47 protein-coding genes and 1 other RNA gene (2 of these 48 running past the window's edge) are annotated in these 57,671 nt (G+C 63.7%); 28 read left to right on the top strand and 20 right to left on the bottom strand.

Features of this window, described 5'->3' with window-relative positions:
• On the bottom strand, positions 1-1,255 hold the 5' end (the start) of the coding sequence (gene mfd / locus AC1IN8_RS01820; RefSeq protein WP_202046179.1) for a transcription-repair coupling factor. 2,198 nt of this gene lie to the left of the window's left edge; 1,255 of the gene's 3,453 nt are visible here — the first part of the coding sequence; its start codon is at positions 1,253-1,255; the stop codon falls past the left edge of the window.
• Positions 1,256-1,295: 40 nt separating this feature from the next.
• Positions 1,296-1,871, bottom strand: a complete 576-nt coding sequence (locus tag AC1IN8_RS01815; RefSeq protein ID WP_025326811.1) for a PilZ domain-containing protein — start codon at positions 1,869-1,871, stop codon at positions 1,296-1,298.
• 311 nt (positions 1,872-2,182) lie between these two features.
• On the opposite strand from AC1IN8_RS01815, the gene AC1IN8_RS01810 reads away from it, so the two are divergent.
• From AC1IN8_RS01810 to lolE, 3 genes are all read left to right on the top strand, one after another.
• Positions 2,183-3,418: a lipoprotein-releasing ABC transporter permease subunit gene (locus AC1IN8_RS01810; RefSeq protein WP_479757863.1), complete on the top strand. Its 1,236-nt coding sequence runs from the start codon at positions 2,183-2,185 to the stop codon at positions 3,416-3,418.
• 97 nt (positions 3,419-3,515) lie between these two features.
• The gene (lolD, locus tag AC1IN8_RS01805) at positions 3,516-4,214 is read left to right on the top strand and encodes a lipoprotein-releasing ABC transporter ATP-binding protein LolD (protein WP_427236176.1); all 699 of its coding nucleotides are present in this window, start codon (positions 3,516-3,518) and stop codon (positions 4,212-4,214) included.
• Entirely contained in the window at positions 4,214-5,455 is a 1,242-nt protein-coding gene (lolE, locus tag AC1IN8_RS01800) for a lipoprotein-releasing ABC transporter permease subunit LolE (protein WP_265437012.1), read from the top strand. Before lolD ends, lolE begins: the two co-directional genes overlap by 1 nt.
• Positions 5,456-5,555: 100 nt before the next feature.
• Here lolE and yfbR read toward each other — a convergent pair whose 3' ends face one another.
• Both yfbR and AC1IN8_RS01790 read right to left on the bottom strand, forming a co-directional pair.
• Positions 5,556-6,146 (bottom strand): 5'-deoxynucleotidase, encoded by a 591-nt coding sequence (gene yfbR / locus AC1IN8_RS01795; RefSeq protein WP_479757860.1) that lies wholly within the window; start codon positions 6,144-6,146, stop codon positions 5,556-5,558.
• Between the two features lie 90 nt (positions 6,147-6,236).
• The gene (locus AC1IN8_RS01790; RefSeq protein WP_025326815.1) at positions 6,237-6,671 is read right to left on the bottom strand and encodes a YccF domain-containing protein; all 435 of its coding nucleotides are present in this window, start codon (positions 6,669-6,671) and stop codon (positions 6,237-6,239) included.
• Positions 6,672-7,101: 430 nt separating this feature from the next.
• Between AC1IN8_RS01790 and tig the strand changes: the two genes are divergently transcribed.
• The 6 genes from tig (at position 7,102) to ppiD (ending at position 15,538) form a co-directional block, all read left to right on the top strand.
• Entirely contained in the window at positions 7,102-8,412 is a 1,311-nt protein-coding gene (tig, locus tag AC1IN8_RS01785) for a trigger factor (protein WP_139439394.1), read from the top strand.
• A gap of 86 nt (positions 8,413-8,498) precedes the next feature.
• Positions 8,499-9,122, top strand: a complete 624-nt coding sequence (clpP, locus tag AC1IN8_RS01780) for an ATP-dependent Clp endopeptidase proteolytic subunit ClpP (RefSeq protein WP_005324106.1) — start codon at positions 8,499-8,501, stop codon at positions 9,120-9,122.
• A 70-nt stretch (positions 9,123-9,192) separates the two neighbouring features.
• Entirely contained in the window at positions 9,193-10,467 is a 1,275-nt protein-coding gene (gene clpX, locus AC1IN8_RS01775) for an ATP-dependent protease ATP-binding subunit ClpX (protein WP_005324108.1), read from the top strand.
• Positions 10,468-10,607: 140 nt separating this feature from the next.
• Positions 10,608-12,962 carry an endopeptidase La gene (gene lon, locus AC1IN8_RS01770; protein WP_247626290.1) on the top strand — a complete coding sequence of 785 codons (2,355 nt, stop codon included), beginning with the start codon at positions 10,608-10,610 and terminating at the stop codon, positions 12,960-12,962.
• 240 nt (positions 12,963-13,202) lie between these two features.
• Positions 13,203-13,475 carry a nucleoid-associated protein HU-beta gene (hupB, locus tag AC1IN8_RS01765; protein ID WP_005315375.1) on the top strand — a complete coding sequence of 91 codons (273 nt, stop codon included), beginning with the start codon at positions 13,203-13,205 and terminating at the stop codon, positions 13,473-13,475.
• Positions 13,476-13,624: 149 nt separating this feature from the next.
• Positions 13,625-15,538: a peptidylprolyl isomerase gene (gene ppiD, locus AC1IN8_RS01760; protein WP_479757857.1), complete on the top strand. Its 1,914-nt coding sequence runs from the start codon at positions 13,625-13,627 to the stop codon at positions 15,536-15,538.
• 281 nt (positions 15,539-15,819) lie between these two features.
• Here the strand turns inward: ppiD and AC1IN8_RS01755 are convergent, their stop codons facing one another.
• The 5 genes from AC1IN8_RS01755 to AC1IN8_RS01735 all read right to left on the bottom strand — a co-directional run bounded on the left by AC1IN8_RS01755 (position 15,820) and on the right by AC1IN8_RS01735 (position 22,110).
• Positions 15,820-17,412, bottom strand: a complete 1,593-nt coding sequence (locus tag AC1IN8_RS01755; RefSeq protein WP_139439391.1) for an ABC-F family ATPase — start codon at positions 17,410-17,412, stop codon at positions 15,820-15,822.
• 210 nt (positions 17,413-17,622) lie between these two features.
• Positions 17,623-19,278, bottom strand: coding sequence for a cation acetate symporter (locus AC1IN8_RS01750; RefSeq protein ID WP_202045411.1), 1,656 nt, complete (start codon positions 19,276-19,278; stop codon positions 17,623-17,625).
• Positions 19,275-19,586 carry a DUF485 domain-containing protein gene (locus AC1IN8_RS01745; RefSeq protein WP_139439389.1) on the bottom strand — a complete coding sequence of 104 codons (312 nt, stop codon included), beginning with the start codon at positions 19,584-19,586 and terminating at the stop codon, positions 19,275-19,277. Before AC1IN8_RS01745 ends, AC1IN8_RS01750 begins: the two co-directional genes overlap by 4 nt.
• Positions 19,587-19,693: 107 nt before the next feature.
• A complete protein-coding gene (locus AC1IN8_RS01740; protein ID WP_479757855.1) occupies positions 19,694-20,320 on the bottom strand; it encodes a 3'-5' exonuclease in 627 nt (208 codons plus the stop codon).
• A 2-nt stretch (positions 20,321-20,322) separates the two neighbouring features.
• On the bottom strand, positions 20,323-22,110 hold the full coding sequence (locus tag AC1IN8_RS01735; RefSeq protein ID WP_479757853.1) for a putative nucleotidyltransferase substrate binding domain-containing protein: 1,788 nt from the start codon (positions 22,108-22,110) through the stop codon (positions 20,323-20,325).
• Positions 22,111-22,270: 160 nt separating this feature from the next.
• On the opposite strand from AC1IN8_RS01735, the gene AC1IN8_RS01730 reads away from it, so the two are divergent.
• Entirely contained in the window at positions 22,271-23,077 is an 807-nt protein-coding gene (locus AC1IN8_RS01730) for a crotonase/enoyl-CoA hydratase family protein (RefSeq protein WP_247626284.1), read from the top strand.
• A gap of 70 nt (positions 23,078-23,147) precedes the next feature.
• On the opposite strand, the gene AC1IN8_RS01725 is transcribed toward AC1IN8_RS01730, so the two are convergent.
• The gene (locus AC1IN8_RS01725) at positions 23,148-24,647 is read right to left on the bottom strand and encodes an alanine/glycine:cation symporter family protein (protein ID WP_319916959.1); all 1,500 of its coding nucleotides are present in this window, start codon (positions 24,645-24,647) and stop codon (positions 23,148-23,150) included.
• 304 nt (positions 24,648-24,951) lie between these two features.
• On the opposite strand from AC1IN8_RS01725, the gene AC1IN8_RS01720 reads away from it, so the two are divergent.
• Together AC1IN8_RS01720 and AC1IN8_RS01715 are read left to right on the top strand one after the other, a co-directional pair.
• The gene (locus tag AC1IN8_RS01720; RefSeq protein WP_479757850.1) at positions 24,952-25,389 is read left to right on the top strand and encodes a GNAT family N-acetyltransferase; all 438 of its coding nucleotides are present in this window, start codon (positions 24,952-24,954) and stop codon (positions 25,387-25,389) included.
• A 19-nt stretch (positions 25,390-25,408) separates the two neighbouring features.
• Positions 25,409-26,218, top strand: coding sequence for a M90 family metallopeptidase (locus AC1IN8_RS01715; RefSeq protein ID WP_429159395.1), 810 nt, complete (start codon positions 25,409-25,411; stop codon positions 26,216-26,218).
• An 83-nt stretch (positions 26,219-26,301) separates the two neighbouring features.
• Here the strand turns inward: AC1IN8_RS01715 and AC1IN8_RS01710 are convergent, their stop codons facing one another.
• From AC1IN8_RS01710 to AC1IN8_RS01675, 8 genes are all read right to left on the bottom strand, one after another.
• Positions 26,302-26,898, bottom strand: a complete 597-nt coding sequence (locus AC1IN8_RS01710) for an acetate uptake transporter (RefSeq protein WP_005315399.1) — start codon at positions 26,896-26,898, stop codon at positions 26,302-26,304.
• 784 nt (positions 26,899-27,682) lie between these two features.
• Entirely contained in the window at positions 27,683-30,586 is a 2,904-nt protein-coding gene (locus AC1IN8_RS01705) for a DUF748 domain-containing protein (RefSeq protein WP_479757848.1), read from the bottom strand.
• A gap of 306 nt (positions 30,587-30,892) precedes the next feature.
• Entirely contained in the window at positions 30,893-31,306 is a 414-nt protein-coding gene (locus AC1IN8_RS01700) for a MerR family transcriptional regulator (protein ID WP_479757846.1), read from the bottom strand.
• A gap of 72 nt (positions 31,307-31,378) precedes the next feature.
• Positions 31,379-32,350 carry a hydroxymethylglutaryl-CoA lyase gene (locus tag AC1IN8_RS01695; protein ID WP_265437506.1) on the bottom strand — a complete coding sequence of 324 codons (972 nt, stop codon included), beginning with the start codon at positions 32,348-32,350 and terminating at the stop codon, positions 31,379-31,381.
• The gene (locus AC1IN8_RS01690; RefSeq protein ID WP_479757844.1) at positions 32,347-34,308 is read right to left on the bottom strand and encodes an acetyl/propionyl/methylcrotonyl-CoA carboxylase subunit alpha; all 1,962 of its coding nucleotides are present in this window, start codon (positions 34,306-34,308) and stop codon (positions 32,347-32,349) included. The genes AC1IN8_RS01695 and AC1IN8_RS01690 overlap by 4 nt, the downstream gene beginning before the upstream one ends.
• Positions 34,305-35,159: an enoyl-CoA hydratase-related protein gene (locus tag AC1IN8_RS01685; protein WP_479757842.1), complete on the bottom strand. Its 855-nt coding sequence runs from the start codon at positions 35,157-35,159 to the stop codon at positions 34,305-34,307. The genes AC1IN8_RS01690 and AC1IN8_RS01685 overlap by 4 nt, the downstream gene beginning before the upstream one ends.
• 10 nt (positions 35,160-35,169) lie before the next feature.
• A complete protein-coding gene (locus tag AC1IN8_RS01680; RefSeq protein WP_479757840.1) occupies positions 35,170-36,789 on the bottom strand; it encodes a carboxyl transferase domain-containing protein in 1,620 nt (539 codons plus the stop codon).
• Between the two features lie 55 nt (positions 36,790-36,844).
• Positions 36,845-37,993, bottom strand: coding sequence for an isovaleryl-CoA dehydrogenase (locus AC1IN8_RS01675; protein WP_319913713.1), 1,149 nt, complete (start codon positions 37,991-37,993; stop codon positions 36,845-36,847).
• A 275-nt stretch (positions 37,994-38,268) separates the two neighbouring features.
• Between AC1IN8_RS01675 and AC1IN8_RS01670 the strand changes: the two genes are divergently transcribed.
• The 9 genes from AC1IN8_RS01670 to ffs all read left to right on the top strand — a co-directional run bounded on the left by AC1IN8_RS01670 (position 38,269) and on the right by ffs (position 47,782).
• A complete protein-coding gene (locus tag AC1IN8_RS01670) occupies positions 38,269-39,780 on the top strand; it encodes a CoA-acylating methylmalonate-semialdehyde dehydrogenase (RefSeq protein ID WP_479757838.1) in 1,512 nt (503 codons plus the stop codon).
• Between the two features lie 107 nt (positions 39,781-39,887).
• Positions 39,888-41,045, top strand: a complete 1,158-nt coding sequence (locus AC1IN8_RS01665; RefSeq protein WP_479757836.1) for an acyl-CoA dehydrogenase family protein — start codon at positions 39,888-39,890, stop codon at positions 41,043-41,045.
• A gap of 144 nt (positions 41,046-41,189) precedes the next feature.
• Positions 41,190-41,987, top strand: coding sequence for an enoyl-CoA hydratase (locus AC1IN8_RS01660; protein WP_111912052.1), 798 nt, complete (start codon positions 41,190-41,192; stop codon positions 41,985-41,987).
• Positions 41,980-43,077: an enoyl-CoA hydratase/isomerase family protein gene (locus AC1IN8_RS01655; RefSeq protein ID WP_479757834.1), complete on the top strand. Its 1,098-nt coding sequence runs from the start codon at positions 41,980-41,982 to the stop codon at positions 43,075-43,077. The genes AC1IN8_RS01660 and AC1IN8_RS01655 overlap by 8 nt, the downstream gene beginning before the upstream one ends.
• 59 nt (positions 43,078-43,136) lie before the next feature.
• Positions 43,137-44,045: a 3-hydroxyisobutyrate dehydrogenase gene (gene mmsB, locus AC1IN8_RS01650; protein ID WP_479757832.1), complete on the top strand. Its 909-nt coding sequence runs from the start codon at positions 43,137-43,139 to the stop codon at positions 44,043-44,045.
• 71 nt (positions 44,046-44,116) lie between these two features.
• Complete coding sequence (locus AC1IN8_RS01645) at positions 44,117-44,878, top strand: SDR family oxidoreductase (protein WP_479757830.1); 762 nt, start codon at positions 44,117-44,119, stop codon at positions 44,876-44,878.
• Positions 44,879-45,265: 387 nt separating this feature from the next.
• Complete coding sequence (gene arcD / locus AC1IN8_RS01640) at positions 45,266-46,702, top strand: arginine-ornithine antiporter (protein ID WP_265437112.1); 1,437 nt, start codon at positions 45,266-45,268, stop codon at positions 46,700-46,702.
• Between the two features lie 92 nt (positions 46,703-46,794).
• Positions 46,795-47,583, top strand: coding sequence for a sulfite exporter TauE/SafE family protein (locus AC1IN8_RS01635; protein WP_139439410.1), 789 nt, complete (start codon positions 46,795-46,797; stop codon positions 47,581-47,583).
• A gap of 102 nt (positions 47,584-47,685) precedes the next feature.
• Positions 47,686-47,782: signal recognition particle sRNA small type (ffs, locus tag AC1IN8_RS01630), an RNA gene on the top strand.
• 469 nt (positions 47,783-48,251) lie between these two features.
• Here the strand turns inward: ffs and AC1IN8_RS01625 are convergent.
• On the bottom strand, positions 48,252-49,148 hold the full coding sequence (locus AC1IN8_RS01625) for a LysR family transcriptional regulator (RefSeq protein WP_479757827.1): 897 nt from the start codon (positions 49,146-49,148) through the stop codon (positions 48,252-48,254).
• A gap of 247 nt (positions 49,149-49,395) precedes the next feature.
• On the opposite strand from AC1IN8_RS01625, the gene AC1IN8_RS01620 reads away from it, so the two are divergent.
• On the top strand, positions 49,396-50,049 hold the full coding sequence (locus AC1IN8_RS01620; RefSeq protein ID WP_479757825.1) for an NAD(P)H-dependent oxidoreductase: 654 nt from the start codon (positions 49,396-49,398) through the stop codon (positions 50,047-50,049).
• A 402-nt stretch (positions 50,050-50,451) separates the two neighbouring features.
• On the opposite strand, the gene AC1IN8_RS01615 is transcribed toward AC1IN8_RS01620, so the two are convergent.
• Positions 50,452-51,420, bottom strand: a complete 969-nt coding sequence (locus tag AC1IN8_RS01615; RefSeq protein WP_202045443.1) for a LysR family transcriptional regulator — start codon at positions 51,418-51,420, stop codon at positions 50,452-50,454.
• A gap of 137 nt (positions 51,421-51,557) precedes the next feature.
• Between AC1IN8_RS01615 and AC1IN8_RS01610 the strand changes: the two genes are divergently transcribed.
• The 6 genes from AC1IN8_RS01610 to AC1IN8_RS01585 form a co-directional block, all read left to right on the top strand.
• Complete coding sequence (locus tag AC1IN8_RS01610; protein ID WP_479757823.1) at positions 51,558-52,706, top strand: iron-containing alcohol dehydrogenase; 1,149 nt, start codon at positions 51,558-51,560, stop codon at positions 52,704-52,706.
• Between the two features lie 128 nt (positions 52,707-52,834).
• A complete protein-coding gene (locus AC1IN8_RS01605; RefSeq protein ID WP_479757821.1) occupies positions 52,835-53,818 on the top strand; it encodes an aldo/keto reductase in 984 nt (327 codons plus the stop codon).
• A gap of 103 nt (positions 53,819-53,921) precedes the next feature.
• Positions 53,922-54,950, top strand: a complete 1,029-nt coding sequence (locus tag AC1IN8_RS01600; protein ID WP_479757819.1) for an MBL fold metallo-hydrolase — start codon at positions 53,922-53,924, stop codon at positions 54,948-54,950.
• A 27-nt stretch (positions 54,951-54,977) separates the two neighbouring features.
• A complete protein-coding gene (locus AC1IN8_RS01595; RefSeq protein ID WP_043555751.1) occupies positions 54,978-55,466 on the top strand; it encodes a (R)-mandelonitrile lyase in 489 nt (162 codons plus the stop codon).
• A 2-nt stretch (positions 55,467-55,468) separates the two neighbouring features.
• Complete coding sequence (locus tag AC1IN8_RS01590) at positions 55,469-56,749, top strand: Bcr/CflA family multidrug efflux MFS transporter (RefSeq protein WP_479757816.1); 1,281 nt, start codon at positions 55,469-55,471, stop codon at positions 56,747-56,749.
• Between the two features lie 76 nt (positions 56,750-56,825).
• On the top strand, positions 56,826-57,671 hold the 5' portion of the coding sequence (locus AC1IN8_RS01585; protein ID WP_052449175.1) for a formylglycine-generating enzyme family protein. 15 nt of this gene lie beyond the right edge of the window; the window shows 846 of its 861 coding nt (coding positions 1-846); the start codon lies at positions 56,826-56,828; the stop codon falls past the right edge of the window.

Genomic DNA, 57,671 nt, shown 5'->3' with positions numbered 1-57,671 from the left:
CGACGAACTCCTCGAGGGAGGCGAACTCCCTGGGTTGCAGCGCGATCCGCGCCAGCAGATCGCCTAGCCCCTCGCGCCGCCCCTCGGACTCCACCGCAAACAGGGTGCGGCCGGCAAAGCCTTGCAGGAACTGGCTGAGGGCCAGCAGGGGCTGCTCCTTGCTGTGATCGAGCTGCAAGTCGGGCAGGGGGGCTATGGGCAAGTCGTGCTGGCCCGCGCCGCCGTCGGTGGCGGCCTCCTGCAGGCGCACGGCGCCATACTGGCCCAGCGCCGCAAACAGCTGCTCCACCGGCAGGTAAATTTGCTGGGGGGGCAGCAGGGGGCGGGTATTGTCCCAGCGCCTGTCTTCATAGCGCTGGCCTATGTCGTTCCAGAAGCGCTGGGCCGCCGGGTAGATCTCCCCCACGGTGAGCAGCAGGGTGTTGTCCGGCAGGTAGTCAAACAGGCTGGCGGTCTGGCTGAAGAAGAGCGGCAGATAGTATTCGATGCCGGCAGGCCAGCGCCCCTTGCTTACCTCCTGATAGACGGAGCCTTCCGCCCGCGACAGCTCGAACTGCTCGCGGAACTGACCGCGAAACAGCTCGATGGCGGCCTCGTCGGTGGGAAATTCCCGGGCGGGCAACAGGCTCACCGACTTGACCGGCTCGCTGGAGCGCTGGCTCTCGGGATCGAAGGGGCGGATGGAGTCCACCTCGTCGTCGAAGAAGTCGATGCGATAGGGGCGGCTGCTGCCCATGGGGAAGAGATCCAGCAGGGAGCCGCGGGCGGCGAACTCGCCATGCTCCAGCACCTGCTCCACCGCCACATAGCCCGCCTCGGCCAGCCGTCCCCGCAACTGTTGCAGGTTGAGGCGCTGGCCGCTGGTCACCATCAGGCTGTATTTATCGAGATAGGCCTGGGGCGCCGTGCGCAGCATCAGGGTGGAGATGGGCACTATCAGCACGCCGCTGCTCATCTGCGGCAGCGTGTAGAGGGTCTCGAGCCGCTGGGAGATGATGTCCTGATGGGGGGAGAAGGTGTCGTAGGGCAGGGTCTCCCAGTCCGGGAACATCAGCACGGGGCAACCCTGATCGGCCAGCAGGAAGCCAAGCTCCTGTTCGAGGCGCAGGGCGCTCGGGGTATCGGCGGTCACCAGCAGGACGGGGCGGTTGGCCTCCCGGGTGAGGCGGGCGGCGACCAGCGCCAGGCTGCTGCCGACCAGCTGGCCCAGAGTCAATTTCTGGCCCGCTTTGGCGGGCAAGGCGGGGAGTTTCATTGGCATCGTTCGATTCTTTTAACGTTGACGTTGGCTGTGATTAGCGCTGACGCTCTTGGGCACGCAGCTTGAGCTGTTTCGATTGCACATGCAGGCTGGCACGCACCAGCAGCTCCCTGTCATCCTCGCGGATCCGCACATAGTCGAGCACCACATGGGTGCCGTGCTCGCCGGGCTCCCGCTGCTTGACCTCGCCATAGCAGTAGACGGCGGAGGCCTCTTCCCGCAGGAAGATCTTGAGCCGCACTAGCTGGTGCAACTGCGGCGGCTCGCCGTGCCCCTGGTGCGGGTGCAGGTAGGTGAGCTGACCGGCGCCAAAGCGCAGGGTGTGGAAGCGATGCTCGGGGTGATCCTGCGCCGCCAGCACGAAGCCCATGATCATGTCGATCTTGCGGGACTGCTGGTTGATGATCTCCACCAGATCGTGCATGGACTCGTTCTGGTTGCGCAGCAACCGGCTGCTCACCAGATCGATGGAGGTGATGGCGGAGGCGATGCGAAAGGGCTCGGGCAGCTCGGCATCAAGGGCCTCCAGCGTCGGCAGGTGAAAGTCGGCCGGCATGGGGATCACATTGACCGGCGTGGCATGGGTGACGCTGAAGAACTGTTCCTGCATGGAGGCTATCCCTTGTTGTCATAGACGATTTTTAAAGGCGCTGTTGACCTTGCCCCGCGGCGGCGTCCCCAGCCTGGCGCGAGACGCCATCTCCGGCCGTCCCCGGGGCTCTCCCGTCATCGTGGCGGCGCAACATGGCGGCGGGGGCCTGCGCATCGGGCGAAACATGGCGCCATGGGCGGCCTCTCGGGCTCAGGGGAATGGGCCATTGCGCCAGCCCCGGCGTCATCTGCTGCGGCAACGCGGCTTGCGTTGAGGCGTCAACAGACCCTATTATCCGGCATCTTATTTTGTTGGCAACGTAGATATCCTTGAAGACCGGACTTTTTCAGCCACTCTCGCTGGCCATAGGCCTGCGTTACGCAGGCTCGCGACGCAGTAACCGCTTCGTCTCCTTTATCTCCCTGTTTTCCACCTTTGGCATCGCCATCGGGGTTGCTGCCCTGATGGTGGTCATTTCGGTGATGAACGGGTTCGAGGGGCAGCTCAAGGGGCGCATTCTCGGGGTGATCCCCCACGTGGTGGTGACCAATCCAGCGGGGCGCATCGATGCCCATCCGCCCGGCCTGCCCGATCTCGACACGTTGCCCCACGTGGTGGCCACGGCCCCCATGCTCGACAGCGAAGGCATGTTGCAAAGCCCGGGCCAGCTCACCGGGGTGAGCGTGCAGGGGATAGATCCGGCGCGCTGGCCCAAGGATGACATTCTCCATGCCCAGATGCTGGGGGGACGGCTGGACAGCCTGCAGCGCGGCCAATACCACATAGTGCTGGGGCAGGGGGTGGCCAACCGCCTCAAGGTCTCCATTGGCGACGAGGTGCGTCTCATCCTGACCGAAGGGACCCGCTTCACCCCCTTTGGCCGGGTACCGGCCCAGCGGATCTTCACCGTCTCCGGCATCTTCGGGGTCGGTGCCGACGTGGACAGCCAGGTGGCGCTGATTGCCCTGGGGGATGCCCAGCGCCTGCTGCGCCTGCCCGAGGAGACAGTGGGCGGCATCCGCCTCTGGCTCGACGATCCCTTCGCCGCCGACCAGGTGGTGAAAACCGCGCTGCCGGACGGGCTGGAGTGGCAGGATTGGCGCCGGGAGCGGGGTGAACTCTTCCAGGCGGTGGCCATGGAGAAACGCATGATGGGGCTGATGCTGGTGCTGATCATCGCGGTCGCCACCTTCAATATCCTCTCCGCCCTGGTGATGGTGGTCACCGACAAGGAAGGGGAGGTGGCCATATTGCGTACCATGGGCATGAGCGAGTCGGGGATCGTCAAGATTTTCATGGTGCTGGGGGCATCGAGCGGCGTCATCGGCGCCCTGTTCGGCGGTCTGACGGGGCTGGCCCTGTCGTTCGGACTCAACCCCCTGCTCGATGCGGTGGGGCTCAACCTCTATATGGCGGCGGGGGGCAGTGGTCTGCCGGTCATCGTCGAACCCGCCCAGGTCATGACCATCTTGCTGGGGGCCGTGCTGCTGAGCTTCAGTGCCACCCTCTATCCGGCGGCCCGTGCGGCCCGGGTCAAACCGGCCGAGGCATTACGTTATGAATAGCGCTGTGAATCCATCATCTTCTGTTGTTACCTCCGGTGCGAGTGCCGGCGTTGTGACTGGTGCCAATGTGGTCACCGGTATAAGTGGAGCCCCTGTTATGAATGAACCCCAGTCCTGCGAGCCTCTGCTGCGCTGTCAGGCCCTCAACCATGTCTATAAAGAGGGCAATCTGGAGACCCAGGTGCTCAAGGGGATAGATCTCTGCGTCGCCCCCGGCGAGATGCTGGCGGTGGTGGGGAGCTCGGGCTCGGGCAAGACCACCTTGCTGCACCTGATGGGGGCGCTGGACAACCCCTCGAGTGGCGCCGTGCTGTTCAAGGGGCAGGATATCCACCACTGGGACAGCAAGACCCAGGCCCGTTTTCGCAATCAGGAGCTGGGCTTCGTCTATCAGTTCCACCACCTGCTGGCCGAGTTCACCGCGCTGGAAAACACCGCCATGCCGCTGCTGATCGCCGGCGAGTCGGTGGTGAGTGCCACCGACAAGGCGACCCGGATGCTGGGGCGGGTGGGGCTCTCCCACCGGCTCAATCACAGGCCTTCCGAGCTGTCCGGTGGCGAGCGCCAGCGGGTGGCCATCGCCCGTGCCCTGGTCAACGAGCCGAGCCTGGTGCTGGCGGACGAGCCCACCGGCAACCTGGATCACGCCAGCGCCACTGCGGTGTACGAACTGCTCTGCGAGCTCAACCGGGAGCTGGGCACGGCCTTCGTGGTGGTCACCCATGACTTGAGCCTCGCCGCCAAGCTGCACCGCCGGGTGACCCTGGTGAGCGGCATCATGGCGGAGGTCGCCTGATGTTCAAGCCGCTGCCCCTCTTTCTGGGCCTGCGTTACAGCCGCTCCCGCCGCCGCAACGGCTTCATCGCCTTTATTTCCGCCTCCTCCCTGATCGGCATCGCCCTCGGGGTGATGGCCCTGATTCTTGGCCTCTCCGCCATGAACGGCTTCGAGCGGGAGCTCAAGAACCGGGTGCTCTCTGTGGTGCCCCACGGTGAGCTCATCGGCATGGAGGCGCCCCTGCCGGATTGGCCGAGGCTTCGGGACTACCTGCTGGCCCAGCCCGGGATCGAGGCCGCGGCCCCTGTCATCCGCCTTGATGGCCTGCTGGAGCACGGCTCCGCCATCAAGGGGGTGCAGGTGCGCGCCGTGCTGCCCGAGCTCGAGGCGAACCTGTCGGACGCTGGCAACTACATGACAGGGCTGGGTTTTCGTGAACTGCAGGCGGGCGAGCACGGGGTGATCCTCGGCAAGACCATTGCCGACAAGCTGGGGGTCAAGATCGGTGATCCCGTGACCCTGCTGCTGCCCCAAGGGGGAGACGAGACGGGGATCAAGAATCCCCGGCGGGAGACCCTGACCGTGGTGGGGCTGCTGGAGATAGGCGGCCAGCTCGACGGCGTGCTCGGCTTCATGCACCTGACCGATGCCCAGTCCATCACCGGCATGGGCAGCGCGGTGGAAGGCTTCAGCCTCAAGGTGAACGACGTGCTCAAGGCGCAGTCCATCACGGTGGCGGCCGCCCGCAAATTCCCGCACTACGTCTACATCAGCAGCTGGATGAGCCGTCAGGGCTATCTCTATCAGGACATCCAGATGGTGCGCACCGTCATGTACGTGGTGATGCTGATGGTGGTGGCGGTGGCCTGCTTCAACATCGTCTCCACCCTGGTGATGGCGGTGAACGAGAAGCGCAGCGAGATCGCCATCTTGAAGACCATGGGGGCGAGCCCGGGCCAGATCCGGCTCACCTTCGTCATCCAGGGGATGGTGAACGGGGTGCTCGGTGCCTTGCTCGGTGCCCTGCTGGGGGGGCTGCTTTCGAGCAAGCTAACCCAGATCCTGAGCGGTATCGAAAAGCTCATCGGCCATCGCTTCTTGAACCCGGACATCTACTTCATCGACTTCCTGCCGACCGAGCTGCACATGCAGGATCTGGTGATAGTGACCAGTGCCGCCATCCTGATGAGTCTGCTGGCCACCCTCTATCCCGCCTGGCGGGCGAGCGGTCTGGTGCCCTCCCGGGAGCTGGGTCACTGATCCGAGGGCCAGGTCTGCCAAGCCTGGCAATATGCTGAAAAAGAAGGGCCCGCCGGTCTGTACCGGCGGGCCCTTCTCTCTTCTGGTCGTTCCGACTGGCTTAGTGGGCGTTGAGCTCATCGAGGGGCAGGGAGAAGCTCGCCACGAACACCTCGATAAAGTAGCGCATGGCCGGGTTCATCCTGGCCTCCAGCATCTGTTCGAGGCGCTTGCGCGCGGGCTCGAACTCCCGGTTGCCTGCATTTATCTCCTCCAGACACTTGGTATAGGCACAGAGGGTGTCGGCATCCTTCACCAGCCGGGCGAGGGCGTCGTCCTGGGCAGCGGAGTCGAGCAGGGGGCGAAAGTCTTCCATCAGCTCGGGGGGCAGCATGCCCAGCAGGCGCTGTTCGGCGGCGAGCTCAATCTTCTTGTACTCGCGGGCTATCTCGGGGTTGAAGTACTTGACCGGGGTCGGCAGATCGCCGGTCAGCACCTCGCTGCTGTCGTGATAGAGGGCCATCACGGCGGCGTGGTTGGCATCCACCTTGCCATCAAACAGCCGGTTGCTGATGACGCCGAGGGCGTGGGCCACCATGGCCACCTGCAGGCTGTGCTCGGCGATGTTTTCCGGCTGTATGTTGCGCATCAGGGGCCAGCGGTAGATGAGCCGCATGCGGGCGAGGTTGGCGAAGAAGTGGCTGGGCAGCATGGAAGACCTCGAACTGGGGCAATGAAAAAGGGCAGACCCTAGTCTGCCCTTTTTTGACATCCCAGGCATAGCCTGGCGATGCATTCTTGCTTAGCGAATATAGCGACCGGATTCGGCCTCGTGGTTGGTGACTATCATCTGGCCTATGGGGGCCAGGGCAATCAGCGCCAGCTTGAGGTGCTGGATGCCGAACGGGATGCCGATGATGGTCACGAAGCAGGCCAGGGCCGAGGCGATGTGGCCTATGGCCAGCCAGATCCCGATCACCAGGAACCAGAGGATGTTGCCAATCATCCCGAGGGCCCCTGTGCCGATGTCGCTCTGGCCCGTCATTGTCTTGCGGTTGACCGCCTGCTTGCCGAACGGGAAGAAGGTGAAGGTACCGATGACGAAACAAGCCCGTCCCCAGGGGATCCCGATCAGGGAGACGAAGCAGAGCAGCCCGGCCAGCCACCAGGCCAGCCCCATAAAGACGCCCCCCAGTACAAACCAGAGCAGATTGAACAAGAAGCGGAAAAAGGACATGTGGGTCTCTCCAGACTCATAAATTGGCAGTCACCATAGCGAGCGGCGCCGAGGGACGCAATGGCTGATGCGAGAAGGCGGACAATTTGGGTCGCAGACCCCCTGACAGCACCTCTCCCGACGACGCCGGGAGATGTAAAAAGCACAGCGTGGCGTGCAAAAGGGTGAGCAAGCGCAAATTATTGCGAACCTGATGCTTGAACTCGGCGCAAGGCTTCCCCATATAGGAGGCAGTCTTGCGCAAATTGTGCTGTCTGTGCCCCGGATGGGGGATGTGCGGCTCGACGCGACCAATGTGCGCCGCTATAATGTCGCGTCATATTTTCTCATCACAAAGACAGTCGTTGTCTTTATAAACAGGAAGACTCCGGGCTTTGCCCAGGGGTAATAAAGGGTCAGCACACAGTGCTGAGTTGAACGAGGTAAAAGAATGCAAGTTTCTGTAGAGACAACCCAAGGTCTGGAACGCCGTCTTACCATCACTGTACCGGCTGCTACCGTTGACGCTGCCGTGCGTAAAGAATTGAATGGCCTGGCCAAGACTCGTCGCATCGACGGTTTCCGTCCTGGCAAGGCTCCGGTTGCCATCATCAAGAAGATGTTCGGCGCCATGGCCCATGCCCGCGTTGCCGATGAAATGATGCAGAACAACTTCATCAAGGCCATCATCGAGAGCAAACTGAGCCCGGCCGGTGCGCCGACCATGGATCCGAAAGAGATCAAGGAAGGCCAGGATTTCGAATTCACCGCCACTTTCGAAGTGTACCCGGAGTTTGAAGTTGCCGGCCTCGAGAGCATCAAGGTCGAGAAGCCGGTTGCCTCCGTCAAGGATGCCGACCTGGCCAACATGATCGACACCCTGCGCAAGCAGCACGCCACCTGGTCTGATGTCGATGCCGCTGCCGCCAATGGCATGCGTGTCACCCTGGACTTCGTCGGTTCCATCGACGGTGAAGAGTTCGACGGTGGCAAGGCTGAAGGTTTCACTCTGGAACTGGGCGCCGGCCGCATGATCCCTGGCTTCGAAGACGCCATCCTGGGCAAGAAAGCGGGCGACGAGTTCACCATCGAGGTGACTTTCCCGGCTGACTACCACGCCGAAGCCCTGAAGGGCAAAGCGGCCAAGTTCGCCTCCAAGCTGAGCAAGGTTGAAGAGCAGGTTCTGCCTGAGCTGACCGAAGAGTTCGTCAAGCGTTTTGGCATCGAGAGCGGCAGCGTCGAAGAGCTGAAAGCCGAAGTGCGCAAGAACATGGAGCGCGAACTGGCTCAAGCCCTGAAGAACAGCGTGAAAGAGCAGGTTCTGAACGGCCTGGTTGAAGCCAACCAGATCGATCTGCCGAAGGCTGCCGTTGCCCAGGAAATCGATGCCCTGCGTCAGCAAGCGCTGCAGCGTTTCGGTGGCTTCCAGGGCGGCAACGCTCCCGAGCTGCCGGCCGAGCTGTTCCAGGCGCAAGCCGAGCGTCGCGTACGCGTCGGTCTGCTGCTGGGTGACGTCATCCGCACCAACGAGATCAAGGCTGACGACGCCCGTGTGACCAGCATCATCGAGTCCATGGCCACTGCCTACGAAGATCCGAAGGAAGTGATCGAGTACTACCAGAAGAACGAGCAGATGCTGAACGGCGTTCGTAACCTGGCCATCGAAGATCAAGCCATCGACCTGATCCTGTCCAAGGCGCAAGTGACCGAGAAAGAAGTTGCCTTCGACGAAGTGATCAACAAGTCCGGTGCCGCTGCCTAAGAACATTTGACTTAAGGTCAAAACTGTTAAGTATAATGGCTCGTGTGATCTCCACTCGGGCCATTTTATTTTAGGGACAATGCCTTATGTACAAGAACTATAACGATGTGACTGAATCCCCACGCAATGCGCTCATCCCTATGGTGGTCGAGCAGACGGCGAAAGGGGAGCGTTCCTATGACATCTATTCCCGTCTGCTCAAGGAGCGGGTGATCTTCCTGACCGGTCAGGTTGAGGATCACATGGCGAATCTGGTGGTGGCTCAGCTGCTGTTCCTGGAGTCCGAAAACCCGGATCAGGACATCAGCATCTACATCAACTCACCGGGTGGTGCCGTCACTGCGGGGATGTCCATCTATGACACCATGCAGTTCATCAAGCCGGACGTCAGCACCGTCTGCATGGGGCAGGCCTGCTCCATGGGCGCCTTCCTGCTGGCCGGCGGTGCCAAGGGCAAGCGCTTCTGCCTGCCTAACGCTCGGGTGATGATCCACCAGCCGCTGGGAGGCTTCCAGGGCCAGGCATCTGACATCCAGATCCATGCCCAGGAGATCCTGAAAATCAAAAATACCCTGAACGATCGTCTGGCTTTCCATACCGGACAGGACATGGCCACCATCGAACGCGACACCGACCGTGACAACTTCATGTCGGCCGAGCAGGCCGTGGCCTATGGTCTGGTTGACGGCATCCTGAGCCAGCGCGGCTGAGCAGGGTATCCCGTCCTGTTGTAAACTCAACAGGACGATCCATCCTCTATTGATAAAACGAGGTCGCTGAATGACAGAGAAACGCAAGGGTGAGGGCGACAAGCTGCTTTATTGCTCTTTCTGCGGCAAAAGCCAGCATGAAGTGCGTAAGCTGATCGCTGGCCCTTCCGTCTACGTATGTGATGAGTGTGTCGAGCTGTGCAACGACATCATCCGCGAGGAGATCCGCGAGATCTCTCCCAAGCGCGATGGTAGCGAGCTGCCGACCCCTCATGAAATCCGCGCTCATCTGGACGACTACGTGATCGGGCAGGAGTACGCCAAGAAGGTGCTGGCAGTTGCCGTCTACAACCACTACAAGCGTCTGCGCAGCGGCAGCGAGTCCGGTGGTGTGGAGCTTGGCAAGTCCAACATCCTGCTGATTGGCCCGACCGGCAGCGGCAAGACCCTGCTGGCGGAGACGCTCGCCCGTCTGCTGGATGTGCCTTTCACCATGGCCGATGCCACCACATTGACCGAGGCCGGTTATGTGGGCGAGGACGTGGAGAACATCATCCAGAAGTTGCTGCAAAAGTGCGACTACGACGTGGAGAAGGCCCAGCGCGGCATCGTCTACATCGACGAGATCGACAAGATCTCCCGCAAGTCGGACAACCCCTCCATCACCCGCGATGTCTCCGGGGAAGGGGTGCAGCAGGCACTGCTGAAGCTGATCGAGGGCACCATCGCTTCCGTGCCGCCGCAAGGGGGCCGCAAGCATCCGCAGCAGGAGTTCCTGCAGGTTGATACCTCCAAGATCCTCTTCATCTGTGGTGGCGCCTTCGCCGGCCTGGACAAGGTGATCGAGCAGCGTTCCGTCAAGGGGACCGGCATCGGCTTTGGTGCCGACGTCAAATCCAAGAATGCCAAGGCGACCCTGAGTGAGAACTTTGCCAAGGTGGAGCCGGAAGATCTGATCAAGTACGGTCTCATCCCCGAGTTCATCGGTCGTCTGCCGGTAGTGGCGACCCTCACCGAGCTGGACGAAGCGGCCCTCATCCAGATCCTGAAAGAGCCGAAGAACGCGCTGACCAAGCAGTACGCCGCGTTGTTTGCCCTGGAAGAGGTGGAGCTGGAGTTCCGTGACGACGCCCTGAACGCCATCGCGCGCAAGGCGATGGAGCGCAAGACCGGTGCCCGTGGCCTGAGATCCATCGTCGAAGCCGTGTTGCTCGACACCATGTATGACCTGCCCTCCCTGGAAGGGGTCAGCAAGGTGGTGATCGACGAGACGGTGATCAAGGGGGACTCCGCCCCCCTGATGATCTACGACAATCCCGAGACACAGGCCGCCGCGTCAGAGTAACTGACTGATTTTTAATCACATAAAGGGGCATTTTGCCCCTTTCATGCTTTTTACGGCCAAGGCGATTGAATCTCATCTTTGCGCCCCCATATACTCAGCCAAGCGCTTTGCCAACGGTATAACAAGCCGAGAGGACATATATGAACCTAGAGCGTTCAGAACGCATCGAGATTCCCGTCCTGCCTCTTCGTGACGTGGTGGTTTACCCCCACATGGTCATTCCACTCTTTGTGGGGCGGGAAAAATCCATTCGCTGTCTGGAAGCGGCCATGGAGCAGGACAAGAAAGTCCTGCTGGTGGCCCAGAAGGATGCGTCAACTGACGAGCCGACGGTGGAGGAGATCTTCTCCGTCGGGACAGTGGCCAACATTTTGCAGATGCTCAAGCTGCCTGACGGCACCGTCAAGGTGCTGGTGGAAGGGGGCCAGCGTGCCCGTCTTGAGCGGATGATCGATGACAAGGACTTCTTCGTCGGTGAGGCGCAGTACATAGCGTCTGCCCCCATCGAGGAGAAGGATCAGGATGTGCTGGTGCGCTCCGCCATCGGCCAGTTTGAAGGCTACATCAAGCTCAACAAGAAGATCCCGCCCGAGGTGCTGACCTCGATCTCGGCGATCGACGATGCGGCGCGCCTGGCTGACACCATGGCTGCCCACATGCCGCTCAAGCTCGAAGACAAGCAGAAGGTGCTGGAAATCGCCTCTGTGTCCGAGCGCATCGAGTTTCTGATGGCCATGATGGAGTCGGAGATCGATCTGTTGCAGGTCGAGAAGCGCATCCGCTCCCGGGTCAAGAAGCAGATGGAGAAGAGCCAGCGGGAGTACTATCTCAACGAGCAGATGAAGGCCATCCAGAAAGAGCTGGGTGAGCTGGAAGACAGCCCGGACGAATTCGAAGCCCTCAATCGCAAGATTGACGAGGCGGGGATGCCGGACGATGCCCGTGAGAAGGCCCTGGCCGAGCTTGCCAAGCTGAAGATGATGTCCCCCATGTCCGCGGAAGCCACAGTGGTGCGCAGCTATGTGGACTGGATGGTGCAGGTGCCGTGGAAGGCCCGCTCCAAGGTCAAGAAAGATCTCGCCAAGGCCCAAGAGGTGCTGGATTCGGATCACTATGGCCTGGACAAGGTCAAGGATCGCATCCTCGAGTACCTGGCGGTGCAGGCGCGGGTGAACAAGCTCAAGGGCCCCATCCTCTGTTTGGTCGGGCCTCCCGGTGTGGGCAAGACCTCGCTCGGTCAGTCCATCGCCAAGGCGACCGGTCGCAAGTACGTGCGCATGGCGCTCGGCGGCGTGCGTGACGAGGCGGAGATCCGCGGTCACCGCCGCACCTATATCGGCTCCATGCCCGGCAAGCTCATCCAGAAGATGGCGAAAGTCGGCGTGAAGAACCCGCTGTTCCTGCTCGACGAAATCGACAAGATGAGCTCGGACATGCGCGGCGATCCCGCTTCCGCCCTGCTGGAAGTGCTGGATCCCGAGCAGAACAGCAGCTTCAACGATCACTATCTGGAAGTGGATTATGACCTGTCGGACGTGATGTTCGTGGCCACCTCCAACTCCATGAACATCCCGGGTCCGCTGCTGGACCGGATGGAAGTGATCCGTCTGTCCGGTTACACCGAGGACGAGAAGCTCAACATCGCCAAGCAGCACCTGGTGGCCAAGCAGATCCAGCGCAACGGCCTGAAGGAGTCCGAGATCACCATCGAAGATTCCGCCCTGATCGGCGTCATCCGCTACTACACCCGCGAGGCGGGGGTGCGTAGCCTGGAGCGCGAGATCTCCAAGATCTGTCGCAAGGCGGTCAAACGCATCCTGCTGGACAAGAGCATCAAGCATGTTCAGGTCAATCAGGAGAACCTCAAGGAGTTCCTCGGGGTACAGCGTTTCGACTACGGCAAGGCCACCGATCAGAACCAGATCGGTCAGGTGTGCGGGCTGGCGTGGACCGAAGTGGGGGGCGATCTGCTCACCATCGAGACCACCAACATGCCGGGCAAGGGCAAGCTCACTTATACCGGTTCCCTCGGTGACGTGATGCAGGAGTCCATCCAGGCCGCCATGACGGTGGTGCGGGCCCGTGCCGAGAAGCTGCGCATCAATGCCGACTTCTACGAGAAGCGCGACATCCACGTGCACGTGCCGGAAGGGGCGACCCCAAAGGACGGCCCGAGCGCCGGTATCGCCATGTGTACCGCCCTGGTCTCCAGCCTCACCGGCAACCCGGTGCGTGCCGATGTGGCCATGACCGGCGAGATCACCCTGCGGGGCGAAGTGCTGCCCATCGGGGGGCTCAAGGAGAAACTGCTGGCGGCTCACCGTGGCGGTATCAAGCGGGTGCTCATCCCGAAAGAGAACGAACGCGATCTCGAGGAGATCCCGGACAATGTCAAACAAGACCTTGAAATTTATCCGGTTCGCTGGATTGATGAGGTGCTTGCACTGGCGTTGCAGGACAATCCGCAGGGTTTCGAACGCGTTTCTGTCGTGTAAATGTTGATGCGCCGCAAATTTGGCGCATTCGGGGGGTGGTTAAGGCTTGCATGCGCCGGATAACGGAAGTAGCCTTGACCACCGATCGGGTACTCATGATGAGTCGCAATGCGTGATGTGGCGCGGGTTTGCGCCAGATTGTCACTTGCAACTGATCAGGAGGCTTGTTATAAAACCTCCACTTGTTGTGGCCAGGGAAATCAGTGCCGCAGCGATGTTCGATAAAAGGGGAATATAAGAGTGAATAAATCTCAACTGATTGACAAGATTGCAGACGGTGCTGATATCTCCAAAGCTGCCGCTGGTCGTGCGCTGGATGCTTTCATTGACGCCGTTGGTGAAGCCCTGAAAGAGGGTGACCAGGTTGCTCTGGTTGGCTTCGGTACTTTCGCCGTTCGCGAGCGTGCCGCTCGTTCTGGCCGTAACCCGCAAACTGGTGCGACCATCGAAATCGCTGCCGGTAAAGTTCCTGCCTTCAAAGCCGGTAAGGCCCTGAAAGACGCGGTCAACTAAGCCGGGCGCTGATTTTCATCGGCTCCGACCTTGGTCGCTGACCAGACAAGTGAGAGGGCTCTCCCTCATACTGATTGACCAAGGCGCATCGCAATCGGTGCGCCTTTTCATTATTCATGCCCATCGAGTTCGGGAGCATAAGTACAAACATGATGTTGGATAAACTACGCGAAGGGGCGCAGGGCAAGGTAGCCAAGGTTATCTTGGGCCTGATCATCCTCTCCTTTGCCTTGGCCGGTGTAGGCAGCTACCTCAATGGCCCGGCACGTACCGCCCCCGCTACCGTCAACGGCAATGACATCAGTGCCCCCGCACTGGAGAATGCCTATCGCAACGAGCGGGCCCGCATGGAATCCCAAATGGGTGAGGCCTTCAACCAGCTGGCCGCCAACCCCGACTACATGAAACAGTTCCGCCGCGGTGTGCTGGACCGGCTGATCGATCAGGCGCTGATCGATGACAAGGCCCGTCAGCTCGGCCTGCGGGTCAGTGACGAACAGATCAAGCAGGCCATCGTCGCCATGCCGGAGTTTGCCGAGGACGGCAAGTTCAACAACGATCGCTACCTGCAGCTGATCCGCCGTGCCGGCATGACCCCCGAGATGTTCCGCGACTCCCTGCGCCAGGACATGGTGCGCCAGCAACTGATGGGCGCCGTGCTGGGCTCCGAGTTCGCCCTCAAGGGCGAGGCCGAGCAGCTCGACAAGCTCTACAACCAGACCCGGGACCTTCGCCTGGTGCGCCTGGCTGCCTCCGCCTACCTGGGTGAGGTCGAGGTGAGCGACGCCGAGGTAGAGCAGTTCTACAAGACCAACAGCGGCCGCTTCATGAACGACGAGAAGGTCAAGGTCGACTACCTGCTGCTGGATGCGGCCAACCTCGGCAAGAACATCAAGGTGACCGAGCAGGATGCCCAGGATTACTACGATCAGCACCAGGACCTGTTCCAGCGTGCCGAGCGTCGCCGCGTGGCACACATCCTGATCCCCTTTGGCAAGGATGAGAAGGCGGCCCAGCAGAAGGCCGACGAGCTGCTGGCCAAGGTCAAGGGCGGTGAAGACTTCGCGACCCTGGCCAAAGCCAACTCCGGCGATACCTTCTCCGCCAAGAAGGGCGGCGAACTGGACTGGTTCGAGAAAGGGGTGATGGATCCTGCCTTCGAGCAGGCTGCCTTTGCACTGGCCAAGGCCGGCGATCTCTCCACCGTGGTGAAAAGCCCGTTTGGTTTCCACATCATCAAGCTGCTGGCCGTCGAGCCTGGCAAGACCAAGCCGTTCGTGGATGTGATGAGCGAAACCATCGCCCGTCTGCAAGCGGACAAGGCCAAGGAGCTGTTCTTCGCCGAGCAGCAGAAGATGGCCGACAGCAGCTTCGAGAACCCGGACTCCCTGGATCTGACTGCCGAAGCCATGGGTCTGAAGGTGATCTCGTCTGATTACTTCAGCCAGGCCGATGCCCAAGCGCCACTCAATGATCCCAAGGTGCTTGCGGCTGCCTTCTCCGAGCAACTGCGCGACGACAACACCAACTCCGACGTGATCGAACTCTCCGATGGCAAGGCGCTGGTGCTGCACATCATGGGTCACCAGCCCAAGGCGGCCAAGCCGCTGGCGGAGATCAAGGATCAGGTGATTGCGGCCATCAAGCATGAGAAGGCCAGCGAAGTGGCCCGTGGCAAGGCCCAGGGCCTGCTGGACAAGCTGCACGCTGGCGAGGACATCCAGGCCGATCTGACCGCCCTCGGGCTGAAGGTGGAGAGCCACAAGGGTGTCTCCCGCTTCGCCCAGGAGATGGATCAGAACCTGCTGGCCCAGGCGTTCCGCATGCCCCATCCGAAGGATGGCAAGCCGAGCGTCGAGCTGGTGGCCGAAGCCAATGGCGATCGCGTGGTGGTGGCGCTGGACAAGGTCAATGTGACCAAGGAGCCCTCCCAGATGGTGAGCCTGCTGCAAGGCCAGCTCGGTCAGGGCAAGGCCCAGGCCGACTACAAGTCGCTGATCGACGAGCTGCGCAAAGCGGCCAAGATTGAGTACTTCACCGACGTGGAGGCGACCGTCGAGTAATCGACTCACGCCCTCAATTGAAAACGGCTCCTTGATGGAGCCGTTTTTTTATGTCCCGAACATGTGTCCGCTCGGCAAGCGTGGGCGGCTGAAGAGGGAAGGGGCCAGGCACCGGCTGGTGCTGTCTATCCTGGGATAAGCCGGACGGCTGCATAAGAGTGCGCGGCTCTTGCTCCCCCCATCCCATTCTTCCCTTGCCGTGGGGGACGCTTGCTGGGGTGCACGGAGGCATAAAAAAACCGGCGCCACTGGCGCCGGTTTTACGATGTAAGACCCGGGGGTTACACCACGCCCTGACTGCGCAGGTAATCCTCGTAGGTGCCGCCGAAGTCGCGGATGCCGTTCTCGGTCAGTTCCATGATACGGGTCGCCAGGGAGGAGACGAACTCACGGTCGTGAGAGACGAAGATGAGGGTCCCTTGATACATCTCCAGCGCCAGGTTCAAGGATTCGATGGATTCCATGTCCAGGTGGTTGGTCGGCTCATCCATGATCAGGATGTTGGGACGTTGCATCATCAGCTTGCCGAACAGCATGCGACCCTGTTCGCCACCGGAGAGCACCTTGACCGGCTTCTTGATGTCGTCCTGGGAGAAGAGCAGACGACCCAGCACCGAGCGTACCGCCTGCTCGTCTTCGTTGGGCTGCTTCCACTGGGACATCCAGTCGAACACGTTGAGATCGGTGTCGAAATCGTCGGCGTGATCCTGGGCGTAGTAGCCGATCTGGGCGTTCTCGGACCACTTGATGGTGCCGCTGTCCGGTGCCAGCTCGCCCATGAGGGTCTTGATCAGGGTGGATTTACCGATGCCGTTGGTACCCAGAATGGCGACCTTCTCGCCCACTTCCAGCATCATGCTCAGGCCCTTGAACAGCGGCTCCTCACCATACCCCTTGGACAGCCCTTCGATCTCCAGGATGTTGCGGTAGAGCTTCTTCTCCTGCTCGAAGCGGATGAAGGGGTTCTGACGGCTGGAGACCTTCACTTCCTCGATCTTGATCTTGTCGATCTGCTTGAGGCGGGAGGTGGCCTGGCTCGACTTGGAGGCGTTGGCACTGAAACGGGAGACGAAGGATTGCAGATCGGCAATCTGGGCCTTCTTCTTGGCGTTGTCGGCGATCAGACGCTCGCGGGCCTGGGTGGCCGCCGTCATGTATTCGTCGTAGTTGCCCGGGTAGACGCGCAGCTCGCCGTAGTCCAGATCCGCCATGTGGGTGCAGACGGAGTTCAGGAAGTGACGGTCGTGAGAGATGATGATCATGGTGCTTTCACGATCGTTGAGCACCTGCTCCAGCCAGCGGATGGTGTTGATGTCCAGGTTGTTGGTCGGTTCGTCCAGCAGCAGGATGTCGGGGTTGGAGAACAGCGCCTGTGCCAGCAGCACCCGCAGTTTCCAGCCCGGGGCCACTTCGCTCATGGGGCCGTTGTGCAGCTCGATGGGGATGCCGGCACCCAGCAGCAGCTCGCCGGCGCGGGATTCGGCGGTATAGCCGTCATACTCGGCGACCAGGCCTTCCAGCTCGGCGGCCTTCATGTAGTCGTCGTCGGTGGCGTCGAGGTTGGCATAGATGGCATCGCGCTCGGCGATGGCGGCCCACAGCTCGCTATGACCCATCATGACCACGTCCAGCACGCGCATCTCTTCGTAGGCGAACTGATCCTGGCGCAACTTACCGATGCGCTCGTTGACGTCCAGGCTCACATTACCGCCAGTGGGCTCCAGATCGCCGCCGAGGATCTTCATGAAGGTGGACTTGCCACAGCCGTTTGCGCCGATGAGGCCGTAGCGGTTGCCGCCGCCAAACTTGACGCTGATGTTCTCAAACAGCGGCTTGGCGCCGAACTGCATGGTGATGTTGTTGCTGCTTAACAAAGGAGATGTCCCGGGTTGTCTGTCAAATGGCGCGCATTATGGCACAGATCCCCCGAAAGTTTTAGCAAGAACTGTGATCGGGGCCCATTGCAACGGGAACCCGGTGGCGAAAAAGGCATCGCTCACCTGAGGGGAGGGAAAGGAGAGGCGAGGGGGAGGCCCGGAATAAGAAAAGCCGGCACTGGGCCGGCTTGGGGGAGTCAGACAACCTTAGTGGGCGGAGGCGCCGGAGGCACCGAGCCCGGTCTGGGAGCGGACGAATTGCGGGAAGAACTTCGCATGCTCGTCGGAGGCGTTCTGGGACTTGTCGGTGACCGAGAAGAACCAGATCCCGATGAAGGCCAGCGCCATAGAGAAGAGCGCCGGGTATTCGTAGGGGAAGATCGCCTGGGCATGGCCCAGTACCTTCACCCACACGGTCGGGCCCAGGATCATCAGGGTCACGGCGCTGATGAGGCCCAGCCAGCCACCATAGACGGCGCCGCGGGTGGTGAGGCGGGACCAGAACATGGAGAGGAAGAGCACCGGGAAGTTGCAGCTCGCCGCGATGGAGAAGGCCAGGCCCACCATGAAGGCGATGTTCTGCTTCTCGAACAGTATGCCCAGACCGATGGCGACGACGCCCAGCACTAGCGTGGTCATCTTGGAGACGCGCAGCTCGTCGGCTTCGTTGGCCTTGCCTTCCTTGATGACGCAGGCATAGAGGTCGTGGGAGACCGCAGAGGCGCCAGCCAGGGTCAGCCCGGCGACCACGGCGAGTATGGTGGCGAAGGCCACGGCAGAGATGAAGCCGAGGAACAGGCTGCCACCCACGGCGTCGGCCAGATGGACGGCCGCCATGTTGGTGCCCCCCAGCAGGGCGCCGGTGGCGTCCTTGAAGTCCGGGTTGGTGCTGACCAGCAGGATGGCACCGAAGCCGATGATGAAGGTCAGGATGTAGAAGTAGCCGATGAAGCCGGTGGCATAGAACACCGATTTACGGGCTTCCTTGGCGTCGCTCACGGTGAAGAAGCGCATCAGGATATGGGGCAGACCGGCGGTGCCGAACATCAGGGCCAGCCCTAAGGAAATGGCGGAGATGGGGTCGGCCACCAGGCCACCCGGGCTCATGATGGCGGCGCCATTGGCATGGACCTTGACCGCTTCGCTGAACAGGGCGCCGATGTCGAAGTTGACGGACTTCATCACCATGATGGCCATGAAGGAGGCGCCGGAGAGCAGCATGACCGCCTTGATGATCTGGACCCAGGTGGTGGCCAGCATGCCGCCGAACAGCACGTAGAGCACCATCAGGATGCCGACCAGCACCACGGCCACATGGTATTGCAGGCCGAACAGCAGCTCGATGAGCTTGCCGGCACCCACCATCTGGGCGATGAGGTAGAGGGCGACCACCACCAGGGAGCCGCTGGCGGAGAGGCTGCGCACCGAGGTCTGCTTGAGGCGGTAGGAGGCCACGTCGGCGAAGGTGTACTTGCCGAGGTTGCGCAGCCGCTCCGCGATCAGGAACAGTATGATGGGCCAGCCTACCAGGAAGCCGATGGAGTAGATGAGGCCGTCATAGCCCGAGGTGTAGACCAGGGCGGAGATGCCGAGGAAGGAGGCGGCGGACATGTAGTCGCCGGCGATGGCCAGACCGTTCTGGAAGCCGGTGATGCGCCCGCCGGCGGCATAGTAGTCGGAGGCCGAGCGGTTGCGCTTGGAGGCCCAGTAGGTGATGAAGAGGGTGGCGGCCACGAAGGCCACGAACATCACGATGGCCGAGATGTTGAGGGGCTGGCGTTGCACCTCGCCGGTCAGCGCATCGGCCGCCAGCAGGGGGGTGGACAACAGGCTGCCGAGCAGCAGCAGAGACTTGCCTTTCATGATTGCACTCCCTTGAGGATCTTCTGGTTCAGCTCGTCAAACTCGCCGTTGGCCCGGAATACATAGACGCCGGTCAGCACGAAGGAGGCGACGATGAGGCCCACGCCAACCGGGATGCCGCGGGTGATGCTGGAGCCGTCGCTGAGCGGGGTGCCAAGCCAGCCCGGGGCGAAGGCGATGAGCAGGATGAACGCCAGGTAGAGCCCCAGCATCAGGATGGAGAGGGTCCAGGCGAAGCGCTGGCGTTTGCTGACCAGCTCCTGGAAGTTGGGATCTTGCTGGATCCTCAGATAGCGTTGCTGTTCCATTGCAGTTCTCCGTGACGGTTGTGTCAGCTGTGATTGAAGGGTGTCCCTACCGAGCAGGAGACCTGCTCATGTAAGCAAAATGTGAATTAAATGTTATTTTCGGGCAATTAGACTTTGGGATAAGCCAGCGGGCCGCCCTGATGCAGGCGCAGGAAGATGAGGGCGGCGGCGGTGGCGTCACTCAGGGCGTCGTGCAGGGGCAGGGGCGGCAACCCCAGATGCTGGCAGATGGCGGCCAGATGCAGGTCGATGACGGCGTCGGGATAGCGCCGAAAGAGCTGGTCGTGATAGAGCCGGCTCACCTCTATGCCACGCTGGGGCAGGCGCAGCCCCCAGTGCCGCTGGCAGGCCAGATTGAGGATCCGCAAGTCATAGGCGATGTGGTAGCCCACCAGTTCGCGGGGCCCGATGAAGGCCAGCAGCAGGTGCAGCGCGGCTTCCAGCGCCATTCCTTGCTGCAGATCCTGATGGCGCAGGCCGTGGATCACCACGGAGTGCGCGCTCAGGCTGGCCGGTGGCTGCACCCTGATGCTGAGGGCCTCGCCGATCAGCACCCGGTTGCCCTGGATGCGCACGGCCCCGATGGAGACGATCTCCGCCTTGGCGGGATCCAGGCTGGTGGTCTCGAAATCCAGCGCCACCCACTCCTCCTCGGGGGGGGGCGCAAAGAGCGGGGCAAACTCCCCGTCCCGGAAGGCTCTACCCAGCCAATGACGTTGCCAGCGGCGCCACATGCCTATTGCCTAAGACGAAAGTGCAAGGTGAGCCACTGCTGGAACTTCTTCACCTGATGCAGGGCATGGCGCAGCAGATCCCTCTCCCCGTGCGCGAGTTCGCCAACCTGTACCCGGCTGTCGCCATCCTTGAGCTGGCTGCGCAGCCGCAGCCGCACAAATAGCCGGAAGGCTTCCGCCAGGTTGGCGCCATAGTCGGGGCTGAGGCGCCCCGCGGCCACCAGGGCGTCGATCCGTCCCAGGGTCGAGGTCTCCAGCACTTCAGCCTCCAGGGCCAGCACCCGCAGGCCGTGCACCAGGGGGAAGAGGCCGCCGCGTTTGAGATCCAGCCCCTCGGGGGCCTGCTCCAGCCGGCCAAAGAGGGTGAGGGGGGTGTGAAAGGCGACCGCCGCCCGGGCCATCTCCGCCAGCAGATCCGGCCGGTCGACCAGGCACTTTCTCAGGTGGCGGGCGAGGGGGGCGAGCAGAGGGCGATCCCCCATGATGGCCTGGGCATCGGCCAGGGTGGCGAGCCACAGCAGATCGGCCTCGCTGGCGCGCACACAGGCTTGCTCTATCTCGTCCTGCCACTGGCGGGCCCCCTTGACCCACTCCGGGTTGCTGACCATCACCTTCCCCGGGCAGGGGGGGTAGCCGAGGCGCGCGAGCAGGGCGCTGAAGGCGGCCAGATCGGCCTGCCGATCTGGCCAATGCAGGCCATCCGGCAGGATCAGGGCGTTGTCCTGATCGGTCTTCTGGATCTGCTCGCCGCGCCCCTCAGAGCCCAGCATCAGCAGGCACACCTGCTCCTGCACCTCGGGGGGGATCACCAGGGCGAAGGCCTTGGCGATCAACTGCTCGTTGATGGTGGCGATGAGCTTCATCAGAAACAGGGTATGGATCCCCTGGGCAAACAGGGTGCGGATGAGTTGCTGCTGCTCCCGGGCCACCGCCTCCAGGGCCCCCTGGCTGTCCGCCCGGGCGATGCGTAGGGTCAGCACATGGGAGTGGGCGGAGAAGAGCCCCAGCACCTGGGTCAGGTGCAGCACTCCCGCCACCTCCTGCCCCTGCCAGATGACCAGCCGCTTGATGCGGTGACGGGTCATCAGCAGCAGGGCATCGAACAGATAGCTGCCCTGCGTCAGGCCGATCAGCGGCGCCGGGGTCAGCACCGCCAGGGTTGCCGTCAGGGGCAGCCCCTTGAGGGTCAGGGCATGGAGCAGGGTCTTGCGGGTGGCCAGGCTCAGGCTGCCGTCGGCGGCGGGATAGAGCAGGCAATCGGTGCCCCGGCTGGCCATGGCTTCGCTGGCGGCCAGCAGGCTGGTCTGGCTGTCGAGCTGCAGGGGCGGCTGCAGGTGGCCGGGGTCGATACGGGTCAGGATGAATTCCGCCAGGTTCTGTTGCCCGAGCTGGCCGCGGCGCTCCTGCTCTCGCTGACGCTCGGCCAGGGTCGCGGTGAAATAGTGTGCGAAGGGAGGGTGCGCGTCGCACAGTCCCTGGAAGGTGTCGCGGGGGATCAGCTGGCAGAGGGTGTCCTCCAGGGCGCTGAAGCGATGGCGGCAGCGGCCGTCGAACTGGGCGCGCACGTCGAACATGTCCCCCACGCCATAGTCGCCGAAGGGCTGGTGGGGCGCCGACTCCTCCACCGCGCCCTTGATGACGAGGTAGAGGCCGGCGGGCTCGTCCCCCGGCTGTTGCACCGTCTGGCCGGCGCGGAAGTAGCAGATGCTGAGGCGCTGGCCGAGTCGTTCACGGGCCGCCTCGCCCAGGCAGTCAAAGGGCGGACGGGCAAAATCGAACAGGAGTGACATGACAATTCTCGGCCTGTGGGCATGGGGCCAGTCTGGCAAAGGGGCCAGGGCGGGGCCAGCCGACTTTAGTCGCAGAGCCGGGCTGGCCTCCCTGTACCTGCCGATAACACTCTGGTAACGTTGTGGTATGACCAGTGTCGGCACAAGGAAGAGGAAGGAAATGGACAAGCCAAGGATCAGATGCGAGATCCGGGACGGCATCGCCGAGGTGATGCTGACCCGGGGGGACAAGCTCAATGCCCTGGACAGGGCCATGTTCGGCGCCATCGACGAGACGCTGACGCAGCTCGCCCAGCACAAGGGGTTGCGGGCGGTGATCCTGCACGGCGAGGGGCGGGCGTTCTGCGCCGGACTGGATGTGAAATCCATGCTGAGGCAGCCGGTGGCGGCCCTCGATATTCTCAAGCGCGAGGCGGATGAGGCGACCAACCTGGCCCAGCGGGTCGCCTATGGCTGGCACCAGTTGCCGGTGCCTGTGATTGCCGTGACCCAGGGGGTCTGTTTCGGCGGCGGTCTGCAGATAGCGCTCGGGGCCGATTTTCGCTTCAGCACCCCGGATTGCCGCTTCTCGGTGATGGAGATCAAGTGGGGCATCATCCCCGACATGAGCGGCAGCGTCACCCTGCGCAATCTGATGGGGGTGGACACCGCCATGGAGCTGGCCATGAGCGGCCGCGAGCTGGATGCCCAGGAGGCACGGGCGCTCGGGCTGGTGAGCCGGGTCTGCGAGGATCCCCTCGACGCGGCGCGGGAGTTCGCCAGGACCCTGATCACCAAGTCGCCGGATGCACTGGCGGGGATCAAGCAGCTCTACCATCAGGCCTGGGCCCGCAGCGACGAGCTGATGCTAAAAGAGGAGACCCGGTTGCAGAAGCAGATCCTGGGGCGCCCCAACCAGTGGCGGGCAACCCTCAACAGCCTGTTTCGCTGGCGCCTGCCGTTCGGACCGCGCCGCAACGCGCTCTAAGCCGCCGCCCCTCAAGAGAGCACAAATGAAAATGGCAGCCGAAGCTGCCATTTTGCATTGTGCCGTCTGATCACTTGGCAACGGAATCCGCATCCGGCTCGAACGGGTGACCAGATTGTTCCTGCTCCAGGTTTTGCTCGGAGCGACGGCCCGTCCAGTAGTCGGCGTTCTTGATGCCGAGTTTTTCCGGGTGGAACACGGGATCCAGCCCCAGGGCCTTTTGGGCCTCATAGTCCTTCAGGCAGGCGAAGGCGGGCTTTTGCAGCAGCAGGATGGCACCGATGTTGAGCCAGGCCATCAGGCCGACCCCGATGTCACCCAGACCCCAGGCCAGATCGGCGGTCTTGACGGTGCCGTAGACGGTGGAGGCCATCAGGGCCAGCTTCAGCAGGAAGGTGAGCCAGGGGCGGTTAATCTTGCGGTTGACAAAGGCGATGTTGGTCTCGGCGATGTAGTAGTAGGCCACTATGGTGGTGAACGCGAAGAAGAACAGCGCGATGGCGACGAAGTAGTTGCCAAAGCCGGGCATCATGCTCTCCATGGCGGTCTGCACATAACCGGGGCCGGCTGCGATGCCGGCGATGCCGGTATAGATGGCGGCACCGTCCGGACCCTGTACGTTGTAAAGCCCGGTGATCAGCAGCATAAAGCCGGTGGCGGAGCAGACGAACAGGGTGTCGATGTAGACGGAGAACGCCTGCACCAGGCCCTGTTTGGCCGGGTGGCTCACCGCGGCGGCGGAGGAGGCGTGCGGGCCCGTGCCCTGTGCCGCTTCGTTGGAGTAGACGCCACGCTTGACGCCCCACATGATGGCCAGGCCCAGAATGGCACCGAAACCGGCTTCCATCCCGAAGGCGCTCTTCCAGATCAGCAGGATCACACCCGGCAGCTGGCCGATGTTGAGGGCGATGATGACGCAGGCGACGATGATGTAGCCGAGCGCCATGAAGGGCACCACAGTACTGGCGAAGCTGGCGATGCGTTTCACGCCGCCGAAGATGATGAAGCCGAGCAGCAGCGCCAGACCGGCGGCGGTGACGTTGGGATCGATGTCAAAGGCGGTCTGCAGACTGGAGCCGATGGAGTTCGCTTGCACCCCAGGCAGCAGCACGCCGCAGGCGAAGATGGTGGCGATGGCGAAGGTCCAGGCGTACCACTTCATGCCGAGCCCTTTCTCGATGTAGAAGGCCGGGCCGCCGCGGTACTCGCCGTTGATCTTCTCCTTGTAGACCTGGCCCAGGGTGGACTCCACGAAGGCGGAGCTGGCGCCGAGGAAGGCGACCATCCACATCCAGAACAGGGCGCCCGGGCCCCCGAAGGTGATGGCGGTGGCGACGCCGGCGATGTTGCCGGTACCGACCCGGCCGGCCAGGGTCATGGCCAGCGCCTGGAAGGAGGAGACGCCCGCATCCGTGCTCTTGCCATCAAACATCAGGCGCACCATCTCCTTGATGTGGCGCAGTTGCAGGAAACGGCTGCGCAGGGAGAAGTAGAGGCCCACCCCCAGGCACAGATAGATGAGCGCTGGGCTCCAAATCACGCCATTGATGGCATTGACGATCTCATTCATGTACAACAACTCCTTTGTTGCGCTGTCTTGGCGAGGTCTGTGCCTCGCTCCCTAAACATTGAAATATGTGGTGACCAAGAGGGTCACTCAGTATTGTGCGGGACTTTCGACTGGTTAGTCCGCGGGTTTTAACATATCGGTTTGTATCGGCCCTTCCTAGTGAAAAGTGTTGTCACTTTGTTAATTTGTGAATTGACATTAACAAATGGTGCGTGGAACTGGACAAGATTCGGAACTTACCCATCAAGTGCATCTTTTCCAGATCCAGGGGCCCGCAGGGCATAGTGCAAATAGGAGGCCAGGAGTGACAATAAGAGAAAATGACTGCACCATTCGTCTCGCCGAGCGGGGGGATGGCGCCCTGTTGTCGGCGCTGTTCGCCCAGCTGGGCTATCCGACCCCGGAGGAGGAGGTGGACGGGCGGCTGGCCGAGCCGGATCCCGCTCGGGAGGTGCTGGTGGCCCTCTATCATGGGGAGATGGTCGGGGTTCTGGTATGGCATCGGCTGCAACCCATGCACCTTGCACCAGCCTGGGGCCTGATCTCGGCGCTGGTTATCGATGAAGGTGCAAGGGGCGGCGGCGTGGGTGCCCTGCTGCTGGCGGCGGCCGAGGCGCGGGCGCAAGCCTCGGGTTGCAGCCAGCTGGAGCTCTCCAGCAGCCTCAAGCGCGAGGGGGCTCACCGCTTCTACCTGGCGCAAGGGTATGGCGAGCGGCCGAAACGGTTCGTGAAATTATTCTGATGTGGCATGAGGAGTCAGTGTGTTCTGGTCCAGGTTGAAAGCGGTATTCGGTCTTGCATCCCCCGGGGAGCGTCATGCCCCCGAGGCGCTGGAGTGGCAGCAGGCCCTGGCGGCCGTGCCCATCTTGCAGGGCTTCTCCCACGATGAAGAGCAGCAGCTGATCGAACTGGCCCGCCACTTCCTCTCTCGCAAGACGCTGACCCAGATCGGGGTCGAGCTCACTCCCCGTCAGCAGGGGGTGCTGGCCCTGCAGGCTGTGCTGCCCATACTGCATCTTGGGCTGGAGTGGTATCGCGGCTTTCACGAGGTGATCATCATCCCCGAACCCGTCACCCGCCGCCAGGAGGTGCAGGACGAGTTCGGGCTGGTGAGCGAGTTTGAAGAGGAGAACGCCGGCGAGTCCTGGCCCCAGGGACCCCTGGTGCTGGCCTGGAGCGAGTTGCAGCAGGATGGGGACTGGGATGGTTTCAACCTGGTGATCCACGAGCTGGCGCACAAGCTCGACATGCTGGGGGGGGATGCCGACGGCGGGCCACCGCTCCCGAGCGGCATGGATCAGCGGCAATGGACCCAGGCGCTGCAGAACGCGTTCGATGAGATGAATGCCGCGCTGGCCAGGGGAGAGGTGACCCAGATAGACCCCTATGCCGCCACCCATCCCGCCGAGTTCTTCGCGGTGTGCAGCGAGAGCTTCTTCACCGAGCCCCTGCGTCTGAGGGCCGTCTATCCCGCCGTCTACGAGCAGCTCGCCCGCTTCTATGGTCAGCAGCCTGCCGCCCGCTTCCCGGCTACCCGATGGCTGGCAGGGGATGGCGAGCTGCACAGCTGACGGGCTCTATGCCTAGGCGACAGAAAAACAAAAGGCACCCGAGGGTGCCTTTTGCATGGGCGCGAGCGCCAGGGCGCGGCAGATTATGCGGCAGCCTTGAGCTGGACTGCGGCGGCTTTCTTGTGATCGCCGATGGGCAGCACGGTACGGCCGAACTGCTCGTTTATCACGGTGGCCATGGCCAGGTAGATGGCGCTGGCGCCGCAGATGATCCCTTCGAAACCGGCGATGGTGCCGATCAGGGTGCTGCCGGTGAAGTCACGGGCGGCCAGCAGGAAGAAGAGCACGGTCAGGGAGGCAAACACGAACTGCTTCACCCGCGGGAAGTTGACGGTGCCAACCAGCATGAACAGGGTGAACATGCCCCACATCAGCAGATACCAGCCCATGTAGGCGTGGGGAGTGGCTTCGGCCAGACCCATGGTCGGCATCACCAGCAGGAACACCAGGCTCCACCAGAAGGTGCCGTAGGAGATGAAGGCGGTGACACCGAAGGTGTTGCCACGCTTGAACTCCATGATGCCGGCGATGATCTGGGCCAGACCGCCATAGCACAGGCCCATGGCCAGGATCATGGCGCTGATGGGGAAGAAACCTGCGTTATGGATGTTCAGCAGAATGGTGGTCATACCGAAACCCATCAGACCCAGAGGGGCAGGGTTGGCCAATTTTTCGCTCACGTGGCGTTCTCCAAAAATAGAGGTGGGGGTTGATAAAAGACGCGCGATTTTAGGCAGGCTCTCGGCCCTGAGCAAGGGGGTGAGGAGGCTAAATGGTAAAAAAATGACAGGAAATTTTAAGTGACCAACCATTCGTGCCATTCAGGTAGACGACAGGTGAATAGATAACGTTTTCAATGTTGCTTTTTTGTATGAAAGGCTCCCGAAATGAAAGCGGGCAACGAAAGGCGCGTCTGCGGCTATGACCGGGTTGCGGGCCCACCGCGCGCTGGAACAAGCGATGTCGGGTTGAAAATTCACCTCATATGCCATCAGACAAGAGGTGTTCAGTACCACTTGATCAGCTGGCCCCCTCTGCTGATTGACGGCACAGCCCCGACGCCAGGCAGGGACGTCCTCGGGGTCAGGCACGACCTCCCTCGGGGTCGGGCAGGTGCGTGGTGCTGGTCCCGAGCCAGGAGATCGGCCAGCGAAGCCGGGAAGCCTCCTTCAGGAAGCACGGCTACAAGGACGGCGCGCATATCAGCCGCCAACCGGCCTGAGTGGAAAGTGCAGGTTCACGGAGGTGCGCCTGGACGCTGGCCTGGGTGGGAGCGCCGGATTTTCCACCCTCCCTGGGCTGGTGCCTGATCACAAGGGATGGCGGAGTGCCAGGGGCCTGCGGTTAGCAAGGAAGCAAGCAAAGCGGCGAGCAGAGAAGGGAGCAGAGAAGGGAGCAAAAAGAGGGGCCGAGGGCGCGAGCCAGAAGGGGGACATCCCCCCTTCCCGGGGCCATCATCGCGGCTCAGTTGTCCAGGGTGAGGACCACCTTGGCCTCCTTGTCGCTCTCCTTGACCTGGCTGTCGAGCACAAACAGGCGATCCGGCGTGATGCCCTGGGTATCCACCAGGTACTCCTTGGTGTTCTGGGCCCGGCGCATGGCGAGGTTGCGCAGGGACTTGGCGGTGATCAGCTGCTGGTCCCGCAGCAGGATCACCGCCTGGGTGCGCAGGGCCGGGCTCTGGGCCGGGAGCGCCAGGCGATCGGCCAGGGTGCCGAGGTTTTCGCTGAACTTGGCCTCATAGGCCTCGGCCAGGGCACTCTGCAGGGCGGGATCCTGCTCCAGCAGGGCGAGATCCACCGGGTTGCCGGTGATCTTGGCCAGCACCCGCTCCAGCTTTTGGCGCTGCAGGATGGGGCGCTCCTCGTTGAAGTTGACCTTGCCGCGGATGTTCATGCTGAGCCTGGGCCTCTCTTTCAGTGCCTGAGCCAGGGTGGTCAGCTTGCTCTGCTGGCTCGGGGTGAGGGCGGGATCGCCGGGCTGGAAGGGGAGCTCATCGAGATCCTTGGTGCCCCCTGTCAGGGACGCCAGCAGGGAGAAGGGGGAGGTGATGGCCTTGCTCAAGGTGTTGCCGAGCACGTCCCAGAAGATGTTGCCCAGGCTGAAATCCGGCTGATCCAGGTTGCCCTTCACCTTGAGGTTCATCTTGATGACGCCGCTGGCGTCGCTCAGCAGGGCGATGGCGAGCCCCAGCGGCAGATCCCTGGCCTGCTCGCTCTTGACCTTCTCGCCGAGTTGCAGCTTCTTGATGGTGATGTCGTTGTCCCCCTCCAGCCGGTTGCCCTGCAACTTGTAGTTGAGCTTCATGGAGAGCTGCCCCTTGTCGATGGCGTAGCCGGCATAGGTGCTGGAGTAGGGGGTGAAGGTGGTGAGCTCCAGGTTGTTGAAGGCCACGGCGACGTCGAGCACGGGATCCTCGATCAGCAGGTTGGCGCCCCCCTTGATGGTCACCGGGGCGTATCTGTCCACCTTGCCGTTGAAGTCGAGCTCGGAGCGCTGCCCCGGGACATTGGTGATGTGGCGGCTCTGCCCCGCGAGGGAGGCGATGTCCACCACGAACTCCGGGCTCAGGCTGCGATCGGCGAAACGCAGGTTGCCCTGAGTGGTGCGGACCTGGTCGATGAGGATGTGCGGTGCGGGCGCGCTCTGCTTGCTGGCCGGTTGCGGCAGCAGCAACTGCTGGACGTTGGTGACCCCCTCCTCATTGATCTCGATGCGGGCGAAGGGCTTGCTCAGCAGGATGTCGGCTATCTTCAGCTGCTGGCTGATGCCGTCATAGTGCAGCCCGCTCAGTTGCAGCTTCTCTATCTGCAGCAGTCGCTGGTTGTCGGCCCGATCCAGCACGTTGAGCCCCTCGATGTCGAGCCCGCCGCTCAGCGCCAGCTTGCTGAGGGCCCCCTTGTCATCGGTGGCAAGGTCCAGCTTGGTGCGGCTGGCGAGCCGGCCGTCCCGCACGCTGATGCGCAGCAGATCCTGCAGGTAGGGCTGGGCCAGGGTGAGCGGCAGGCCCTGCTGCTTGAGGGTGCCGTTCAGGGCGAAGGGGGCGAGATCCAGGGTGCCATCAAAGGCCAATGTCGCCTGGGGAGGGAGTGTGCCGGTCAGGGTGAGGGGGCTACTCTGGCCGGGCTGGCTGCCGAGGGGCCCCAGGGTGAGCTCCAATCCCGAGAGCTCCCGCAGCAGGGGCTTGCCGCTGCTGGACTCGGTCAGCTTGAGCGCCCCCTGGCTGATGCGGGTCTCTTTGAGCTGCCAGCGCCAGGGCTTGCTCGCTGTCGGCTGTTTGGTCGCCGCTTTGGCGCCGGGCTGCGAGATCAGCAGCGCGGCCAGGTCCAGTTGCTGCTTCTCATCGAGCACGGCGGTGACTGCGGGGGCCTTGAGGGTGGCGGTATCCAGCTCAAGGCTCTGCTTGCTGCCATCGACCCGGATCCCGGTCAGGGCCAGCTGGTTGAAGCGGGCAAATTCGCCGCCCTTGGCCCTCTTGAGCTGCCAGTTGGCCAGGGTCAGCCTGCCCTTGGCGATCTGCCATGCCAGCCCCTGCTTGCCGGATGTGAGCCGGTACGCCAGCTCGGCGCTGGCCTCGCCCCTGGCCAGGGTGGCCTTGACATAGGGGGCCCAGAGCGGGGAGAAGGGGGCGAGGGCGACCTTGCCGAGGCTGAGCTGCCCCTTGCCGGCCCCTGTCAGGATGTTGAATTCACCGTCGGCCTTGAGGGGGCTCTTCTCATTGAGGGTCGCACTCAGCCGATAGCGGTTGAGGGCCGTCGGCGCGCTGGAAAAATCGGGCAGCTGCAGGGCTATCTTGCCGAGGGTGAGAGGCGGCAGCCAGCCCGGGCTGCGTTGCTTGCGGCTATCGCGGTAGTGGAATTGCCCCTGGGCGAGGGCCAGCTTGCCGATGCTCAACACCAGGGGCTCGCCGGTGGATGGCGCCGGCTCCCTGGTCTGCAGGGCGTCGAGCAGGGGGGTCAGGGCCTCGGTCAGGTTGAAACTGGCCGCTCCCTTGTTATCCGCCAGGCGCACCAGGCTCACCCTGGGGGTGGTCAGGGTCAGCTCCTCCAGCACCAGGGCTCTCTGGCGCCAGCTCTCCTTCAACCTGGGGATGAGCCGCAACTCTTCGAACGACACCAGGGGCTGCTGCCGCTCATCGAGCAGAGCGCTGGGCCCCAGCACGAGGGAGGGGGAGCGCAGCCCGACCTCTATCTTTCCCAGGGTGAGCTGCAGCCCATAATGGGTGGCGAGCCAGCCCGGCAGGTGGCGCTGGATGAGGTTGGGGGCTTGCCAGAGCAAGATGGTGACGCAGATGAGCAAGAGCGCGACAATATAGAGGGCGTAACGCAACAGGCGAGCGGGCAGAGGCTTGAGCATGATGGTCTCCATTGGATGCGCACATGGTAGCAATTAATCGCCGTTCGATCATGGTATGGCTCTCGGGCTGCGCCTTACTCTGTCCGGGTTAGCTGAATTATCGAGCAAGGCTGGGCCTCCCGCGCCAGGTCGGGACTCTTTTTGGCCGAGCGGCCTTCTTGCTGTTCGGGATGGGTGGAGGTTGAGCCGTCGGCAGCCTTTCGCGCCGACTCGGGTGGGCGGCGCAGGCCTGCAGGGTGTGCGGCGCCAGGCCTTGAGAGCAGGGGATCCTTGTCAGGGCCATGGCTTGCTTCGGGGGCGAGCGGCCCCCGGAGCCCGTCAATCCGCGTCTGTCTTCAAGCCGCCGAGGGAGTGGATGCAGCGCTGCTCGGCGGCATCGAGCTCGGCCATCACCATCTGGATGTCTTCGAGCTGCTGGCGCAGGGAGTGGCGCCGCGCCTCGATGAGCTGGATCATGGAGTGCAGCTGCATCCGGCTCGAGCGGTCGGTGTCATACATGTCGAACAGCTCGCGGATCTCCGCCAGGCTGAAGCCGAGCCGCTTGCCACGCAGGGTCAATTTCAGGCGGATCCTGTCCTTGTGGCTGTAGATGCGGGTCTGCCCCTCCCGGGCCGGGGTGAGCAGCCCCTCGTCCTCGTAGTAGCGGATGGTGCGCGGGGTGATGTCGAACTCCTGGGCCAGCTCGGAGATGCTGTAGGTTCTCTCCTTGCCGCAGAAACTGCCGCCTCTCATGGCCTGATCCTGCATGGTTCAACCTCCTGACATGACGACATGCTGCCGCTCTTCTCCCCGGCGGGGGCGCTCTCAGGGGTCATGGCACTCTCCTTGTGCTATCTCATCGAGTCCTGGCTGCAACTCTCTGGCCCTGGCGTGGAGCGCCTGCCCGACCCGCGAGCCGTTGGGGCGGCCGAGCTGCTCGCTCACCCACTGACCGGTGGCGGCCAGCCTGTCGAGGTTCACCCCTGTGCTCATGCCAAGGCCGTGCAGCAGATAGACCACCTCCTCCGAGGCGACGTTGCCTGAGGCCCCGGGGGCATAGGGGCAGCCACCCAGCCCCGCCACCGAGCAGTCTATGGTGCGGATGCCGCGCTCGAGCGCCGGCAGCAGGTTGGCGAGCCCCTGGCCATAGGTGTCGTGAAAGTGCACTGCGAGCCGGCCGGCCGGGACTTCGTGCAGCACCGCATCGAGCATGGGGGCTACGGTGCCCGGGGTGCCTGTTCCTATGGTGTCGCCGAGGGAGATCTCGTGGCAGCCGAGATCCAGCAGCCGCTCGGCCAGGGCGGCGACCCGTTTCGGGCGGGTCGGGCCGTCATAGGGGCAGGCGATGACGGTGGACAGGTAACCCCTCACCTTGATGCCGAGGCGGCGTGCCTCCGTCACCAGAGGGGCGAAGCGGATCAGTGACTCTTCGACGCCGATGCCGATGTTGGCGCGGGTGAAGCCGTCTGAGCAGGCGGTGAAGAGGCCAATCTCGTCGACCCTGGCCTGGATCGCGGCCTGCAAGCCCTGCAAATTGGGCACCAGGGCGCCATAGCGGGTCGCGCCCTTGCGGGGCAGCGCCTTGAACAGTTCGGCGGAGTCCGCCATCTGCGGCACTCGCTTCGGGGAGACGAAGGCCCCCACCTCGATCCGTTGCAGGCCGCTCTCGGCGAGACGGTTGATAAGCAGAAGCCGCTGCGCCAGCGACAACAGGCGGGGTTCGTTCTGCAGCCCATCCCGGGGCCCCACCTCCACCAGGCTGACCCTGTCGACGGGGGTGCCATGCTCCTTGCTCATGCTGCGCCTCCCTCGGCGTTCTCTGCGTTCGGGTCGGCAAAGTGCACCAGCACGGCGCCCTGGCTCACCTGCTCCCCCTGGCGGCAGGAGAGGGCGGTGATCACCCCCTCCTTGTCTGCTTTCAAGACGTGTTCCATTTTCATCGCCTCCAGTACCAGCAGGGGCTGCCCCTTGCCGACAGGTTGCCCGACCTCGACCAGCAGCGCCACCACGATACCGTGCATGGGGGCCACGGCGCCCTGGGCCCCGTCGTGATCATGATGTGGCCTGTGGCGCCGATCATCGGCGGCGAAGGGAATGCGCCTGCCATCCAGGTGCAGCACGAAGGCGGCCTCTGCCGCCGGGGTGACGGGGCAACGCACCCAGCGACCCGCCCGCTGCAGACGGACAAAATCAGTGCCGAGCTCATAGGGGCAGGTTTCCCCCTGCCATGTGAGCCGACCGGCGCGCTCGGCCAGGGTCAGCACCCGGGCCTCCTCGCCGATCCGCACCGCCGCCGTCAGGCTCCTGCTCCCGCCCAGCCGAAAACCGGGGGCCTGCTGCCAGGGGGAGGGGCCGGTGCGACTGGCGAGCCAGAGGGTGGCCAGCGGCCAGGCGAGGTCCGGTATGGGCAGGGAGTCGGTCGGAATGGGCCACTGGGTGTGGTGCGCCATGGCCAGCACGTCCGGCTCCTCGCACAGGCGCAGCAGCAGCGGGCCATTGTGCACCAGGGGGCCGAGACTCAGGGCCGCCAGGGCATCGGCCAGCCTGGCAAAGGCCTCGGCGCGGCTCTGACCGTGGGCGATCAGCTTGGCGATCATGGGATCGTAATAGGGGCTCACCGCGTCACCGGCGCTCACACCGGTATCGATGCGCACCCCCTGTGGCCAGTGGAGCCACTGGATGGGGCCGCTGGCGGGCAAGAAGCCTGCCCCGACGTCCTCGGCGTAGAGGCGCGCCTCCACCGCATGGCCGCGCAGCACCACCTCCTCCTGGGTGAGCGGCAGCGGCTGGCCCTCGGCGACCGCCAGCTGCCAGGCCACCAGATCCTGGCCGGTGACGGCCTCGGTGACCGGGTGCTCCACCTGCAGCCGGGTGTTCATCTCCATGAAGAAGAACTCGTCCCCGCACAGCAGAAACTCTATGGTACCGGCCCCCACATAGTCGATGGCCCGGGCGGCGGCCACGGCGGCCTCGCCCATGGCGCGGCGAAGCGCCGGGGCTATGTTGGGGGCGGGGGCCTCTTCGATCACCTTCTGGTGGCGGCGCTGCAAGGAGCAGTCCCTGTCCCCCAGGTAGATGGCATGGCCCAGGGTATCGGCGAAGATCTGCACCTCCACATGGCGGGCCCGGGGGAGGTAGCGCTCGAGCAGCACCCTGTCATCCCCGAAGGCGGCCAGGGCTTCCCGTTTCACCGCCGCCAGGGCGGCGTCAAACTCGTCTATCTGCTCGACCCGGCGCATCCCCTTGCCGCCGCCGCCGCTGGCGGCCTTGATAAGAAGCGGGAAGCCGACCTGATGCGCCTGATTACGCAGCAGAGCCTGCGTCTGATCTGCGCCGTGATAGCCGGGCAGCACGGGGACGCCGGCCGCCTGCATCAGCGCCTTGGCGCCGGATTTGTCCCCCATGGCGAGGATGGCGGCGCCGCTCGGGCCGATGAAACGCAAACCCTGTTGCGCACAGGCGCTGGCAAAGTCGCTGTTCTCCGACAGAAAACCGTAGCCGGGGTGCACGGCGTCGGCCCCGGCCTCGCGGGCCATTGTCAGCACCCTGGCGGCGTCGAGGTAGCTCTCCCGCGCCGGGGCAGGCCCCAGATGCCAGGCCTCGTCGGCTTCCCGCACGTGCATGGCGCGGGCGTCGGCGTCCGAGTAGAGGGCTATGGTGTGAATACCGAGGCGGCGGGCGGTCCGGATGATACGTACCGCGATCTCGCCTCTATTGGCGATCAGCAGGCGTTTGATGGGCTGGTATTGAGTCATGTCTCATCCTTGAAACGGGGGCGCCAGCTGGGGGGGCGCTTGTCGAAGAAGGCCTGCATCCCCTCCTGGGCTTCGAGTCCGACCCGTACCCGGGCTATGGTCTCGACGGTAATCTCTTCGTGTTGATGGCCGGGCTGGTGCTCGATGGCAGCCAGCAGCCGCTTGGTTTCCTTCATCGCCTCAGGGCCGTTGCGGCAAAGACGCATGCCCAAGGCCCGCCCTTCGGATAGCAGCGTCTCCGGCGCACAGAGCCGGTGCGCCACGTTGAGGCGGCAGGCGGTGATGGCATCGAAGGGCTCGGCGCTCAGCATGTAGCGGCGGGCCTGGCGCATCCCCATGGCGCGCACCACATAGGGGCTGATCACCGCAGGCACCAGCCCCAGGCTCACTTCTGAGAGGCAGAAGCGGGCGTCGTCGCTGGCCAGCACTATGTCACAGGCACAGAGCAGGCCGAGGGCTCCGCCATAGGCCGCCCCCTGCACCAGGGCCACGGTGGGGAAGGGCAGCTCGTCCAGGGCTTGCATCAGCCTGGCCAGCACCCGGGCATCCTCCCGGTTCTTTTCAAACGAGCTGGGATCGAAGTCGCCCTGGAGCTGGTTGCGCATCCAGTTGAGATCGGCGCCGGCGCAAAAGTGCCTGCCCTCTGCCCGCAGCAGCAGGACATGGGGGCGTTCGGCCAGGGGCTGGCCGTGGCGATGGGCGAGGTCCCCCAGGCAATCGAGCAGCTCCTGCATCAGATCGGCATCGAGGGCGTTGTGGCGGGTGGGGCGTGCCAGCACCAGCTCAACCAGCGGACCGTGGCGCTCAAGCCGGCAGCCGGCCAGGGGGTCATTGCACAGTGGATCGGACATGTCGAACTCCTTACATCCTGAAGATGCCGTACTGTTCCGGGCCGGTCGCGGCCCCCTGGCAGGCAGCCAGCGCCAGCGCCAGCACGGTGCGACTCTGGGCGGGATCGATGACGCCGTCATCCCAGAGCCTGGCGCTGGCGTAGTAGGGGTGCCCCTGGCGTTCATACTGCGCGATGACGGGGGCGCGGATGGCGTCCGCCTCCTGCTCCCCCAGGGTCTTGCCGTCGGCCGCCAGCTTGTCCCGGCGTACCTGCACCAGCACGTTGGCCGCCTGCTCGCCCCCCATGACGGAGATGCGGCTGCCCGGCCAGCTGAACAGAAAGTCGGGCTCATAGGCGCGGCCGCACATGCCGTAGTTGCCGGCGCCGAAGCTGCCGCCGACGATCAGGGTGATCTTGGGCACCCGGCTGCAGGCGACGGCGGTGACCAGCTTGGCGCCATGCTTGGCGATCCCCTCCTTTTCCGCCTGGCTGCCCACCATAAAGCCGGTGATGTTCTGCAGGAACAGCAGGGGAATGGCGCGCTTGTTGCACAGCTGGATGAAGTGGGCCCCTTTCTGGGCGCTGTCGCTGTGGAGCACGCCGTTGTTGGCGAGGATCCCCACGGGCATGCCCTGGATGCGGGCAAACCCGGTGACGAGCGTGGTGCCGAACAGCGCCTTGAATTCGTCAAACTCGGAGCCATCCACCAGGCGGGCGATGAGCTCCCGGGCGTCATAGGGGCGCTTGAGGTTGGTGCCCACCAGGCCGTAGAGCTCCTCCACGGGGTAGAGGGGCTCATCGTAGCTCGGGTGGCACCCAGGCAAGCCCGAGGCTGGCATGCGGTTTTCCCCCAGATTGCTCACCAGGGTGCGGGCGATGGCCAGGGCATGGGCGTCGTCCTCGGCCAGGTGGTCTGCCACCCCGGAGTGGGCGCAGTGCACCAGGGCGCCCCCCAGGGCCTCGGCGCTGATCTCCTCGCCGGTGGCTGCCTTGACCAGGGGCGGGCCCGCCAGAAAGATGGTGGCCTGCTCCCTGACCATGATGGATTCATCCGCCATGGCGGGCACATAGGCGCCCCCTGCGGTGCACAGCCCCATCACCACGGCGAGCTGGGGGATGTTCTGGGCCGACATGCGGGCCTGGTTGTAGAAGATGCGGCCAAAGTGCTCCCGGTCGGGGAACACCTCGTCCTGCATGGGGAGGAAGGCGCCGCCGGAATCCACCAGATAGAGGCAGGGGAGGCGCAGCCGCTCGGCGATGGCCTGGGCCCGCAGGTGCTTTTTCACCGTGAGCGGGTAGTAGGTACCCCCCTTGACGGTGGCGTCGTTGACCACCAGCAGGCAGAGCCGACCCGCAATCTGGCCTAGCCCCGTGATGATGCCGGCGGCGGGCACGGGGTCCTCATAGACCTGCCAGGCGGCCAGGGCCGAGAGCTCGAGGAAGGGGGAGCCCGGATCCAGCAGCCGATTGATGCGCTCCCGGGGCAGCAGCTTGCCGCGCCCCTGATGGCGGGCATTGTTGGCCGCGCCGCCGCCCTGGGCTATCTCGGCGAGGCGGGCATCGAGATCCGTCACCAGGGCCTGCATGGCGGCCCGATTGGCGGCAAACTCGGCGCTGGTGGTATCCAGGCGGGAGTGGATCTGGCTCATGGGTTCTCTCCCATCTGGTTGTTGTTGCCGATGGCAGGTGACAAAGGGAGCAGCATCATGGGTTATCTCCCATCAGCTCGCGGCCGATGAGCCAACGGCGGATCTCCGAGGTGCCTGCCCCTATCTCGTAGAGCTTGGCGTCCCGCAGCAGGCGACCCGTGGGGTATTCGTTGATATAGCCGTTGCCGCCGAGCAGCTGGATGGCATCGAGCGCCATCTGGGTGGCGTTTTCGGCGGCAAAGAGGATGGCGGCGGCGCAATCCTTGCGGCTGGTATGGCCCTTGTCGCAGGCGCTTGCCACCGAATAGACCAGGGCGCGGCTGCTGGCGAGGCGGGTATACATGTCGGCGAGCTTGCCCTGCACCAGCTGGAAGTCGCCGATGGCCTGGCCGAACTGCTTGCGCTCGCGCACATAGGGTAGCACCACGTCCATGCAGGCCTGCATGATGCCAAGGGGGCCGGCGGCCAGCACCACCCGCTCGTAGTCGAGGCCACTCATCAGCACCCGGGCCCCGCCGTGCAGGGCGCCGAGCAGGTTCTCTGCCGGCACGGCGCAGTGGTCGAACACCAGCTCGCAGGTGCTGGAGCCGCGCATGCCGAGCTTGTCGAGCTTCTGGGCCGTGGTGAATCCCGGGGTGCCCGCCTCGACGATGAAGGCGGAGATCCCCTTGGCCCCGGCGGCCGGATCCGTCTTGGCATAGATGACGAAGGTGTCCGCATCCGGGCCGTTGGTGATCCACATCTTGTTGCCGTTCAGCACGAAGTGATCCCCCTCGCGCACTGCGGTGAGGCGCATGCTGACCACGTCTGAGCCGGCTCCCGGCTCGCTCATGGCGAGCGCCCCCACGTGCCTGCCACTGACCAGATCAGGCAAATAGCGGGCCTTCTGATCAGGGGTGCCGTGGCGGTGGATCTGGTTGATGCAGAGGTTGGAGTGGGCGCCGTAGGAGAGGCCGACCGAGGCGCTGGCGCGGCTCACCTGCTCCATCACCAGCACATGGGCCAGATAGCCGAGGCCCACCCCCTCATACTCTTCCGCCACCGTGATGCCGTGCAGTCCGAGCTCACCCATCTTTGGCCAGAGATCGCGGGGGAAGGCGTTGCTCTGGTCAATCTCGGCGGCGCGCGGTGCTATCACTTGTTGGCAGAAGGCCTCGACCTGTTCGGTCAGGGCGCGGAGGGTTTCATCCATCAGGGCATGCATCCTTGCTCTCCTTGGTCTCTGGTGCTCACCCGTCTCGTGCCTCCGAAACGGAGGGAAACTGGTCAGTCCATTTGTGATTTAAGTTTACGTTAGCGTAAACGTAAATGAGTTGTTAGTCTAAGGTAAATTCGTTGAGTGCCGACTGCAAGGGCCATACCCCCGAGCGGGCAAACGCAAGGAGCGAGCAAGATGATCAGCGAGTGCATCCGGTCTGCCGGCCTGCCTGAGAGGCGCTGGCACAGTGCCGGCCAACGGGCAGCCAAGGAGAGTGCGGCATGAACCAACACCACACCCAGTACGGGGATCTGCCGCTCTATATTGGCGGCGAGGCGTACCCTTCTGCGAGCGAGGCCTGGATCGAGGTGACCAACCCGGCGGATCAGAGCCTGCTGGCGCGGGTGCCGAGAGCCACGGCCGGGGAAGTGGAGCTGGCGGTGCGCCGCGCTCACGACGCCTACTTGCTGTGGCGGGAGGTGCCGGCCCCGGAGCGGGCCAGGGTCATGTTCAACTACCAGCATCTGCTCAAAGCCCATCACGACGAGCTGGCGACTCTGCTGGCCCAGGAGACGGGCAAGAACCTGGCGGACGCCAGGGGAGATGTGTGGCGCGGCATCGAGGTGGTGGAGCAGGCCTGTGGCGTCGCCAGCCAGACCATGGGGGAGACCATGGGCAACGTGGCGCGCCGGGTGGATGGCCACTCCTGGGTGCAGCCGCTGGGGGTCTGCGTCGGCATCACGCCGTTCAACTTCCCCGCCATGATACCGCTCTGGATGTTCCCCCTGGCGGTGGCCTGCGGCAACGGCTTCGTGCTCAAACCCTCGGAGCAGGATCCCCTCACCCCCATGCGGCTGGCCGAGCTGTTCACCGAGGCGGGGGCGCCAGCGGGCATCCTCAGCGTGGTGCACGGGGGCGCCGAGCAGGTGGATGCGCTGCTCGCCCACCCGGACGTGAAGGCGGTGAGCTTCGTGGGCTCGGCCCGGGTCGGGGCTCACGTCTATCGTACCGCCACCGACCACCTCAAGCGTGCCCAGTGCTTCGTGGGCGCCAAGAACCACATGGTGATCATGCCGGACGCCAACAAGGCGCAGGTGCTGAGCAACCTGGTGGGGGCCGGGGTGGGGGCCGCCGGCCAGCGCTGCATGGCCATCAGCGTGGCGGTCTTCGTGGGGAGCGCGAGGGAGTGGATCCCGGAGCTCGCCGCCGAGTTTGCCAGGGTCAAGCCCGGTGTCTGGCACGATCCAGAGGCCGCCTATGGCCCCCTTATCAGCCCTGAAGCCAAGGTTCGAGTCGAGGGGCTGATTGAAGCAGGCATGGCCGAGGGTGCCCAGTGCTTGCTGGACGGGCGTTTTTGCGACGTGCCCGGCTACCCGGTGGGCAACTGGGTGGGGCCGACCCTGTTTCGCGGCGTGACCCCCGAGATGCGTATCTACAAGGAGGAGATCTTCGGCCCCGTGCTCGCCTGCCTGGAGGTGGAGAGCCTGGACGAGGCGCTCGCCCTCATCAACGACAACCCCTATGGCAACGGCACCTCCATCTTCACCGGCTGCGGCGCCGCGGCCCGCAAGTTCCGCCACGAGGTGGCGGTGGGGCAGGTGGGGATCAACGTGCCCATTCCGGTGCCGCTGCCGTTCTTCTCCTTCACCGGCTGGCGCGGCTCCTTCTACGGGGATCTGCACGCCTACGGCAAGCAGGCGGTGCGTTTCTACACCGAGACCAAGACGGTGACCGAGCGCTGGTTCGACGAGGACATACCGACCGGACCCAACATGACTATTCACCTGCGGTGAGCAATGGATGATGGGCCGAGGGCACGCCCGCCGACGCTCACCACGGCTGTCCCTGCATCGAAGGTGGATCTGCGACAAGCAAGCGAGATAACGAGGAAGCGAACAAGATGGACTTTACCCTGACCGAATCCCAACGGGCCTGTGTCGACTCGGCCGGTGCCTTCGCCGATCTGGCGCTCAAGCCCCATGCCGCCCGCTGGGACAGGGAGCACGAGTTCCCCGTCTCCACCATCAAGCAGGCGGCGGCGCTGGGTCTGTGCGGCCTCTACACCTCGGAGCAATATGACGGCCTGGGGTTGAGCCGGCTCGACGCCAGCCTCATCTTCGAGCGCCTGGCCATGGGCTGCACCTCCACCACGGCCTACCTGACCATACACAACATGGTGAGCTGGATGCTGGGCAGCTGGCTGCCGAGTGAGGTGGCCGGGGAGTGGGTGCCAAGACTCGCCAGCGGCGAGCTGCTGGGCTCCTACTGCCTCACCGAGCCGGGGGCGGGATCGGATGCCGCCGCCCTCAAGACCCGTGCGGTGCGCGATGGCGACGATTACCTCATCGAGGGCAGCAAGGTGTTCATCTCGGGGGCGGGCAGCACTCAGGTGCTGGTGGTGATGGCCCGCACCGGGGGGGAGGGGGCCAAGGGGATATCTGCCTTTATGGTGCCCGCCGATACGCCGGGTGTGAGCTATGGCAAGGCGGAGGAGAAGATGGGCTGGAACAGCCAGCCGACCCGGGAGGTGAATTTCAGCGCCGTGCGCATTCCCGCCCGTTACCGGCTGGGGGAGGAGGGAGAAGGGTTCAGGTTCGCCATGCAGGCGCTGGATGGGGGGCGCATCAATATTGCCAGCTGTTCGCTGGGCACTGCCCAGCAGGCGCTGGACGACGCCCTGGCCCATGTGCAGCAGCGCCAGCAATTTGGACACCCGATCAGCGAATTCCAGAGCGTGCAGTTCCGCCTCGCCGACATGGCCACCGAGCTGGCCGCCGCCCGCCTGCTGGTGCGCCAGGCCGCCGCCAAGCTCGACGGCGGCAGCCCGGACAAGAGCGCCTGGTGCGCCATGGCCAAGCGCTTTGCCACCGACGTGGGTTATCGCGTCTGCGATGAGGCTCTGCAACTCTTTGGTGGCTATGGTTATATCCGCGAGTATCCGCTTGAGCGCTATCTGCGCGACACCCGGGTGCACCGCATTCTGGAGGGCACGAACGAAGTGATGCGGCTCATCATCGCCCGCCGCCTGCTGGGGGATCCCGGCCTGTCGCTGGAGTAGAGGGCGGTGGCTGCCCGTTTTCCTACTGTTGCCGGGGAATGGCTGACAGGCGCCGCGCCCTCGTCAGGCTTTGTGAGCCAGCCGAATGTCGGCCCCATTCAACCCTGTCATCATGGCGGCAGGTTTAATGACAAGGACAGTGCAATGACAAGGATCAGGCTCGAATATCACGGTCACGTGGCCTACATCACGCTCGACCACCCCCCCGCCAACACCTGGACTCTGGCCAGCCTGCAGGCCTTCTTGCAGATGATGGTGGAGCTCGACAGCCGCCCCGACGTGGTGGCCCTGGTGATCCGCGGGGCGGGGGACAAGTTCTTCTGCGCCGGCGCCGATCTCAAGATGTTTGCCGACGGCAACCCGGAGCACGCCCGCGAGGTGGCAGAAGCCTTCGGTCGCGCCTTCGAGGCGTTGGCCCGCTTCCACGGGGTGAGCATAGCCGCCATCAATGGCTTTGCCATGGGGGGGGGACTCGAGGTGGCGCTGGCCTGCGACATTCGCATCGCCGAGCAGCAGGCGCTGCTGGGGCTGCCGGAGGCCTCGGTGGGTTTGCTGCCCTGCGCCGGCGGTACCCAGCGCCTCACCGAACTGGTGGGGCCGGGCTGGGCCAAGCGGATGATCCTCTGCGGCGAGAAGGTGAGCGCCACCCTGGCCTACGAGATGGGGCTGGTGGAGGAGGTGGTGACCGAAGGGCACGCCTGGACGGCGGCGCAGCAGATGGCGCAGCGGGTGGAGCGCCAGAGCCCCAGCGCCCTGCGCGCCTGCAAGCAGCTCATCAACCAGGGGCGCAGCGGGCACAGGGACGCGGCTCTGCCGCTGGAGCGCAGCCTGTTCCTCGCCCTGTTTGACGATGCCAACCAGCGCGAGGGGGTGGCCGCCTTCCTCGAGAAGCGTGCCCCGCGCTGGCGCTATGACAAGAGCGCGGGAGAGTCCCATGACTGAGCCCGTGCGTCTGGCAACCCATCCCACGGCGGACGGGCACCTCATCGGCCTCCTGACCCTGGACAGCCCCGCCTCCCTCAATGCCCTGAGCCTTGAGATGATCCAGCGCCTGCAAGACGCGCTCACGGCGTGGGAGCAGGATCCTGCCATCGTCTGCGTGCTGCTGCAGGGGGCCGGGGAGAAGGCCTTCTGCGCCGGCGGCGACATTCGCTCCTTCTATTACCGCCGGCAGGAGGAGAGCGAGCAGGCGCTCTTTGCCTATGCCCGCGACTTTTTTGAGCAGGAGTACCGGCTCGATCACCACATCCACGGCTACAGCAAGCCGCTCGTCTGCGTGGCGGACGGCATCTGCATGGGGGGCGGTATCGGCCTCTTCGCCGGCGCCGATTTTCGGGTGGTGACCGAGAAGAGCCTGTTCGCCATGCCGGAGGTGACCATAGGTCTCTACCCGGACGTGGGGGCCAGCTGGTTCTTGAGTCGCATGCCCGGGCGGCTCGGGCTCTGGCTCGGTCTCACCGGTGCCCGTTTCAACGGGGCGGACGCCCTGGGGCTGGGGCTCGCGGATCACGCCATGACGAGCCGCGAGCGGGCCGAACTGCCGGCACGGCTCGCCGCCCTCGACTGGGCCACTAAGGGGGATCCGCGCGAGCAGATAGATACGTTACTGGGCGGGCTGCACGCCGAGGCCCGCGAGCAGCTGCCGGCCCCCGTGATCCTGCCTCATCAGGCGAGGATCCATGCCCTGCTGGCCGGGCGCACCCTGCAAGGGGTGATGGACAGGCTGGACAGGAGCGAGCTGGACGACCCCGATCTGGCCCGGGCCCGCGACACCTGCCGCGCCGGCAGCCCCATCAGCCGCGCCATCCTCTGGCGCCAGTACTGGCAGGCGCGCCGCCAGTCCCTGGCCGAGGTGTTTGCCGACGAGCTGGCGCTCTCGGTCAACTGCGTGCTCAAGGGGGACTTCGTGGAAGGGGTGCGGGCCCTGCTCATCGACAAGGACAAGTCCCCCCACTGGCAGCCGCCCCGGCCCGGCGCCGACTGGCTTGAGGATTTCTATCGCTGGCCCGAGGGGACAAATCCCCTGGCCTAGCGCTGCCAAGGTGCGCGCCGGACGAGGGGCCGGATAACGAACGGAGCAAGGAGCAAAGCATGACAAGGATTGGATTTATCGGGCTCGGCAACATGGGAGGGCCCATGGCCGCGAACCTCGCCAGGGCGGGCCATGCAGTGCAGGTCTTTGATCTGGTGCCCGAGAGCCTGGAGCGGGCGATCAAGGCCGGTTGCATCGTCGCCGGGGATGCCCGCGAGGCGGTCACCGGCTGCGATCTGGCCATCAGCATGCTGCCGGCCGGCGAGCATGTGCGCGGGCTCTGGCTGTCGGAGGGAGGTGGCCAGGATCTGCTGGGGGCCTTGCCGGCGGGGGCCCTGGTGATCGACTGCTCCACCATAGACGTGGCCTCGGCCCGCGCCGTGGGGGCGGCGGCGAAGGCGCGGGGCATCCGCTTCCTCGATGCCCCCGTCTCCGGCGGGGTGGCAGGCGCCGCGGCGGGCACCCTCACCTTTATCGTCGGTGGCGAGAGCAGCGACTTCGAGGCGGCCAAGCCGGTGCTTGCCTGCATGGGGCAGAACCAGTTCCACGCCGGGGCGCTCGGGGCGGGGCAGATCGCCAAGATGTGCAACAACATGCTGCTCGCCATCCACATGGCGGGCACCGCAGAGGCCCTGGCGCTCGGGGTCAAGGAGGGGCTGGATCCGGGCGTCCTCTCCACCATCATGGGCAAGAGCTCGGGCAACAATTGGAGCCTGGAGCGCTACAACCCCTGGCCCGGGGTGATGGAGAACGCCCCGGCGTCCCGCGGGTATGAGGGGGGCTTCATGACCCGATTAATGGTCAAAGATCTGGGGCTCGCCATGGCGCTGGCCGAGCACGCCCACAGCGCCGTGCCCATGGGGGCGCTGGCCCGCAACCTCTTCAATCTGCATGCGGCGAAGGGGCAGGGGGCCAAGGATTTCTCCAGCATCCTCGAGCTCTATCGGGACAAGACAGATCCGGGTTAAGGGCCGCTATCCGCCTTCTTACCCGATAGTCTTTTACTCGACAGTCACCGGCCATCTCATCAGGAGCATTCATGGACATTCATAACAGAGTCATTGCCATTACCGGGGCCGGACGTGGGCTCGGTCGCGCCATCGCCCTGCGTCTGGCCAGCCAGGGTGCCGTGCTGGCCCTGGTCGACGTCAACCGCGCCGATCTGGAGGTAACCGAGGCCGAGCTGCGCAGCCGGGATGGTCGCTGCGCCCTGTTCGTCTGCAACGTGGCGAGCGAGCCCGAGGTGGAGGCGACCTTCGCCGCCATCGAGGAGCAATTGGGCGCCTTGCATGGCCTGGTCAACTGCGCCGGCATATTGCGGGACGGTATGCTCATCAAGGTCAAAGAGGGGGCGCTGGTGGAGAAGATGAGCCTGGCCCAGTGGCAGGCGGTCATCGACGTCAACCTCACCGGCACCTTCCTGTGCGGCCGCGAGGGGGCGGCCTTGATGGCGAAAGGGGGGCAGGGGGGCGTCATCATCAACATCTCCTCCATCGCCCGCGCCGGCAACATAGGCCAGAGCAACTATGCCGCCAGCAAGGCGGGGGTCGCCTCCCTGGTGGTGACCTGGGGGCGGGAGCTGGCCCGCCACGGCATCCGGGTGATGGGCATAGCCCCCGGCGTCTTTGCCACCGACATGACGGCGGCCATGAAGCCCGAAGCCATGGCCCGGATGCAGCAGGCCATTCCGGTCGGCGCCCTGGGGCAGGGGGAGCAACTGGCCCAGACGGTGCAATTCATCCTCGCCAACGACTACCTGTCCGGCCGGATCATCGATCTCGATGGCGGTCTGCGACTCTGACCCCGGCGGTGATCCACCCATGCCCCTTGCCACTGGCACAGGGGCATTTTTATGGCCGTTTAAACCAAAAGACCTGCCTGACGCCCAGGGCGACCCGTTGCATGGGCATGCAGGACTTCTTTGAAAAACAGGGCTGACATCATGGAAAAACGTGAAAGATCAACGGGTCTTTCTGAATTTGAACCAGCTCACAGGCCGGGTGAGTGAGTGCTGTAGAATTGCGCGCGGTCAAGGCGGTGCATGATTGGCACTGCGAAGGATTGCGGTCGGAATAGTCATGCAATATAGTTGCCGCCTTTTTCACGGGGTACGGATTTATCGCCCCTCCCATGTCGCGTGCTGTATGAATACGGATGCTCAGCCGCCGCTTAATAAAACAGGTTTGAGATGGACAAGAAACTAGGGCTCGGCGCCCTCATTTCGCTGGTGATCGGCTCCATGGTCGGTGCCGGGGTCTTCAGTCTGCCACAAAACATCGCAGCGCACGCCAGCGCCGGGGCCGTCGCCCTGGGGTGGGCCATCACCGGGATCGGCATGATCTGCCTCGCCCTGGTCTACCAGAACCTCTCCATGCGTCGCCCGGATCTCGACGGGGGCATCTTCAGTTACGCCAAGGCCGGTTTCGGTGATTTCGTCGGTTTCAACGCCGCCTGGGGCTACTGGCTCTGCCAGCTGCTGGCCAACGTCTCCTACGCCATCGTGGTGTTCAGCGCCCTGAGCTACTTCTTCGACACCCCGGACAGGGTCATCTTCGGCGACGGCAACACACCGGTCGCCATCACCCTCGCCTCCCTGCTCATCTGGTCGGTGCACGCCCTGGTACTGCGCGGCATCCAGGTGGCGGCCCTGGTGAACATAGTCACCACCATCGCCAAGATGGTGCCCCTCATCGTCTTCTGCGTCGCCGTCCTGCTCGCCTTCAACATGGAGACCTTCACCCTGGACATCTGGGGGCAGGGCAACACCGAGCTGGGCTCGGTGATGGATCAGGTCAAATCCACCATGAAGGTGACGCTCTGGGTCTTCATCGGCATCGAGGGGGCCGTGGTGGTCTCCGCCCGTGCCCGTCACCGCAAGGACGTGGGTCGTGCCACCGTGCTGGCGCTGCTCGGCGCCCTGGCGCTCTACGTCATGGTGACCCTGTTCTCCCTCGGGGTGATGAACCAGCCGCAGCTGGCGGCCCTGAAGAACCCCTCCACCGCCATGATCCTGGAAGCCGTGGTCGGCCCCTGGGGCGCCTGGCTCATCAACATCGGTCTGGTGATCTCGGTGATGGGGGCCCTGCTGAGCTGGACAGTGCTGGCGGCGGAAGTACCCTATATCGCTGGCAAGACAGGGGTCTTCCCGGCCTGGTTTGCCAAGGAGAACAAGAACGGCTCCCCCCAGGTGTCGCTCTGGTGCTCCACCTGCCTGGTGCAGGCTTTCCTCATCATCATCTACTTCCAGAGCAGCACCTACCTGGCGCTGGTCAACATCGCCACCTCGGCGGCCCTGGTGCCTTACGTCTTCTCCGGCGCCTATGGCCTCAAGCTGGCGCTGCAGGGCACCACCTATGAGCACCAGCCCCATCAGCGCAAGCGTGATCTGCTGCTGGCCCTGGTGGCCACCGTCTACGGCTGCTGGCTGGTCTATGCCGCCGGGGTGGAGTACCTGCTGCTGGTGGCGCTGCTCTACAGCCCGGGGATCTTCATCTACTGGAAGGCGCGCCAGCACCATGGCCTGCGCAGCCTCAACCGGCTGGAGCGGGGAATGACGGCGGCCCTGCTCGGTTGCGCCGTGCTGGCCTTCTACAAGGTGATGGACGGTACCATTCCCCTGCATTAATCGGCACAATAACGAGATGGCGCAACGCCATCTCTTTTTTTATGGGCAATGGCGGTCAAGTTGACCGCCATTTAGCTATATAAGGAATTTTTATGCTGTTTGTGGGTTATCTGGTGTTGGGAGCCTTCGCGGGCATGCTGGCGGGACTGTTCGGGATCGGCGGCGGGCTCATCATAGTGCCTGTGCTGGTGCTGAGCTTTCATGCCCAGGGGGTGGCCCCGGAGATCATTACCCATCTCGCGCTCGGTACTTCACTGCCCACCATGATCTTCACCGGCTTCAGCTCCCTGCGGGCCCACCAGGAGGCAGGGGCGGTCGACTGGGTTATGATACGGCGCCTGGGGGCCGGCATGCTCATCGGCGCCTGGCTCGGCGGCCTGACCGCCAGTCAGCTCAGCGCCAGCACCCTCAACATCATCATCGGCTGCTTCGCCTGGACCATGGCGCTGCAGATGGGGCTCAACCTTAAGCCCAAGGCGGAGCGCCACATGCCAGGGCCGGTCGGCACCGGCATCGCGGGCACCATCATCGGCTGGCTCTCGGCGCTGTTTGGCATAGGAGGGGGCTCCATGACGGTGCCTTATCTCAGCTGGAACTCGGTGCCCATGCGCAACGCCGTGGCGGCCTCCGCCGCCTGCAGCATGCCCATCGCCCTGGCGGGCAGCCTGAGCTACCTCTATGCCGGCTGGGGTCACGCCGATCTGCCCGAGTGGAGTGTCGGCTACATCTATCTGCCGGCCCTGCTTGGCATAGTGCTGACCAGCACCCAGTTTGCCCGCGTCGGCGCCAGGCTGGCCCATCGCCTCTCCCCCAAACGGCTCAAGCAGGCGTTCGCCCTGCTGATGCTGCTGGTGGGCGCCAAATTCATGCTGTTTAGCTGATCCATTCGGCAGATTGTTGAAAAATAAGGCGAACGGTTCGTCTCCTGGCAGAAAGCCATTGCATTGACAGGCCAGTTTGCCTATTCTCCTCGCCGGTGGTCCCATTGGTCCTCTCGCATTGATAACTCGTCAACCTGGTCAGGACCGGAAGGTAGCAGCCAAGGCGGGGGACTCGAGTGCCGGGATGTGGCTGGTGGGGCCACCACCTGTTTCAGCCATTCAATAAGTTACCTTCCAACTCCCCTTCAGAGCTCTTGGTAATCCACTTTATGTGGATGACTGATCGCATCTGCAATGCGTTGCTGCCTCAGTTCCCGGTACATCGGTCCCTAAGACATTTGCTTCCTTCGAAGGTCGGCACGCCTGCTGTCGTTGCCGGCGGACATCCATAAACCGCTCGGCACGCGGGATGGGCTGGCAGCCCATAACAAGCTCGCCCAGTTCTTTGTCTGTGCGCGTGCTCGCGTAAAACCCAGCCGTCATCTCTGCCATGGTTCCAGCCTCCGTCCCTAATGATGGGCGCGTTTGGATTGTTGTGAGCAAGCGGCCGCTCCTCTCTGGTATCTGCCGGTTCGGCGACTCGTGTATCCCGGCCCAAGCGACTATGCAGGAGCAACAAGGGCGAACGAGCGCTATTGAGCACCTTCAGCAGCAGAAAGCAGGCTTGCTCAGATGAGAGCCCGCCGCGCGTACTCGATGAATGCCTTCAACTTGGACGGTTGATCATGCCGGCTGGGGTAGTACAGAGAGAAGCCTGGAAAGGTCGGCGAGAAGGGTGCCAGGACTCGCGTCAGACGCTTTGCCTTGATGTGTGGCAGGGCCAGCTGCTCAAAGGTGTAGGCGATCCCGACGCCTTCCAGTGCCGCCTCCGTACTGAACAGGGTGTCCGTAATGGTCAGGTTGCCCTTGACCTCGTACTCGACGATTTCCTCATTCACCTTGAACTCCCATTTGTGGATCGCGCCTGTTCCGGCGAAGCGGAAGCGGATGCAGTTGTGCTGCACGAGGTCGTCCGGATGGCAGGGCGCGGGGAAGCGCGCGAGATAATCAGGAGAGGCGACGATGGCGACTGTGATGGGGCCGCCAAGGGGAAGGGCGACCATGTCCTTGTGCAGATCTTCTCCCATGCGAATGCCCGCATCGAAACCCCGCTCGACGATGTCGACGAAGCCTTCGTCATTGGTCAGTTCAAGTTTCACGTTCGGATGCTCACGAAGGAAACCTGCCAGCAGCGGTTGCAACACCATTGAGGTCGAAATGCGTGCGGCATTGATGCGCAATGTGCCGGTGGGTCCGCCCTGCAGGACGTTCAGCTCTTCACCCGCCACAATGACCTGACCGAGTGCCGGGCCGATGCGGGCAAGATAGTCCTCCCCAGCCTCCGTCAGGCTCACGCTGCGGGTCGTGCGATTGAGCAGGCGTACGCCGAGACGCGCTTCCAGCTGCCTGATCGCCTGGCTCAGCGCCGAAGGCGATACCTCCAGTTCGGCAGACGCGGCAGTGAAGCCGCGATGCTCCGCGACTTTCCAAAAGGCCATCAGGCCGTCGAGTTGATTGAGTTTCATATCTTGAAGCATAACTTCATATGGTGTGCAGGATTAAGCTATTTTTCTGCACTAATACGGCGCCTATAGTTGCCTTCACCGTGAAGGAGGCACCCATGCAAACCAATCCGCAAGATTGCCATGCCCTCGGGCCTCTTTCCCTCAGGTGTCGTGACGCCCTTGTCGGCGTGATGGACCCCACGACGCCGAAACCAACATGCAAGTGAGAAGGCGCATCAGACCATTGATTATTGAGGAAAAGAAGACGATGAAAAACGTATTGATCATCAACGCACATCAGTTTTTTGAAGGCATCTCCGGCGGCAAGCTGAACAGCACCCTGGCGGGCGTCATCAGGCAAGAGATGGCGGCGCGCGGCTATGGGGTGAAGGAGACATATATAGAGCAGGGCTACGACGTTCAGGACGAGGTCGACAAGCATCTGTGGGCAGACATCATCATCCTACAATCGCCGGTCTTCTGGTTCGGCATGCCGTGGATCTACAAGAAGTATGTCGATGAGGTATTTACCGCGGGCATGTTCCAGCAGCGCTTCCTGTCGGGTGATGGCAGGACGCGCGAGGATCCGCGCAAGCAATATGGCTCTGGCGGCAAGATGCATGGCAAGCAGTACATGCTGTCGCTGACCTGGAATGCGCCGAGGGCGGCATTTGGCGATGCTGGGCAGATGTTGTTCGAGGGCAAGACGGTGGATGACGTCTTCGTCAGCAACACGGCCAACTACAGGTTCTGTGGCGTAGAGGTGTTGCCCTCTTTCTCGTGCTTCGATGTGATGAAGCAGCCGGATGTTGCAGGGGCTATTGAAGAGTTGCGTGGCCATCTGGATGCCATCCTTGAGCCCGTGGCGAGCCCCCAGCCTCAGCTGCAGAGCAAGATGGACGAGGCACTCACATCCCTTTGACGACGTAGGATGCTGGTCGACAACGAGGTGACGGTGACCGCTCAGTCGCTGGGCGTTCACCGTCTGCCTTGGCCTGTGATGTGCGATGAGCTGTCGCCACCAGTGACCACCGTACTGGCCAACCCACCAACCCACCAACCCCACCAACCCCCTGCCACCCGGCGTATGCGTCAAGGATCTCGAAGGCTCAACAGGCGTCTCCTGGCCGACGACCAGGTGGTCATTGGCGTCGAAGTAAAGCCCGGGTCAGTCAACCAGACTCCTTGGGCTGATGCTGGAAACATCCTGGGGCACCCTTGCGTCACCGTGAGCCCGCCTATCTTTCGTGGAGGGCTCCTCGTCAGTCAGTCGTCGCCTGGTACTCCGGTCTTGGTGACCGCTCGATCACCGGCTTATCGCGCCTTATCCGGGCATTGCATCCCCGACTCCCCGAGCATGGGCAAGGCGCAGCTCCTCGGCGCCGAGCACGAACTCCGGGCTGTCGGTGAGGCGCTCGACCGCCAGATCGATGAAGCGACGTACCCGGGCGGGTTGGGCCGCACGGCTGCCGTAGTAGAGAAACAGGCTGTACATGTCTGTCATGTGGTCGAGCAGCAGGGGAACTAGGCGGCCGGCCCGGATGTGCGCCGCCGCCGTCGGCCCGGCGATCTGACCTATCACTTCCCCCGCCAGCACGGCGCCCAGCTCCACCGTCTCGTCATTGGTGGATATCGCCGGACGAACGAGATGATCCTGCACGCTCTCACCAAGCCTTACATGCCAGGGAATAAGGTGGCCGGTGCCGGCATGACGAAACACGCTGCAGCGGTGCACGCCCAGATCGTGCAGCGTGTGCGGCACCCCATGTTTGCGCAGATAGGTGGGGGAGGCGCAGATGATGAGCTGCAAGGGAAACAGGCGGCGTGCGATCAGCCCATCCTGCGGCGAGAGGCCGATACGCAAACCCACATCGACCCGCTCCTCCACCCAGTTGCCGATGCGGTCATCGAGCTGCACATCGGGCTGGACCTCGGGGTAGAGCCGGCAGTACTCGTCCAGCACTGGGCCTATGATCATCTGCGCGACCGAGCGGGGCCCCACGATCCGCAGCGGGCCGGCGAATGCCTCCCGGGTCTGCCTCGCGGCCGACAGCGCCTGCTGCAGGCCGAGCAGGGCGGGTTGGGCTGCCTCCAGGAAGCGCTGGCCCTCTTCGGTCAGCGACATGCTGCGGGTGGTGCGATGGAACAACCTCACCCCGAGATAGGTCTCCAATTGCCTCAGTGCCTTGCTGGCGGCCTGAGGGGAGATCTGCTGAGCCTCGGCGGCCTTGCTGAGGCTGCCGAGTTCCACCGTGCGCACGAAGGTGGTGATGGATCTCAATTCGCTGATCATGCTCTTTCTCGTCGATTTACATCATTTAGTTGTAACTGATTCATCCATTTGCCGTCTAGTTCGATGTTTGTTGCCCATTTATAGTTCAGTCCATCGAGATGCCACCCGGCATGCCCCCAGACAGCGAGACGAGCAAGATGGACAATTTCAGCTTTTACAACCCGACCCGGATCGAGTTTGGCACCGGCAAGGAGCGCCTCATCGGCGAGATCCTGGCCCAGCACGGCATCAAGAAGGTGCTGCTGGCCTATGGCAGCGATCGCATCAAGGGCGATGGCCTCTTTGCTACCGTGAGCGCCAGCCTGGGCGAGCAGGGGATCCCGTTCGTGGAGTGCGGCGGCATCGTCAGCAACCCGCTCATCTCCAAGGTGCGTGATGCCATCGCCCTGGCACGGGAGCAGGGGGTCGACGCCATCCTGAGCGTCGGCGGTGGCTCCGTGCTCGACAGCGCCAAGGCCATTGCCGCAGGCAGCCTCTATCAGGGGGATGTCTGGGATCTGTTCGTCGGCAAGGGGCAGATCGAGGCGGCGCTGCCGGTGTTTGCCATCCTGACCCTGGCTGCCACCGGCAGCGAGATGAACAGCGGCGCCGTGGTGACCAACGATGACACCAAAGAGAAGTTCGCCATCAACTCGGTGCACACCTTCCCGAAAGTCTCCATCGTCAATCCGGCGCTGATGCAGACGGTCTCCCGGGACTATCTGGTCTACTCGGCGGCGGACATCATAGCCCACTCCATCGAGGGCTACTTCACCGCCAAGGTGCAGCCGACAATCCAGTCCCGCCTGGTGGAGTCCGTCATCGCCACCGTGCTGGAGACCACGGAGCAGTTGCTGGCAGCCCCCGAAAATTACCACGCCCGCGCCGAGTTCGCCTGGGCGGCGACCCTGGCATTGAACGGCCTGACCTATGCGGGGACGTCGGGCTTTGGTTACCCCAACCACATGATCGAACACGCGCTCTCCGCCCTGTTCAATGTGCCCCATGGCGCCGGCCTGTCGGTGGTGATGCCCGCCTGGATGAAGTGGTACCAGGGCCAGAATCCGGCTCAGTTCGAGCGCTTCGCCCAGCAGTTGTTCGGCTTGAAAACCGCCGAGGAAGGCATTGCCGCCCTGGAGACATGGTTCGACAAGATTGGCACGCCGACCCGCCTCTCCCAGCTCGGCATCACGGAGGCGGACCTGCCCGCCATCCTGGAGAACCTCAAGGGCAACGCCCGCTGGTTTGGTCTGGCCGAGACCTACACCCAGGAGGTGCTGGCCAGCATCCTTCGCAATGCCATATGAGTGGCGGTGCCTCCCGCTCCGGCGTCAGGAGCGAGCCGCGAGTCGCCAACCATCACACCAGGCGGGTGCCAGGCACCCACACCATGGCGCTTTCCCAGGAGAGCGCCTTCCAGGAAAAGGGATCCATCATGCAAACACGTACTTTGGGTAACAGCGGGCTGACGGTGTCGGCCATCGGTCTGGGCTGCATGGGGCTGAGCTTTGGCTATGGCCCGGCCACGGACAAGGGGCAGGCCATCAACCTTATCCGCCGCGCCTATGAACTGGGAGTGACCTTCTTCGACACCGCCGAGGCCTATGGCCCTGGCGATAACGAACTGCTGCTGGGGGAGGCGCTGGCCCCGTTCCGGGACAAGGTGGTGATCGCCACCAAGTTCGGTTTCAAGAACGGCAAGGTGCCCGATGGGCTGGACAGCCGGCCGGAGAATATCCGCGCCGTGGCCGAGGCTTCCCTGCGCCGGCTCAACACCGATGTGATCGATCTCTTCTATCAGCACCGCGTCGATCCCGATGTCCCCATGGAAGAGGTGGCTGGCACAGTGCGAGACCTTATCCAGGAGGGCAAGGTGCGCCACTTCGGTCTGTCCGAGGCCGGTGTTGACTCCATTCGTCGCGCCCATGCCGTGCAGCCGGTGGCGGCGCTGCAGAGCGAATACTCTCTCTGGTGGCGCGAGCCGGAGCAGGCCATCCTGCCGCTGCTGGAGGAGCTGGGCATCGGCTTTGTCCCGTTCAGCCCCCTCGGCAAGGGCTTCCTGACCGGGGCCATCAAGGCCGATACCCGTTTCGATGACACGGATTTTCGCAACCAGGTCCCACGTTTTGCCGAGGCGGCGCGCCAGGCCAACCAGCATCTGGTGGAGGTCTTGAGCGACCTTGCGGCCAGCAAGGGGGTGACCTCTGCCCAGATCGCGATCGCCTGGCTGCTGGCACAAAAGCCCTGGATCGCCCCCATACCCGGCACCACCAAGCTGCATCGGCTCGAGGAGAACCTGGGCGCAGCCCGGGTGGCACTGAGCGCCACCGATCTGGGAGACATCCAGCATGCCCTGGCCGGGATCAAGGTGGAGGGGGATCGCTATCCGTCACACCTGCAGAAGAACGTGGGTCGCTAAGGCAGGATCCTCAACAGGAGTCTCATGAATGCAGAACCCCTCTGTACTCTCTCGCGCCGTCCCCAGGGGCCGGCGCGCTCTCTGGTTGCTAACAGGAGCCGTGATGGCAGGCATTATCTCCTATGTATTGAAACCGGGCCTGCCCGCGCACCCTGACTCTTCACAGTATCAGGGGGGTCGGTTCAGCAATGTCGTGGCACTGCCGCAGCGCAGCACCTGGGAAGGGGTCCGGCTCTGGTGGGATTTTCTGTTCGCCAAGCCTGAGGGCACAGTGCCGGATAGCGCCATCCCGGTGCAGGCCATGACCCGGGAGGGGCTGATGGCCGCCCCGGACAACAACGTGTGGCGCCTCGGCCACTCCAGTCTGCTGTTCAAATTGCAGGGCAAGTTCTGGCTGACGGATCCGGTGTTCAGCGAGCGCGCCTCGCCGGTGCAGTGGTTCGGTCCAAAACGCTGGCACGCGCCGCCCATCACCCTGGATGCGCTGCCCCCCATAGAGGCGGTGATCCTCTCCCACGATCACTACGATCACCTCGATCATGACGCCATCCTGGCGCTGCAAGAGAAGGTCGGCCACTTCATCACGCCGCTCGGGGTGGGGGCGCGCCTGGTTGCCTGGGGTGTCCCCCAGCACAAGGTCAGGGAGCTGGATTGGTGGCAGAAGATCCGGGTCGGCGGCATCGAATTCATCGCCACCCCGGCCCAGCACTTCTCCGGCCGTGGCCTTGGGGATGGCAACCAGACCCTGTGGGCCTCCTGGGTCATTCGCGGGGAGGGAGCCACTCTCTTCTTCAGCGGTGACAGCGGCTACTTCGACGGCTTCAAGGAGATTGGCAGGCGCTACGGCCCGTTCGACATGGCCTTCCTCGAGACCGGGGCCTACGACAAGCGCTGGGAGTACGTGCACATGTTGCCGGCGCAGACGGCGCAGGCGTTTCACGATCTGCGCGGGCAGTGGCTCTATCCAGTGCACAACGGTACCTTCGATCTGGCCATGCACCAGTGGGATGACCCCCTCGAGCAGATAGTCCGTCTGGCAGCCGAGCAGCAGATCCCATTGACCACCCCGATGATGGGGGAGCCCCTGAACGTGCTGGCCCCCCACGAGGGCAGCGCCTGGTGGCGCGAGTGACACATTTTTAAAACGCAGGAGTCGACAATGAACCCAATATCCGCCACCACGCTCGCCGCCGCCATGGCGCTCGGCCAAGCCGAGGCAAAGGAGCAGACGATACAGGTATTTTCCCCGGGGCAGGTGCCTGTAACCCAGGGTGCCAGCGAGTTCTTCGTCGGGGATGTCTATGTGGATCAGCGCTATCAGGGCACGGCGCCCGCCGCCATCTCCGGTGGTCTGGTCAGCTTCACGCCGGGGGCACGCACCGCCTGGCATACCCATCCCCTGGGCCAGACCCTCTACGTGGTCAGTGGGGTGGGGCGGGTGCAGATGGCGGGAGCGCCTGTCCGGGAAATCCGGCCAGGGGACCTGGTGTGGATCCCGGCCGGGGTGAAGCATTGGCACGGTGCGGCGCCAGATACCCCCATGACCCACCTGGCGCTGGCAGAACAGCAGGATGGCAAGGTGGTGACCTGGCTTGAGCAGGTGAGCGAGGGTGACTATCGCGCCGCCGTCGCCGGAGGGCGGGATTGAGCATGCGGGGGAATAACAGTCAACCCGCTGCCGGACCGGTACACCCAGGTAGCCTGCCCGAACGCGCTCATGCCCAGGAGCTCAGGATCCTGATCATCCTGAGCGCCTTGATGTCGTTTGCCTCCATTTCCACCGACATGTACTTGCCGGCGTTGCCGCAGCTGGTCCATGACTTGAACACAGACATGACCCAGATCGAGCTGACCATCTCGACCTTTCTGATCGGTTTCAGCCTGGGGCAGCTGTTCTGGGGGCCGGCGAGCGATCGCTATGGCCGGCGCTTGCCCATCATGCTCGGTATCGGGCTCTTCATCCTGGGCTCGGTGGGCTGTGCCCTGGCCGAGACCGCCCCTCAGATGCTGGTGTGGCGCATCATTCAGGCCCTGGGGGCCTGCGCCGGCCCCGTGCTGGCCAGGGCCATGGTCCGTGATCTCTATGCCAGGGAGCGGGCGGCCCAGATGCTGTCGACCCTGATCCTGATGATGGCGGTCGCGCCTCTGCTCGGGCCGTTGCTCGGGGGACAACTGCTGCTGTACTGGTCCTGGCGAGGGATCTTCTGGGTGCTGGCCATCATGGGGGTCGTGGCCCTGATCGCCATGCGCTACCTGCCCGAAACCCTGGCACCGGCGAGCCGAAGCCAGGCGTCTCTGGCCGTGACAATGAAAGACTATGTCGCCCTGGCGATGGACGGGCGCTTGCTGCGCTATGCCCTCGCCGGCGGCTTTTACTACGGCGGTTGCTATGCCTTTATCGCCGGAACCCCGTTTGCCTACGTCGATTACTACCAGGTGTCGGCGCAGGCCTATGGCCTGCTCTTTGGCGCCAATATCCTTGGGTTGATGGTGCTGAATTTCGTCAACACGCGCCTGGTGGCGAAGTGGGGGCCCGAGCGTCTGTTTCGCTACGGTGCCTGGGCTGCCGCCGCCTCCGCTCTCTGGTTGGCCCTCGATGCCTGGTGGGGATTGGGTGGGGTTGCCGGGTTGGCCGTGCCCATCTTCTGCTACATGTCGGTCAGTGGCTTCATCGTCGCCAACTCGGTGGCCAGCGCCCTGGCGCTCTTCCCGAAGCAGGCGGGCGCGGCCTCTTCCCTGGTCGGTGCCATGCACTACGGCAGCGGGGTGTTCAGCGCGGCCCTGCTCGGCTGGTGCACCGATGGCACCCCCTGGACCATGGGCTGGATAGTGGCTGTCGGGGGAGTGGGCTGCCTCGTCTTTGCACTGTGGCGACGCACCGAGCCCGAGGCATCTTGCGAGCCGATGTCGCAACCCGAGCCGGTGCGATGAACTATCGACCTATTTACATCAGCAACAGGAGAAACAGGCTCGGCATTGGCAGAGCCTGTCCCGGGAGATGACATCTATGGATAACCTTCACACCCCGTCACTCAGGTCACAGGCTGGCCGTCTGCTGCCCGTGTTGGCCCTGGCTGCATCCTGTTTGTCTGTCAGCACCCGTGCTGCAGAGGCTGGGGATGTCAGCCAAAACAAACTGGGCATGACATTTGTCTATATTCCGGCAGGCAGCTTCACCATGGGAGCATCTGCAGGCGATCCTGAGGCGATTCGTAGCGAGATGCCCGCCCATGAGGTGACTCTGACTAAACCCTTCTGGCTTGGCCGTTTTGAAGTGACCCAAGCCCAGTGGGAAACGGTGATGGGTAGCAGTCCCTTCGATGAGAAGAGTCGGTCCAATTCCTTCTATCACTTGCCCGGTATGGCGGACCGTATCCGCCAACCCGATCATCCTGTCACAGCATCCTGGTTGGATGTACAGGCCTTCATTGATCGCTTGAACGTGATGGAGGGCCGCAAGCGTTACCGGTTGCCTACCGAAGCCGAATGGGAGTATGCCGCGCGTGCCGGCACGAAGACGGCTTATTCGTTTGGTGACGATATGCGCCAGCTAGGGGGGTACGCCTGGTTTGGTGAGAATTTCATCAGTGGTGGTACTCACCCAGTAGGCAGCAAGAGACCCAACCCTTGGGGCTTGTACGACATACACGGCAATGTGTGGGAGTGGGTAGAGGATTGGTATGCAGAGGACTACTACGCCCACAGCCCGAATGCGGATCCACAAGGGCCTGCAACCGGCACGCAGCGGGTGGTGCGTGGCGGCAGTTGGCACCAGAGTGCGACCAGTTGGCGTTCAGGGTTCAGGCGTAGTTATGACCCTGACTATCGCGGGATCAGCATAGGGGTGCGCCTG

This window comes from Aeromonas sp. 130281 (genome assembly GCF_056642115.1).
The sequence above is the reverse complement of the archived record's forward strand: the minus strand, read 5'-3'. Positions and strand labels throughout refer to the sequence as shown.

Bases quoted from the DNA above. Each gene is read 5' to 3' on its own strand.
- AC1IN8_RS01815 (WP_025326811.1), bottom strand. From the start codon at position 1,871: ATGCAGGAACAGTTCTTCAGCGTCACCCATGCCACGCCGGTCAATGTG.
- lolD (WP_427236176.1), top strand. From the start codon at position 3,516: ATGAATGAACCCCAGTCCTGCGAGCCTCTGCTGCGCTGTCAGGCCCTC.
- lolE (WP_265437012.1), top strand. From the start codon at position 4,214: ATGTTCAAGCCGCTGCCCCTCTTTCTGGGCCTGCGTTACAGCCGCTCC.
- yfbR (WP_479757860.1), bottom strand. From the start codon at position 6,146: ATGCTGCCCAGCCACTTCTTCGCCAACCTCGCCCGCATGCGGCTCATC.
- AC1IN8_RS01790 (WP_025326815.1), bottom strand. From the start codon at position 6,671: ATGTCCTTTTTCCGCTTCTTGTTCAATCTGCTCTGGTTTGTACTGGGG.
- tig (WP_139439394.1), top strand. From the start codon at position 7,102: ATGCAAGTTTCTGTAGAGACAACCCAAGGTCTGGAACGCCGTCTTACC.
- clpP (WP_005324106.1), top strand. From the start codon at position 8,499: ATGTACAAGAACTATAACGATGTGACTGAATCCCCACGCAATGCGCTC.
- clpX (WP_005324108.1), top strand. From the start codon at position 9,193: ATGACAGAGAAACGCAAGGGTGAGGGCGACAAGCTGCTTTATTGCTCT.
- lon (WP_247626290.1), top strand. From the start codon at position 10,608: ATGAACCTAGAGCGTTCAGAACGCATCGAGATTCCCGTCCTGCCTCTT.
- ppiD (WP_479757857.1), top strand. From the start codon at position 13,625: ATGATGTTGGATAAACTACGCGAAGGGGCGCAGGGCAAGGTAGCCAAG.
- AC1IN8_RS01750 (WP_202045411.1), bottom strand. From the start codon at position 19,278: ATGAAAGGCAAGTCTCTGCTGCTGCTCGGCAGCCTGTTGTCCACCCCC.
- AC1IN8_RS01745 (WP_139439389.1), bottom strand. From the start codon at position 19,586: ATGGAACAGCAACGCTATCTGAGGATCCAGCAAGATCCCAACTTCCAG.
- AC1IN8_RS01740 (WP_479757855.1), bottom strand. From the start codon at position 20,320: ATGTGGCGCCGCTGGCAACGTCATTGGCTGGGTAGAGCCTTCCGGGAC.
- AC1IN8_RS01735 (WP_479757853.1), bottom strand. From the start codon at position 22,110: ATGTCACTCCTGTTCGATTTTGCCCGTCCGCCCTTTGACTGCCTGGGC.
- AC1IN8_RS01730 (WP_247626284.1), top strand. From the start codon at position 22,271: ATGGACAAGCCAAGGATCAGATGCGAGATCCGGGACGGCATCGCCGAG.
- AC1IN8_RS01725 (WP_319916959.1), bottom strand. From the start codon at position 24,647: ATGAATGAGATCGTCAATGCCATCAATGGCGTGATTTGGAGCCCAGCG.
- AC1IN8_RS01705 (WP_479757848.1), bottom strand. From the start codon at position 30,586: ATGGAGACCATCATGCTCAAGCCTCTGCCCGCTCGCCTGTTGCGTTAC.
- AC1IN8_RS01700 (WP_479757846.1), bottom strand. From the start codon at position 31,306: ATGAGAGGCGGCAGTTTCTGCGGCAAGGAGAGAACCTACAGCATCTCC.
- AC1IN8_RS01695 (WP_265437506.1), bottom strand. From the start codon at position 32,350: ATGAGCAAGGAGCATGGCACCCCCGTCGACAGGGTCAGCCTGGTGGAG.
- AC1IN8_RS01690 (WP_479757844.1), bottom strand. From the start codon at position 34,308: ATGACTCAATACCAGCCCATCAAACGCCTGCTGATCGCCAATAGAGGC.
- AC1IN8_RS01685 (WP_479757842.1), bottom strand. From the start codon at position 35,159: ATGTCCGATCCACTGTGCAATGACCCCCTGGCCGGCTGCCGGCTTGAG.
- AC1IN8_RS01680 (WP_479757840.1), bottom strand. From the start codon at position 36,789: ATGAGCCAGATCCACTCCCGCCTGGATACCACCAGCGCCGAGTTTGCC.
- AC1IN8_RS01675 (WP_319913713.1), bottom strand. From the start codon at position 37,993: ATGCATGCCCTGATGGATGAAACCCTCCGCGCCCTGACCGAACAGGTC.
- AC1IN8_RS01670 (WP_479757838.1), top strand. From the start codon at position 38,269: ATGAACCAACACCACACCCAGTACGGGGATCTGCCGCTCTATATTGGC.
- AC1IN8_RS01665 (WP_479757836.1), top strand. From the start codon at position 39,888: ATGGACTTTACCCTGACCGAATCCCAACGGGCCTGTGTCGACTCGGCC.
- AC1IN8_RS01660 (WP_111912052.1), top strand. From the start codon at position 41,190: ATGACAAGGATCAGGCTCGAATATCACGGTCACGTGGCCTACATCACG.
- AC1IN8_RS01655 (WP_479757834.1), top strand. From the start codon at position 41,980: ATGACTGAGCCCGTGCGTCTGGCAACCCATCCCACGGCGGACGGGCAC.
- mmsB (WP_479757832.1), top strand. From the start codon at position 43,137: ATGACAAGGATTGGATTTATCGGGCTCGGCAACATGGGAGGGCCCATG.
- AC1IN8_RS01645 (WP_479757830.1), top strand. From the start codon at position 44,117: ATGGACATTCATAACAGAGTCATTGCCATTACCGGGGCCGGACGTGGG.
- arcD (WP_265437112.1), top strand. From the start codon at position 45,266: ATGGACAAGAAACTAGGGCTCGGCGCCCTCATTTCGCTGGTGATCGGC.
- AC1IN8_RS01635 (WP_139439410.1), top strand. From the start codon at position 46,795: ATGCTGTTTGTGGGTTATCTGGTGTTGGGAGCCTTCGCGGGCATGCTG.
- AC1IN8_RS01625 (WP_479757827.1), bottom strand. From the start codon at position 49,148: ATGAAACTCAATCAACTCGACGGCCTGATGGCCTTTTGGAAAGTCGCG.
- AC1IN8_RS01620 (WP_479757825.1), top strand. From the start codon at position 49,396: ATGAAAAACGTATTGATCATCAACGCACATCAGTTTTTTGAAGGCATC.
- AC1IN8_RS01615 (WP_202045443.1), bottom strand. From the start codon at position 51,420: ATGATCAGCGAATTGAGATCCATCACCACCTTCGTGCGCACGGTGGAA.
- AC1IN8_RS01610 (WP_479757823.1), top strand. From the start codon at position 51,558: ATGGACAATTTCAGCTTTTACAACCCGACCCGGATCGAGTTTGGCACC.
- AC1IN8_RS01605 (WP_479757821.1), top strand. From the start codon at position 52,835: ATGCAAACACGTACTTTGGGTAACAGCGGGCTGACGGTGTCGGCCATC.
- AC1IN8_RS01600 (WP_479757819.1), top strand. From the start codon at position 53,922: ATGGCAGGCATTATCTCCTATGTATTGAAACCGGGCCTGCCCGCGCAC.
- AC1IN8_RS01595 (WP_043555751.1), top strand. From the start codon at position 54,978: ATGAACCCAATATCCGCCACCACGCTCGCCGCCGCCATGGCGCTCGGC.
- AC1IN8_RS01590 (WP_479757816.1), top strand. From the start codon at position 55,469: ATGCGGGGGAATAACAGTCAACCCGCTGCCGGACCGGTACACCCAGGT.